The 57,213-nt window shown below is 65.6% G+C and carries 49 protein-coding genes, 1 tRNA gene and 1 pseudogene; 21 read left to right on the forward strand and 30 right to left on the reverse strand.

Annotated elements, in window-relative coordinates:
- Positions 1-538 precede the first annotated feature (538 nt).
- Together ACEN2S_RS16870 and ACEN2S_RS16875 are read left to right on the forward strand one after the other, a co-directional pair.
- Entirely contained in the window at positions 539-1,285 is a 747-nt protein-coding gene (locus tag ACEN2S_RS16870; RefSeq protein ID WP_441868031.1) for a DsbA family protein, read from the forward strand.
- A 100-nt stretch (positions 1,286-1,385) separates the two neighbouring features.
- Complete coding sequence (locus tag ACEN2S_RS16875; RefSeq protein ID WP_441868033.1) at positions 1,386-2,174, forward strand: transglutaminase-like domain-containing protein; 789 nt, start codon at positions 1,386-1,388, stop codon at positions 2,172-2,174.
- Between the two features lie 74 nt (positions 2,175-2,248).
- Here the strand turns inward: ACEN2S_RS16875 and ispG are convergent, their stop codons facing one another.
- The 3 genes from ispG to hemA form a co-directional block, all read right to left on the reverse strand.
- The gene (gene ispG, locus ACEN2S_RS16880) at positions 2,249-3,412 is read right to left on the reverse strand and encodes a flavodoxin-dependent (E)-4-hydroxy-3-methylbut-2-enyl-diphosphate synthase (protein WP_441868035.1); all 1,164 of its coding nucleotides are present in this window, start codon (positions 3,410-3,412) and stop codon (positions 2,249-2,251) included.
- 183 nt (positions 3,413-3,595) lie between these two features.
- Positions 3,596-4,795, reverse strand: coding sequence for a helix-turn-helix domain-containing protein (locus tag ACEN2S_RS16885; protein WP_441868037.1), 1,200 nt, complete (start codon positions 4,793-4,795; stop codon positions 3,596-3,598).
- 105 nt (positions 4,796-4,900) lie between these two features.
- Positions 4,901-6,130, reverse strand: coding sequence for a 5-aminolevulinate synthase (gene hemA / locus ACEN2S_RS16890; RefSeq protein ID WP_441868039.1), 1,230 nt, complete (start codon positions 6,128-6,130; stop codon positions 4,901-4,903).
- A 367-nt stretch (positions 6,131-6,497) separates the two neighbouring features.
- Between hemA and ACEN2S_RS16895 the strand changes: the two genes are divergently transcribed.
- Positions 6,498-7,883, forward strand: coding sequence for a dipeptidase (locus ACEN2S_RS16895; protein WP_441868041.1), 1,386 nt, complete (start codon positions 6,498-6,500; stop codon positions 7,881-7,883).
- Positions 7,884-8,022: 139 nt separating this feature from the next.
- Here ACEN2S_RS16895 and proB read toward each other — a convergent pair whose 3' ends face one another.
- From proB to ACEN2S_RS16950, 11 genes and pseudogenes are all read right to left on the reverse strand, one after another.
- Positions 8,023-9,141 carry a glutamate 5-kinase gene (proB, locus tag ACEN2S_RS16900; protein ID WP_441868144.1) on the reverse strand — a complete coding sequence of 373 codons (1,119 nt, stop codon included), beginning with the start codon at positions 9,139-9,141 and terminating at the stop codon, positions 8,023-8,025.
- 23 nt (positions 9,142-9,164) lie between these two features.
- A complete protein-coding gene (obgE, locus tag ACEN2S_RS16905) occupies positions 9,165-10,190 on the reverse strand; it encodes a GTPase ObgE (protein WP_441868043.1) in 1,026 nt (341 codons plus the stop codon).
- A gap of 153 nt (positions 10,191-10,343) precedes the next feature.
- Entirely contained in the window at positions 10,344-11,369 is a 1,026-nt protein-coding gene (locus tag ACEN2S_RS16910) for a GNAT family N-acetyltransferase (protein ID WP_441868045.1), read from the reverse strand.
- 3 nt (positions 11,370-11,372) lie between these two features.
- Entirely contained in the window at positions 11,373-11,912 is a 540-nt protein-coding gene (locus tag ACEN2S_RS16915; RefSeq protein WP_441868047.1) for a GNAT family N-acetyltransferase, read from the reverse strand.
- Positions 11,913-12,123: 211 nt separating this feature from the next.
- The gene (gene rpmA / locus ACEN2S_RS16920; RefSeq protein ID WP_441868049.1) at positions 12,124-12,393 is read right to left on the reverse strand and encodes a 50S ribosomal protein L27; all 270 of its coding nucleotides are present in this window, start codon (positions 12,391-12,393) and stop codon (positions 12,124-12,126) included.
- 84 nt (positions 12,394-12,477) lie between these two features.
- A pseudogene (gene rplU, locus ACEN2S_RS16925) lies at positions 12,478-12,861 on the reverse strand (50S ribosomal protein L21); the annotation flags it as partial.
- A gap of 374 nt (positions 12,862-13,235) precedes the next feature.
- Complete coding sequence (locus ACEN2S_RS16930; protein WP_441868051.1) at positions 13,236-14,369, reverse strand: HlyD family secretion protein; 1,134 nt, start codon at positions 14,367-14,369, stop codon at positions 13,236-13,238.
- A 5-nt stretch (positions 14,370-14,374) separates the two neighbouring features.
- On the reverse strand, positions 14,375-16,315 hold the full coding sequence (locus tag ACEN2S_RS16935) for an MFS transporter (protein ID WP_441868053.1): 1,941 nt from the start codon (positions 16,313-16,315) through the stop codon (positions 14,375-14,377).
- Between the two features lie 3 nt (positions 16,316-16,318).
- Positions 16,319-16,744 carry a MarR family winged helix-turn-helix transcriptional regulator gene (locus ACEN2S_RS16940; protein WP_441868055.1) on the reverse strand — a complete coding sequence of 142 codons (426 nt, stop codon included), beginning with the start codon at positions 16,742-16,744 and terminating at the stop codon, positions 16,319-16,321.
- A 162-nt stretch (positions 16,745-16,906) separates the two neighbouring features.
- Positions 16,907-18,181 (reverse strand): L-rhamnose catabolism isomerase, encoded by a 1,275-nt coding sequence (rhaI, locus tag ACEN2S_RS16945; protein ID WP_441868057.1) that lies wholly within the window; start codon positions 18,179-18,181, stop codon positions 16,907-16,909.
- 5 nt (positions 18,182-18,186) lie between these two features.
- The gene (locus tag ACEN2S_RS16950) at positions 18,187-20,289 is read right to left on the reverse strand and encodes a bifunctional rhamnulose-1-phosphate aldolase/short-chain dehydrogenase (protein ID WP_441868059.1); all 2,103 of its coding nucleotides are present in this window, start codon (positions 20,287-20,289) and stop codon (positions 18,187-18,189) included.
- A 183-nt stretch (positions 20,290-20,472) separates the two neighbouring features.
- Between ACEN2S_RS16950 and ACEN2S_RS16955 the strand changes: the two genes are divergently transcribed.
- From ACEN2S_RS16955 to ACEN2S_RS16985, 7 genes are all read left to right on the forward strand, one after another.
- Entirely contained in the window at positions 20,473-21,282 is an 810-nt protein-coding gene (locus tag ACEN2S_RS16955; RefSeq protein ID WP_441868061.1) for a DeoR/GlpR family DNA-binding transcription regulator, read from the forward strand.
- Positions 21,283-21,313: 31 nt separating this feature from the next.
- A complete protein-coding gene (gene rhaS, locus ACEN2S_RS16960; RefSeq protein WP_441868063.1) occupies positions 21,314-22,306 on the forward strand; it encodes a rhamnose ABC transporter substrate-binding protein in 993 nt (330 codons plus the stop codon).
- Positions 22,307-22,412: 106 nt separating this feature from the next.
- On the forward strand, positions 22,413-23,984 hold the full coding sequence (locus ACEN2S_RS16965; RefSeq protein WP_441868065.1) for a sugar ABC transporter ATP-binding protein: 1,572 nt from the start codon (positions 22,413-22,415) through the stop codon (positions 23,982-23,984).
- Positions 23,981-24,964, forward strand: coding sequence for an ABC transporter permease (locus ACEN2S_RS16970; RefSeq protein ID WP_441868067.1), 984 nt, complete (start codon positions 23,981-23,983; stop codon positions 24,962-24,964). Before ACEN2S_RS16965 ends, ACEN2S_RS16970 begins: the two co-directional genes overlap by 4 nt.
- A complete protein-coding gene (locus ACEN2S_RS16975) occupies positions 24,961-26,001 on the forward strand; it encodes an ABC transporter permease (RefSeq protein WP_441868069.1) in 1,041 nt (346 codons plus the stop codon). Before ACEN2S_RS16970 ends, ACEN2S_RS16975 begins: the two co-directional genes overlap by 4 nt.
- A 17-nt stretch (positions 26,002-26,018) precedes the next feature.
- Positions 26,019-26,333, forward strand: a complete 315-nt coding sequence (locus ACEN2S_RS16980; protein WP_441868071.1) for an L-rhamnose mutarotase — start codon at positions 26,019-26,021, stop codon at positions 26,331-26,333.
- Between the two features lie 3 nt (positions 26,334-26,336).
- Positions 26,337-27,749: an FGGY-family carbohydrate kinase gene (locus ACEN2S_RS16985; RefSeq protein WP_441868073.1), complete on the forward strand. Its 1,413-nt coding sequence runs from the start codon at positions 26,337-26,339 to the stop codon at positions 27,747-27,749.
- Here ACEN2S_RS16985 and ACEN2S_RS16990 read toward each other — a convergent pair.
- Both ACEN2S_RS16990 and ACEN2S_RS16995 read right to left on the reverse strand, forming a co-directional pair.
- Complete coding sequence (locus ACEN2S_RS16990) at positions 27,746-28,234, reverse strand: dihydrofolate reductase (protein ID WP_441868075.1); 489 nt, start codon at positions 28,232-28,234, stop codon at positions 27,746-27,748. The genes ACEN2S_RS16985 and ACEN2S_RS16990 overlap by 4 nt on opposite strands.
- The gene (locus ACEN2S_RS16995; RefSeq protein ID WP_441868076.1) at positions 28,234-29,067 is read right to left on the reverse strand and encodes a thymidylate synthase; all 834 of its coding nucleotides are present in this window, start codon (positions 29,065-29,067) and stop codon (positions 28,234-28,236) included. The genes ACEN2S_RS16990 and ACEN2S_RS16995 overlap by 1 nt, the downstream gene beginning before the upstream one ends.
- An 853-nt stretch (positions 29,068-29,920) precedes the next feature.
- Between ACEN2S_RS16995 and ACEN2S_RS17000 the strand changes: the two genes are divergently transcribed.
- The 3 genes from ACEN2S_RS17000 to ACEN2S_RS17010 all read left to right on the forward strand — a co-directional run bounded on the left by ACEN2S_RS17000 (position 29,921) and on the right by ACEN2S_RS17010 (position 33,688).
- Entirely contained in the window at positions 29,921-30,370 is a 450-nt protein-coding gene (locus tag ACEN2S_RS17000; protein WP_441868078.1) for a hypothetical protein, read from the forward strand.
- A 124-nt stretch (positions 30,371-30,494) separates the two neighbouring features.
- Positions 30,495-32,018, forward strand: a complete 1,524-nt coding sequence (locus ACEN2S_RS17005) for a cryptochrome/photolyase family protein (RefSeq protein ID WP_441868080.1) — start codon at positions 30,495-30,497, stop codon at positions 32,016-32,018.
- 380 nt (positions 32,019-32,398) lie between these two features.
- Entirely contained in the window at positions 32,399-33,688 is a 1,290-nt protein-coding gene (locus ACEN2S_RS17010; RefSeq protein WP_441868082.1) for an O-acetylhomoserine aminocarboxypropyltransferase/cysteine synthase family protein, read from the forward strand.
- A gap of 94 nt (positions 33,689-33,782) precedes the next feature.
- On the opposite strand, the gene ACEN2S_RS17015 is transcribed toward ACEN2S_RS17010, so the two are convergent.
- Positions 33,783-35,714 (reverse strand): heavy metal translocating P-type ATPase, encoded by a 1,932-nt coding sequence (locus tag ACEN2S_RS17015; RefSeq protein ID WP_441868146.1) that lies wholly within the window; start codon positions 35,712-35,714, stop codon positions 33,783-33,785.
- A gap of 577 nt (positions 35,715-36,291) precedes the next feature.
- Positions 36,292-37,188, reverse strand: coding sequence for a LysR family transcriptional regulator (locus ACEN2S_RS17020; protein WP_441868084.1), 897 nt, complete (start codon positions 37,186-37,188; stop codon positions 36,292-36,294).
- A gap of 126 nt (positions 37,189-37,314) precedes the next feature.
- Here ACEN2S_RS17020 and ACEN2S_RS17025 point away from each other — a divergent pair, with 126 nt between their 5' ends.
- Positions 37,315-38,310, forward strand: a complete 996-nt coding sequence (locus ACEN2S_RS17025; protein ID WP_441868086.1) for an aldo/keto reductase — start codon at positions 37,315-37,317, stop codon at positions 38,308-38,310.
- Between the two features lie 203 nt (positions 38,311-38,513).
- On the opposite strand, the gene ACEN2S_RS17030 is transcribed toward ACEN2S_RS17025, so the two are convergent.
- Complete coding sequence (locus ACEN2S_RS17030; RefSeq protein WP_441868088.1) at positions 38,514-39,002, reverse strand: Lrp/AsnC family transcriptional regulator; 489 nt, start codon at positions 39,000-39,002, stop codon at positions 38,514-38,516.
- A gap of 143 nt (positions 39,003-39,145) precedes the next feature.
- On the opposite strand from ACEN2S_RS17030, the gene ACEN2S_RS17035 reads away from it, so the two are divergent.
- The gene (locus ACEN2S_RS17035) at positions 39,146-40,189 is read left to right on the forward strand and encodes a zinc-dependent alcohol dehydrogenase family protein (protein WP_441868090.1); all 1,044 of its coding nucleotides are present in this window, start codon (positions 39,146-39,148) and stop codon (positions 40,187-40,189) included.
- 336 nt (positions 40,190-40,525) lie between these two features.
- On the opposite strand, the gene ACEN2S_RS17040 is transcribed toward ACEN2S_RS17035, so the two are convergent.
- From ACEN2S_RS17040 to pdxH, 11 genes are all read right to left on the reverse strand, one after another.
- Positions 40,526-41,671 carry a PQQ-dependent sugar dehydrogenase gene (locus tag ACEN2S_RS17040; RefSeq protein WP_441868092.1) on the reverse strand — a complete coding sequence of 382 codons (1,146 nt, stop codon included), beginning with the start codon at positions 41,669-41,671 and terminating at the stop codon, positions 40,526-40,528.
- A 198-nt stretch (positions 41,672-41,869) separates the two neighbouring features.
- On the reverse strand, positions 41,870-42,688 hold the full coding sequence (locus ACEN2S_RS17045) for a sugar phosphate isomerase/epimerase family protein (RefSeq protein ID WP_441868094.1): 819 nt from the start codon (positions 42,686-42,688) through the stop codon (positions 41,870-41,872).
- Positions 42,689-42,701: 13 nt separating this feature from the next.
- Positions 42,702-43,514, reverse strand: a complete 813-nt coding sequence (locus ACEN2S_RS17050) for a carbohydrate ABC transporter permease (protein WP_441868096.1) — start codon at positions 43,512-43,514, stop codon at positions 42,702-42,704.
- Positions 43,511-44,386 carry a carbohydrate ABC transporter permease gene (locus ACEN2S_RS17055; protein ID WP_441868098.1) on the reverse strand — a complete coding sequence of 292 codons (876 nt, stop codon included), beginning with the start codon at positions 44,384-44,386 and terminating at the stop codon, positions 43,511-43,513. The genes ACEN2S_RS17050 and ACEN2S_RS17055 overlap by 4 nt, the downstream gene beginning before the upstream one ends.
- A 58-nt stretch (positions 44,387-44,444) precedes the next feature.
- Positions 44,445-45,731 (reverse strand): ABC transporter substrate-binding protein, encoded by a 1,287-nt coding sequence (locus ACEN2S_RS17060; RefSeq protein WP_441868100.1) that lies wholly within the window; start codon positions 45,729-45,731, stop codon positions 44,445-44,447.
- A gap of 51 nt (positions 45,732-45,782) precedes the next feature.
- Complete coding sequence (locus tag ACEN2S_RS17065) at positions 45,783-46,859, reverse strand: ABC transporter ATP-binding protein (protein ID WP_441868102.1); 1,077 nt, start codon at positions 46,857-46,859, stop codon at positions 45,783-45,785.
- A 408-nt stretch (positions 46,860-47,267) separates the two neighbouring features.
- Positions 47,268-47,684, reverse strand: coding sequence for a VOC family protein (locus ACEN2S_RS17070; protein ID WP_441868104.1), 417 nt, complete (start codon positions 47,682-47,684; stop codon positions 47,268-47,270).
- A gap of 458 nt (positions 47,685-48,142) precedes the next feature.
- Positions 48,143-48,219 (reverse strand) — tRNA-Pro (locus tag ACEN2S_RS17075).
- Positions 48,220-48,264: 45 nt separating this feature from the next.
- Positions 48,265-48,786 carry a DUF192 domain-containing protein gene (locus ACEN2S_RS17080; protein WP_441868106.1) on the reverse strand — a complete coding sequence of 174 codons (522 nt, stop codon included), beginning with the start codon at positions 48,784-48,786 and terminating at the stop codon, positions 48,265-48,267.
- Positions 48,783-49,379 carry a cold-shock protein gene (locus ACEN2S_RS17085; RefSeq protein ID WP_441868108.1) on the reverse strand — a complete coding sequence of 199 codons (597 nt, stop codon included), beginning with the start codon at positions 49,377-49,379 and terminating at the stop codon, positions 48,783-48,785. The genes ACEN2S_RS17080 and ACEN2S_RS17085 overlap by 4 nt, the downstream gene beginning before the upstream one ends.
- 115 nt (positions 49,380-49,494) lie before the next feature.
- On the reverse strand, positions 49,495-50,118 hold the full coding sequence (gene pdxH, locus ACEN2S_RS17090) for a pyridoxamine 5'-phosphate oxidase (RefSeq protein ID WP_441868110.1): 624 nt from the start codon (positions 50,116-50,118) through the stop codon (positions 49,495-49,497).
- Positions 50,119-50,282: 164 nt separating this feature from the next.
- Between pdxH and fabI the strand changes: the two genes are divergently transcribed.
- From fabI to trpE, 6 genes are all read left to right on the forward strand, one after another.
- Positions 50,283-51,107: an enoyl-ACP reductase FabI gene (gene fabI / locus ACEN2S_RS17095; protein ID WP_441868112.1), complete on the forward strand. Its 825-nt coding sequence runs from the start codon at positions 50,283-50,285 to the stop codon at positions 51,105-51,107.
- A gap of 1 nt (position 51,108) precedes the next feature.
- Positions 51,109-51,726, forward strand: coding sequence for a LysE family translocator (locus ACEN2S_RS17100; RefSeq protein ID WP_441868114.1), 618 nt, complete (start codon positions 51,109-51,111; stop codon positions 51,724-51,726).
- 22 nt (positions 51,727-51,748) lie between these two features.
- Positions 51,749-52,252, forward strand: coding sequence for a xanthine phosphoribosyltransferase (gene gpt, locus ACEN2S_RS17105; RefSeq protein ID WP_441868116.1), 504 nt, complete (start codon positions 51,749-51,751; stop codon positions 52,250-52,252).
- 183 nt (positions 52,253-52,435) lie between these two features.
- Entirely contained in the window at positions 52,436-53,617 is a 1,182-nt protein-coding gene (locus ACEN2S_RS17110) for an aminotransferase (protein ID WP_441868118.1), read from the forward strand.
- Positions 53,618-53,714: 97 nt separating this feature from the next.
- Positions 53,715-55,565 carry a SurA N-terminal domain-containing protein gene (locus ACEN2S_RS17115; RefSeq protein ID WP_441868120.1) on the forward strand — a complete coding sequence of 617 codons (1,851 nt, stop codon included), beginning with the start codon at positions 53,715-53,717 and terminating at the stop codon, positions 55,563-55,565.
- Between the two features lie 68 nt (positions 55,566-55,633).
- Complete coding sequence (gene trpE / locus ACEN2S_RS17120; protein WP_441868122.1) at positions 55,634-57,142, forward strand: anthranilate synthase component I; 1,509 nt, start codon at positions 55,634-55,636, stop codon at positions 57,140-57,142.
- Positions 57,143-57,213: the final 71 nt, after the last annotated feature.

The raw sequence follows: 57,213 nt of genomic DNA on the forward strand, positions 1-57,213 counted from the left end.
ATTTGAACACAAACGGCGCCATACAAGCGGCCCCGCCAGAACCGACTGCACGGGCCCGGTTTCCCGGCCCCGTGCAGTAAAAAAGGAAATATTTACTGGACCAAATACATCATCTCACGGCGCGCCGGGATTGCTTGTCGCCGAGCCGACAGTGCGAGGGCATTGCCGCCGCCAACTCTCTAAAATTGTATAGACTTACGCCCTCTCTCCGCAGCGTTGCTCCCGCATTTGGGGTTCTGCCCGTCGAAAAAACAACCTGCGGCATGCCTTGCCCGCGCGCTCCAGGACGCACCAGCGCGGCCCCGGAATCGCGCTGATTCACAAATCAGCGATGCCCGCCCGTGCCGCTTGAGCCGAAGGCGCAGCGGGGCCATGCTCCGCCCATGAGATACGGGCAGCGGCACGCCGCCGATCACCGGCCCTCAACGGCCGCCGCGCTGTTTGAAGGGTTGCGCCCGCCGCCATCTGCCGCAATGCTGCGCGGCAGATTTACCAGCGAAACCGTGCGGGCCTGCCCGCCGCCGAGACAGGACAGACCATGATCCGGACCACCCTAGCCGCCTTTTTGGTCAGCGCCATGCAGGCCCTGCCCGCTTTGGCTTTCGATCCGGCCGCGATGAATGACGGCGAAAAAGATGCCTTTGGCCAGGCCGTGCGCGATTATCTGATGACGCATCCCGAAGTGCTGGTGGAGGCGATCAACGAGCTGGAGACGCGTCAGGCCAGCGCCGCGGCGCAAAACGATCAGTCGCTCGTCCAGGATAACAGCGCCGAGATCTTCTCGGACGGTCACTCCTGGGTCGGCGGCAATCCTGAGGGCGACATCACCGTCGTTGAATTCATGGACTACCGCTGCGGCTATTGCCGCAAGGCCTATCAGGAAGTCGAGGATCTGGTGTCTTCGGACGGCAACATCCGCTTCATCCTGAAGGAATTTCCGATTCTGGGGCCGCAATCGGACCTGTCCGCCCGCTATGCGATCGCGGTGCAGCAGCTGGAGGGCGATGAGGCCTACAAGAAAACCCATGATGCGCTGATCAACTTCCGCGGCGACATCACCAACGACAGCCTGTCGCGGATGGCAACCGATATGGGCTTTGACGCGGCAGCCGTGTTGAAACGCATGGGCGAGGATTCGGTGACCAATGTGCTTGCCGCCAACCATCAGCTGGCCGAAAAGCTGCGGATCTCGGGCACGCCGACCTTTGTGATGGGCGGTCAGATGGTGCGCGGCTATGTGCCGCTGGATGGGATGCGCCAGATCGTGACGCAAGAGCGCGGCTGACCCCGCGCCGGACCAGCCCTCCGCCGCGCGCCCGGTCCGCGGACCCCATGCGGCTGCTCTGCGCCTGTCAGAGCAGCCCGCCGCCCGCCCGCGTCCGCCCGTGCTGATCGAGATCACCACCCATCTCGATTACGGCTTTGACGGGCCGACGGATTGCCTCGTGCAGATGGAGGCGGCGCATCTGCCCGAGCAGCAGGTGCTCACCGCGCAGCTCCTGACCAACGCCCCCGAACAATTCCACCGCATCGCCCCCGAAGAAGGCATCGGCGAGCGGATCTGGACCCGCAATGCCGTGCGGCTCGATTGGTTCTACACCGCCCGCGTCGCGGTGGACCGCCCCGACCCCGAGATTGCCGCACGGGCGCAAGTGCCCGTGCATCTGCTGCCGGTTGAGGTCGTCAAATACCTCTTTGCCTCGCGCTACTGCCCGTCAGACCTGTTTCAGACCTTTGTGGCCGAGCAATTTGGCACCCTGACCGGCGGCGCGCGGGTGGCCGCGATGCGCGACTGGATTCAGCGCGCCTTTCGCTATGTGCCGGGGGCGAGCACCACGCTGACCACGGCGATGGACACTTTTGTCACCCGCGAAGGGATTTGCCGCGATTATGCGCATGTGCTGATCACCCTGTGCCGCGCCGCCGCGATTCCGGCGCGCATGGTCAGCGTCTATGCGCCGGGCGTGGCGCCGCAAGATTTTCACGCGGTGGTGGAGGTTTATCTGGAGGGCGGCTGGCATTTGACCGACCCCACCGGCATGGCACGCGCCGCGGAGATGGTGGTGATCTCGGTCGGGCGCGATGCCGCGGATGTGGCCTTCCTCACCAGCTTTGGCACCGCGCATCTTTGTCAGCAAAGCGTCCATCTGCGGCGGCTCGACAACGGGGCCTGACGCCCTGCCGCACTCCGGCGCTCACAACGCCCGCCCTGCCCTTCTTGCGGGCGAAAGCTGCCGCAGAGACGGCCTCACTCGGCCGCCGTGCCCGCCGCCGTCACCGCCCCGGCTGCCGCCTTTTCGGCGGCCTCTTTCGCCTCGATCTCTGCCGCGCGGGCCTCGACCAGCTCGACGATGTGATCGACCATCTTGTCGTTGGACAATTTGTGATCCTGTTTCCCGGCATTGTAGATCATGCCAGAGCCCGCCCCGCCGCCGGTGAAACCGATATCGGTCATCAGCGCCTCGCCCGGGCCATTCACCACACAGCCGATGATCGACAGCGACAGCGAGGTGGTCACATGCGCCAGCCGCTCTTCCAGCGTGGCCACGGTCTTGATCACGTCAAACCCCTGCCGCGCGCAGGAGGGGCAGGAGATGATCGTCACGCCCCGGTGCCGCAGGCCGAGCGATTTCAGGATCTCATAGCCCACCTTCACCTCTTCCACCGGATCGGCGGAGAGCGAGACGCGGATCGTGTCGCCGATCCCCATCCACAGAAGATTGCCAAGCCCGATGGCGGATTTGACGGTGCCCGACACCAGCCCCCCCGCCTCGGTGATGCCCAGATGGATCGGCGCATCCGTGACCTCGGCCAGCTGCTGATAGGCCGCGGCGGCCAGGAAAACGTCCGAGGCTTTCACCGAGATCTTGAATTCGTGGAAATCGTTGTCCTGCAACAGCTTGATGTGATCAAGGCCGCTTTCCACCATCGCTTCCGGGCAGGGCTCGGCGTATTTCTCGAGGAGATGCCGCTCCAGACTGCCCGCATTCACCCCGATGCGGATCGAGCAGCCATGGTCCTTGGCCGCGCGCACCACCTCGGCCACGCGCTTGGCGTCGCCGATATTGCCGGGATTGATGCGCAGACAGGCGGCGCCCGCCTCGGCGGCCTCGATCGCGCGTTTGTAGTGGAAATGGATGTCGGCCACGATCGGCACCGGGCTTTCGCGCACGATCTGGCGCAGGGCCGCGGTCGAGGCCTCATCCGGGGTCGAGACGCGGACGATGTCGGCGCCCACGGCAGCGGCGGCCTGGATCTGTGCCAGCGTCGCGCGCACATCCGAACTGTCGGTGTTGGTCATCGTCTGCACCGAGATCGGCGCATCGCCCCCCACCGGCACATTGCCCACCATGATCTGGCGCGACTTGCGGCGGTAGATGTTGCGCCAGGGACGGACATGATTGAGCGACATCGGGGAACACCTCATCAGAGCTTGCCCGCCAGAGATAGGACAGCCCGGCACGGGGCGCAACCGCCCGGCACCGCACAATCCCGCCAGCACAGCCACAGAATGGCAAAACGGCGCCCGAAGGGGCGCCGTTTACACTCTGTCATGCCGTCGGTCTTGTTCCGTGGTTCCCGGCGCGGTGCGGTCTTACTCCGTGGCTTCGGGCGCGGTGCCGTCCAGCGGTTCCGCCGCGGCCAGTGCCACGAAATGCGCCAGATCGGAATCCTTGCTCAGATCGGCCACCTGATATTTCTCGCGCAGCGCCACCGGCGACAGCTCGACATTCTTGACCACATTGGCGCCCGAGGCCGCCGGACCATAGGTTTCGCCGTTCACCGCGAAATAGACCGAGCCGGAATTGCCCGCCCGCAGAACCGGCGGCTCTTCGAGTTTCGGCAGCGCGAAACGCTCGCCCGCATCGAGGATCTTTTCAAAGATCACCGTGCCATCCTTGGCCTGAACCCGCACCCAGGCCGCCCGCACGGCCAACAGCTCAACCTCCGGCGCATCCGGGGCCACGGTGCGGACCACAGCGTTTTCCGGCGTGACAGCCGCCCCGGCATCGGCCACCTGCATCGGTGCCGCGGTGGTGTTGCCAAAGGTGCCGCCCGAGCGCGGGTCAATCGCCGAGATCGGCCCGTCACGCGCCACCAGCACCGGCACATCCAGCGCCTGCGGACGGTAGAGACGGTCCAGCCCTTCCGGCGCGGTCAGCTGCGGCAAAGCGTCAGGATCGGCGCCCGCCATCATCGTTTGCGCATTCTCCACCGGGTCCAGCTCGGTCACCACACCGGGGGCCTGATCCACCGGCGCCAGCTGCACGCGCTGCACTTCCTGCAACACCGTCCACCCACCATAGCCCAGGCCGCCCAGCATCAGCGCCAGCACGAAGACCGAGCCGAGCGCGCGCGGCTCGAACTTGGTCCAGAACCCTTCCGGGCGCGGCACGAAGATCGCATTGGGATTGGCCAGAGCCTCGACCGGATCGGCGGGGCGGCGCTGCGGTTTCGGCCCCGACGCGGCCGCCGACATCCCATGCGTCGGCATGAAACCGGATTCGATGCAGAACCGCTCAAAGGTCGTGTCGGGGTCCATGCCAAGATAGCGTGCATAAGAACGCACATAGCCCGCGATAAAGCCCGGGGTTTCAAAGGCAGAGGCATCGGTGTTTTCGATGGCGGCGATATAGCTGGCCTTGATGCGCAACTCTCGTTGCACGTCGAGAAGGGATTTCGACAGAGTCGCGCGCTCTCCGCGCATCATGTCTCCCAACCGCAGTTCGAAATCGTCAAAGCCTTTCGGCTTGTCAAATTCCACCGCCGAAGGATTGCCCTTCCGCCCGATCATGCGCTGCCCCTGTCCCCAAAATGTCGCCGATTCGAGTCGGCGACGTACCGACTTCTTGAGATTTTATTATCACAGCAGCGCGAGCCGTGCATCCGCAGAAAAGGCTCAGGCGCTGAGTTCGGCGCGATTCAGCGCACAGCGCGACCACAGGGTATCCATGGCGCGCACAAGTCCATCAATCTGCCCCAGATCGTGCACCGGTGAGGGGGTAAAGCGCAGACGCTCGGTCCCGCGCGGCACGGTGGGGAAGTTGATCGGCTGCACATAGACCCCGAATTCATCGAGCAACATGTCCGACAGCGCCTTGCAATGCACCGGATGGCCGACATGCACCGGCACGATATGGCTGCCATGGTCGATGATCGGCATCCCCAGGGCCTTCAGCCGCATTTTCAGCACGCGGGCATGGAGCTGTTGCGCATCGCGCAGTTTCTGCCCCTCTGCCGTCTTCAGAAAAGCAATCGCCGCCGCCGCGCCCGCCGCCACGGCCGGCGGCAGCGAGGTGGTAAAGATGAAGCCCGGCGCATAAGAGCGCACCGCATCCACCATCCGCGCCGATGCCGCGATATAGCCGCCAAAGACGCCGAAGGCCTTGCCCAGCGTGCCGTTGAAAATGTCGATCCGGCCCATCAGCCCGTCGCGCTCGGCGACGCCGCCACCGCGCGGGCCATACATGCCCACCGCATGCACTTCGTCGAGATAGGTCAGCGCGCCAAATTCCTCGGCCAGATCGCAGAAGCCTGCGATGGGACCAAAATCGCCGTCCATCGAATAGATGGATTCGAACGCAATGAGTTTCGGCGCCGCCGGGTCATCGGCCGCCAGCAATTCCCGCAGATGCGCGAGGTCGTTATGGCGGAAAATCCGCTTTTCGCCGCCGCCGCGCCGGATCCCTTCGATCATCGAGGCATGGTTCAGCGCGTCGGAATAGATGATCAGCCCGGGGAACAAGAGCCGCAGGGTGCTCAGCGTCGCATCATTGGCGATATAGGCCGACGAAAAGACGAGCGCCGCTTCCTTGCCGTGCAGATCGGCAATCTCGGCCTCCAGCTGTTTGTGATAGGCGGTGGTGCCGGAAATATTCCGCGTCCCGCCCGAACCGGCGCCAACGGCGTCCAGCGCCTCATGCATCGCACCGAGCACGACGGGATGTTGCCCCATGCCCAGATAATCATTGCCACACCAGACCGTGATGTCCTGCTTGCGGCCATCGGGACGGTTCCAGACGGCCTTGGGAAAGGCCCCCTTCTCACGCTCGATATCGATAAAGGTGCGGTAGCGCCCTTCGTCGTGCAACCGTTGGATCGCCTGATCGAGTGCCTGAGTATAGTCCATGTCCGTATCCCTTGCCGTTCGCTGGGGAGAGCCCTAAGGCAGATATGCCCGACAGACCTTGATAAAGATCAAATACAGCTTTTGATCCGGCCCGACGGTTTGCGGGGTCCGACATAAAGGTTTTTCCCACTGGGTCAATTGCAGCCTTTGCCGCACCCCCCTGCAGGAACGGCAACCCTGCCCTGCGCGGAACGCCGGGGCTGCCCCGCCCAGCCACAACAGCCTTCCGGCACCCGGCCCCTCCGGCTCCCCCCTCGCGGCACCCGGCACCGGCCCGCGCGCGGGCCCTTCCCCGGCGGCAGGCGGGCGATGGCTGGACAGTCGCGCCCCCCCTGCTAGTCTGCCCGCAACCGCAAGGAGCTGACCGATGACCCTGACCGCTGACATCACCCCCGTCCTCGACACGATCGACGCCGACCTGCCGCAAGCGCTTGAGCGGCTCATGGCACTGCTGCGCATCCCCTCGATTTCGACCGACCCGGCCTATAAGGCCGATTGCGCCCGCGCCGCCGATTGGCTGGTGGCCGAACTGACCGATCTCGGCTTTACCGCCTCAACGCGCGCAACCCCCGGCCATCCGATGGTGGTGGCGCGGCACGAAGCCCCCGGCAAACACATCCTGTTCTACGGCCATTATGACGTGCAGCCGGTGGATCCGCTGAGCCTGTGGGACCGCGACCCGTTCGACCCTGAGATCCAGGAGACCCCGAAGGGCAAGGTGATCCGCGCCCGCGGTGCCAGCGACGACAAGGGCCAGCTGATGACCTTTCTCGAAGCCTGCCGCGCTTACAAGGCGGTCACCGGCAGCCTGCCCGGCAACCTCACGATCTTTCTGGAAGGCGAAGAAGAGAGCGGCTCTCCCTCGCTGGTGCCCTTCATGCAAGAAAACGCGCCCGAGCTTTCCGCCGATCTGGCACTGATCTGCGACACCGGCCTTTTCGCCGACAAACAACCCGCCATCGTCACCATGCTGCGCGGGCTTCTGGGCGAGGAAATCACCCTCAAAGGGCCGAACAAGGACCTGCATTCGGGCATGTATGGCGGTGCGGCGATCAACCCGATCCGGGTGCTCTCGCGCATCATCGCGGGCCTGCACGACGACAGCGGCCGCATCACCGTGCCGGGCTTTTACGACGGCGTCGAGGAACTCTCCGAGGACATGCGCGCGCAATGGCAGGCGCTCGCCTTCGATCACGCGCATTTCCTCGGCGAGGTGGGCCTTTCGGTCCCCGCGGGCGAACAGGACCGCACGCCGCTGGAAATGATCTGGTCGCGCCCGACCTGCGAAGTGAACGGCATCTGGGGCGGCTATACCGGCGACGGGTTCAAGACCGTGCTGCCCTCAGAAGCCCATGCCAAGATCAGCTTCCGCCTCGTCCCCGGCCAAAACCCCGATGCGATCCGCGAGGCCTTCCGCGCACAGATCACCGCGCAACTGCCCGCCGATTGCAGCGTCAGCTTCCACGGCCACGGCGCCAGCCGCGCGGGACAGATGAGCGTCACGGACCCGGCCTTTGAAGCGGCACGCGGCGCGCTCAGCGAAGAATGGGGCCTGCCCGCCGCCTTCGTCGGCTGCGGCGGCTCAATCCCGATCGCGGGACATTTCAAAACCGTCCTGAACATGGATGCGATGCTGATCGGCTTTGGCAAGGATGACGATCAGATCCATTCGCCGAATGAGAAATACGATGTGGAGAGCTTCCACAAAGGCATCCGCAGCTGGGCGCGTGTCCTCAACCGCATCGCGGGCTGAACCCGCCGGGGGCTTCGCGCCCCCGGACCCCCGCGGGATATTTTTAACGAAGCAAGCCCAAAGTCCGCGTCATCCCATTGCTTCGTGGAAAATATCCCGGGGGGCGCCGAAGGCGGGGGGCAGCGCCCCCCTCTTTTCGTCAGATGACCATATCATCCCGGTGGATCAGCGCCGCCCGGCCCGGATAGCCGAGCAGTGCCTCAATCTCACCGGATTTATGCCCGGCGATCACCCGGGCCTCAGAAACCGTATAGCGCACCAGTCCCTTGCCAAGCTCTGCCCCATCCGGCGCCTTGATCGAGACCGGATCCCCGCGGCCAAAGCTGCCCGCCACGCGCGTAACTCCGGCGGGCAGGAGAGATTTTCCGGCGTTGAGCGCACCCACCGCCCCCGCATCCACCCAGATCTCGCCGCGCGGTTTCATCGCGGCGATCCAGCGTTTGCGGGCCGCCTGCGGGTCGCCTTCGGGCAGGAACCAGGTGCAATTGGCGCCCGATTCCAGCGCGCTCAGCGGTTGCAGCGCCGAGCCCTCCATGATCGCCATCGCGCAACCGCCCGCGACGGCGGTTTTCGCGGCCAAAAGCTTGGTCTTCATCCCGCCCTTCGAGAGGCCGGAGATCGGGTCGCCCGCCATCGCCTCGATCTCGGGGGTGATGTGCTCGACCAGTTCAAAGCGGATCGCGGTGGGGTCGGTTTTCGGATTGGCGGAATAGAACCCGTCCACATCCGACAACAGGATCAACTGATCCGCACCGATGGTCACCGCGATCTGCGCCGCCAGCCGGTCGTTGTCGCCAAAGCGGATCTCATCCGTCGCCACGGTGTCATTCTCGTTGACGATCGGCACCACGCCAAGGCCCAGCAGCGTCTCCATCGTGGCACGGCTGTTCAGATAGCGGCGGCGGTCCTCGGTATCTTCCAGCGTCACCAGCACCTGTCCGGTGGTCACCCCATGCGGCGCCAGCACTTCCTCATAGGCGCGCGCGAGGCGGATCTGCCCCACCGCCGCCGCCGCCTGGCTCTGCTCCAGCGGCAGCGCCGCTTGCGGCAGGCCGAGCACCCGGCGCCCGAGCGCGATGGAACCCGAGGAGACGAGGATCACATCCGCCCCCCCCGCCCGCATCCGCGCCACATCCTGCGCCAGCGCCTTCAGCCAGTCGATCTTCAGCCCCTCGGGGCCGACGAGCAGCGCCGAGCCGATCTTGATCACGATCCGCCGCGCCTGCGCGACCGAGGGTTTTTGCGCGCGCGCGGCCACTGTTGTCGTCAGATCAACGTCGCTCAGGGCTGCCAAGGCGCATCCTCCACGACCGGCCCCTTATCTTGCTGGATCTCGGCCCAGATCGCGCGCAGCACATCCGTCACGCCCTGTTTCGATACGCCCGACATCAGGAACACCGGGCCGCCCACCGCCTTTTCAAGGCTGCGTTTGCGGCTGGCGAGGGTTTTCGCATCCAGCGCGTCGATCTTGTTCAGCGCGGTGATCCGCGGCTTGTCGGCGAGATCGGGCGAATAGGCCTCAAGCTCGGTGATGATCGTGCGATAATCCTTGGTGATCGTCGACGATGTACCATCGACCAGATGCAACAGCACCGAGCAGCGCTCGACATGGCCGAGGAAGAGATCGCCAAGGCCGCGGCCTTCGGACGCGCCTTCGATCAGACCCGGAATATCCGCCATCACGAATTCCTTGCCATCCACCCCCACCACGCCAAGGTTGGGGAAGAGGGTGGTGAACGGGTAATCGGCGATTTTCGGGCGGGCATTCGACACCGCCGAAAGGAAGGTGGATTTCCCGGCGTTCGGCAGACCCAGCAGCCCGGCATCGGCGATCAGCTTCAGCCGCAGCCAGATGGTGCGCTCGACCCCCTCTTGCCCCGGATTGGCCCGGTTCGGCGCGCGGTTGGTCGCCGATTTGAAATGCAGGTTGCCAAAGCCGCCATTGCCGCCCTTGGCCAGCAGCACGCGCTGCCCCACCACGGTCAGATCGGCGATCACGGTCTCTTCGTCTTCGTCGATGATCTCGGTGCCGACCGGCACCCGCAACAGCACATCATCGCCGTTGCGCCCCGTGCATTGGCTGCCCATGCCGTGCTGGCCATTGTTGGCAAAGAAATGCTGCTGATAGCGGAAATCGATCAGCGTGTTCAGCCCCTCAATCGCCTCGACCCAGACCGAGCCGCCATTGCCGCCGTCGCCGCCATCCGGGCCGCCGAATTCAATGAACTTCTCGCGCCGGAACGAGACGCAGCCGCCACCGCCCGCGCCGGAGCGGATATAGACTTTGGCAAGATCGAGAAATTTCATCGGACGGACTTTCACTGGTTTCGGCCCCTGCGATAGAGGCAGATGCGATTTTATTCAAGGGTGGTTGGGGTTCCCCGCGCGCAGAGCCGGTTTGCATTCACGCAGGGCTGCACAACTCTGGCACGTCGGGCGGCATTGCAGACGCCCCGGTGGTCAGCCTTCCGGCGGCGTCAGACGCTCGTAATGCCAGAGCGGGCTGAGGCCCTCGCGCTGCTCAGAGGCGCCCATGCCGGTGCCGGTCTGACGAAAGCCCGCCTTTTCCAGCACCCGCGCCGAGCCGGGATTGTCGGTGAACACCTCGGCGGTCAGTCGCGGCAGCCCGAAATAGCGGGTCACCTGACGGGAAAAGTCCGCGACCACCTCCGAGGCGAAACCCTGCCCCGCCTGTTCGGGCGCAAGGAAATAGAAAATCTCCGGGCTGTCCAGCGCGGCAAGTCCAATGGTGCCGATGAGCGCGCCCACCGCATCGCCCTTCAGCCGGATCCCCAGCCGGAAGGGCGGCGTACCGGTCCAGGCGCAGCCCGCCACGAATTCCTGCGCCGCCGTCAGGCTCCAGTCGGCGGGAAAGCGAAAGAGCATCCGCCCCACCTCGGGCCGGGTCACCAGCGCGTGGAACGGGGCGGCATCGGCGGCGGTCAGCGGATCGAGGCGCAGCCGGGCGGTCTCGATCACCAAAGGCTGCGCGGCGGCAAAGGCCATCCGCGACAGCGCCATCCGCTGCACCGGCACCTCCGCCCCCCGCGCCTCGGCAAAGACGGTATCTTTGCGGGTCGGCACAAAGCCCAAGCCGGTCAGCACCTCGGCAGAGGCAGCATTGCCGAGCATGTAATAACTCTCCACCGTTTCCGCCCCGGGGTCGGCGAAATGCGCGGCGAGCACCGCGCGGGCGGCCTCGGCGCTGTAGCCCTGCCCGCGCGCGGCGGGAGCCAGCCAATAGCCCAGAGCGGGTTCAAGGCTGATCAGGCCCAGACAGACGCCAGCGCGGGTGATCATCCAGTGATTCCCCGGGCGGCAAAGCTGCAAAAGCGCCGCGAAATCAGCTTGGGTATAGGGATGCGGAATCGGGCGCAGCCATTGCGCGGTGTCATAATCGCCAAGCGCGGCGATCACCGCCCCGGCATCCCCGGCCTCGATCGGGCGCAGGGTCAGCCGCGCCGTGGTCAAAACGGCGCGGCGCATCGCTCAGGCCATCTTCTTGAGATAGGTCCAGGTCGGCACCCGCGCGCCACGCGCGACAGACCAGCTCTCGGCATCACCCAGATATTCAAAGCCGCTGTTGCTCAGCACCCGGGCCGAGCCCGGATTGTCCTGAAACACCTCGGCGAACAGCGTGCGCGCCTGATGCGGATTGGCCGCCACCAGCGCCGCCACGGCTTCCGAAGCGAAACCGGTGTTCCAGAACCCCGAGCCCACCCAATAGCCGACCTCGGACTGACCATCCTCCAAATGCGTCAGCGAGACCACGCCCAGCACTTCGGCCAGGCCATGCGCCGAGCCGTCCAGCGCCCAGACGTCTTCCTCATGTTTGGGCGACATCGCGCGCGCCACATAGGCCTCGGTCGCGCCGGGCGGCAAAGGATGCGGGATCGCCCGCGTCCCCTCGGCCAGACGGCGGTCGGCGGTGTACATGGCGATCAGACCGGCATCCGATTTGCGCAAGGGGCGCAGCACGAAACGCTCGGCCTCAATGGTCGGCAGCGTCGTGATCATATCCTGGATCATGCCTTTCCTCCTCTGAAACGCATGTGCAGCACTGGGCTGCATCTTTAACAGTCAAATGGGGCCACAGGGTGACAACACCAAGACAGCCCGGAAAAATTACACCTTTGTTTCCCGCCCCCTGCCCGGTCCCGGCAGGACCATGACGCAGAAATGAGAAAGGGGACCGGCCTTCCGGCCGATCCCCCTATAGTCGATTTGGGTTACGGTCGGCTTACTCAGCCGCTTCCGCGACCGGAAGGACCGAAATGAAGGTGCGCCCCTTGAGGCCCTTCTTGAAGGTCACGCGGCCTTCGGTGACGGCGAAGATCGTGTGGTCACGACCCATGCCGACGCCGGTGCCCGGGTACCAGGTGGTGCCGCGCTGACGCACGATGATACCACCCGGAACCACAGCCTGACCGCCGTAGAGTTTCACGCCCAGACGACGGCCCGCGGAGTCGCGGCCGTTGCGCGAAGAGCCGCCTGCTTTTTTGTGTGCCATGAGGGATTACTCCTGAGCTTCGGCTGCGACTTTTTTCGCAGCGCGCTTCGGTTTTGCCGGGGCTTCAACCGGAGCCGGAGCTTCGGCAGCGCCATGGGCAACGCGACGGGCCACGGCGGTGCCGATGGCTTCTTTCACGCCGGTGGCGTCAGCGCCCGAAGCCAGAACTTCGGTGATGCGCAGCAGCGTCAGTTTCTGACGGTGACCACGGGTCCGCTGCGAGGAGTGCTTCCGGCGGCGTTTGTGGAAGGTGATGACCTTGTCGGCCTTGATCGTGTCGATGACGTCGGCTTGCACCGCAGCACCGGCCACGAGGGGCGCGCCAACGGTCAGCGTTTCACCGCCCACCATCAGGATGTCGTTGAACTGGACTTTGTCGCCAGCAGCAGCATTCAGCAATTCCACGCGCAGCACGTCACCCGCCTGCACTTTGTATTGCTTGCCGCCCGTTTTGAGGACCGCGAACATGGGTCTATCCTTCATATTACCCGCGTCCTGCGGTCCCTGTTGCCAGGTGTTCCGGGGTTGCCCCCACCTTCGGACTGCGCGCCCGGTCAAGGGCGATATTGAAAACAAAAACCCGGCGGAAAGCGGACTTTCCCCCGGATGCGCGGCTTATCGGGGAAAGACCGCCGCCTGTCAAGGCAAAAGCTCCCGGCGCGCAGGCCCGATGAGATCATGTGCCGTGCCGCAGCGGTTGCACGTCGCCTCCGGCATCCTTCAGCGCAAAACCAGCGGCCCGCCACCGCGCAGAACACCATTTCCTGCCAGCAGTATCTGCTCCCAGCCCACTCCCGTGCTCCGGGGTCAGTTCCAGGGTCAGTTCCGGGCGGTCAGGCCCTTCAGGGTTGTGCGGGGGCCTTGGCGACGGGTGCGGCCCCGGCCGCCGCCGGACCGGAAGCCTCTGGCACCGCGCCGGGCACCCCATCCGGCACCGCGCCCGGCAGATAATCGGATTTGGCAATGCTCACCACCACCGACATCCCCGGCGTCAGCCATTCCGCCATCTCCTGTTCCGGATCCACCGAGATCCGCACCGGCAGCCGCTGCGCGATCTTGGTGAAGTTGCCGCTGGCGCTGGCGGAACCGAGCAGGCTGAACTCCGACCCCATCGCGGGCGAGAACCGCGCCAGATGCCCGTTGAAACGCTGACCTTTCAGCGCGTCCACGGTAAAGCTGACCGCCTGCCCCGGCTGCATGCCGTAAAGCTGGGTCTCCTTGAAATTCGCGATCACCCAGACATCCTGCGGCACCAGCGACACGAGGGCCGACCCCGCGTTGACATATTGGCCGACCCGCGCGCCCACCTCGCCCAGCCGGCCTGCGGTTGGCGCGCTGACCAGCGTGTTGTCCAGATCGATCTGCGCCAGTTGCAGCGCCGCCTCGGCCGCGCCCACCGCCGCCTCAAGCGAGTGGCGCGAGACCTCCACCGATTTCACATCCTCGCGCGCCACATCAAGCTGGCTGTTCGCCTGCGACACCGCCGCCCGCGCCTGATCGAGGCTGAGCTGCGCCTGCTCGCTTGATGAGGTCGAAACCACCCCCTGATCCGCCAGCGCGGCATTGCGGTCAAAAGCGGATTGCGCGGTGGTCAGCGCCGCCTCGGCCGCCTGCAGCGCCGAAGACCGCAGCCGCACCGTCGCCTCGGCCACATTCTTCGACTGATCGGCATTGGCCAGCGCCGCCTTCGCCCCCTCCAGCTGGCTGCCCGCCTGCGCCACCTTCTGACGGTAGCTGCGGTCATCGAGGCGGAACAGCGGCTGCCCCTCGGTCACGCTGTCGTAATCCTGCACCAGAACCTCGGCCACATGCCCCGACAGAACCGGCGAGATGCTGGTCACCTTGCCGCGCACATAGGCGTTTTCGGTGATGGCGACGCCGCTGGCAAAGGGCGGCAGCTGCCATGTGTAGAGCAAGACCCCGACCCCGGTCAGGGCAACGAGGATGGCGATGAGAGTGGGGAGCAGTTTTTTCATATCATTCACGCAGCTTGGAGGGAGGAGGTCGTGCGGCGGGACCAGGCCCAGCGCAGGAAGAGATGCAGCAGAAGAACGCCCAGCGCCGCCAGCGCCAGCCCGGAAATCAGCCGGAAGGCATCGTTATAGGCCATCACATAGGCCTGACTTGCGGTGTCGCTGGCGAGGGAACTGACCGCCTGCGCCTTGCGGAGCGCGGCATCGGGGATCTGGCCGGCCAATTGCCCGCTGAGTGCTGTGATCCGCGCCACCAGCAGCGGGTCGGTCGGCTGCAGCCCATCGGTCAACAACCCCAGATGCAGCCTTTCGCGGATCTGGATGAAGCTCGAGAAAGCCGCCGAGCCCAGCGCGCCGCCGATGTTCTGGGTGGTCAGAAAGACGATGATGAAACTCAGGATATAATTCGGCCCCTTGGCCAGCGCGCTCATCAGCCCGGTCATCATGGCGGGCGGCAGAAAGAGGGCGGCGGCGAAGGCAATCACCCCCTGCGTCAGATACATCTGTTCGGGCCGCGTCAGCACGGTGGCATGGCTGTCGGCATAGGCACCGCCCGCGATCAGCACCAGGGCCAGGATGTGCAGCGCCCCTTCGCGCCCCGGCTTCATCACCAGCGCGCAGAACAGGCCCCCTGCCAGCGTCGCGGCAATGATCACCCCGAAGAGCGGCTGCATTTCCTGCGGCGAGAGGCCCAGCTGACGAAACAGCCCCGGCGCGCCCGAGGTCTGCTCGGACAGAATGAGGCGGAACACCAGCAGCGCCCCGGTGAAATGCACGATGGCGGGCGAGGCGATCCAGCGCACATCAATCAGCGGTTCGGCCCGGTGCCATTCGATCGTCGCCGCCGCGACCAGTGCCGCAAAGGACACCGCCAGCAGCACCCCGATCCACGAAGCCTCCAGCCACCAGTAGCTGGCCCCTTCCAGAAAGGCGACGGTCAGCCCGCCCATGCCGATGGCGATCAACCCATAGCTGACCAGATCCAGCAGGCTGATCACCTTGGCGCGCGGCGGCGAGGTCAGCGGCAGCCGCATCACCATCGCCATGCCCGGCAAGGCAAGGCCAAGACTGAGATAGGTCAGCACATGCGGCAGGCCGCTGTCGATCAGCCCCGGCGAGATGAACCGCGCCAGCGGCGATCCCAGCGTGATCAGCGTCAGCGAAATCACCAGCCCAAAGGTCAGTTTGCGCTGCGGCGGGAAGGCCTCAAGGCAATAGAGGAACGCCAGCGACGACATCGGCGCGGCGGCAATCCCCGAGATGAACTCCACGGTGATCGCCGAGGGCAGATCGTGCACCATCAGACTGAGCAGCAGCGCCAGCACATAGGCGACCACGCTGACCTCGGCAAAATTGCGCAGGCCATACTGCGTGCGAATCTTGATCAGCAAGAGCGACAGCGAGGCGCGCGGCGCCATATAGGCCGCCACCAGCCATGAGGCCTCGATCTGCGTGCCGCCGATCTGGCCACTGACATAGGGGATGTTGGCCGCGATCAGGCTGGAGCCCAGCGCCTGCGTCACCGCGATCAGCATTCCCGCCAGCAGATAGGCCGCCGCCCGCGCGGGGGGATGCGGCACGGGCGCGGCAGGGGCCTGAGGCGCTTGTGGCTGTTCTGTCGCGCCGTCGGTCTCGCCACCTGCCTCCGGCGCGGGTGCCGGAAGGCTCTGCCGCGCATCGGCTTGCGCCCGCGGGTGCGGATCTGCGGCTTTCGGCTCCGGCCTCCGGTCCCTCGGCACGGTGGCCTCGCGCACCGGCACTGGCGCGCGGTCGGGATCAGAGGCCGGAGCCGCATCCGTCAGCGGCGCCCCTTGCCCGGTCAGGCCCTGCCCTGCAGAGCTGTCGGCAGACTGCAACGCAACGTGGCCCTCCGACCCCGCGTCGGCCGCGACGGCAGCCGCGGGTGCCGCCTCTGCCTGCGTGGTCCGGATGTCTTGATCCGCCCGCATGGCTCAGTCCCCCAGCTTGCTCAGGATACGGTCGAGAAGCCGCGTCCCGGCCTGAACATCAGCCGGATCGACATCGGCAAAGATCTCTGCCGCCAGTTTTTCCAGAAAGCCGACGATATCGCCTGCTTCGGCCTGCGCGCGCGCGGTCAGGAAGATCCCATTGGCGCGCCGATCCCCTTCCACCGCACAGCGCTGCACAAAGCCGCCCGCCTCCAGACCGTCCAGAAGGCGCTTCACCGAGGGGGTCTCAATCTCCAGATGCCGGGCAAGCTCGGTCTGTGTCACCCCCGGCGTCCGCGCCACCTGCGAGATCACCCGCGCACGGCTCATCGTCAGGCCCAGCGCCTGCGCCTTGTCGTCATAATGACGGCGCAACAGCTGGTTCACCCGGATCAGCGTCCGCAGGAAATGTTGCTCTGTCGTTTCCATCATCCAAACCATTAGCGTGCTAACTATTAGGATGCTAATATATGCCGAACGCACAACACGTCCAGATCCGATGCAGGCTTTTCCTGCACAGAGCGCCCTGCCGAAATGCGAAAAGGCCCCGCATCAATGCAGGGCCTTTCAGATCTTTCAGATCGGGTGGGGTCAGACGATGCCGCCGCCCAGACCGCTGACCGCCGGGCGCACCGCGCCCACCGCCGCGCGGTAGCCCGCCGCCCGGTAGGTGGCGACCGGATCAATCGCCCCGCCCGCCTCATAACGCGCCATCGCCAGCACCGGCTCGACATCCGTGCGGAAACCGGCCTTCAGCGCCGCCGTCGCCATCAGCGCATCATTGCCCTCCTGCGCCGCCATCAGCGCCGGACGGTCCACCAGCGAGGCCTGCGCATAGGCGCGGCAGACCTCAGTGGCCGAGACCATCAGGCTTTCAATCGGGTCGGTGACATTGTGGCTTTGATCCAACATGTGCATCGGGCTGAAACCCGGCTTGTCCTCGGCATCCACCAATTCGTTGAAGACCAAGAACAGCCGGTAGGGATCAACCGAGCCGGTATCGAGATCGTCATCGCCGTATTTGCTGTCGTTGAAGTGGAAACCACCCAGCTTGCCGAACTGGATCAGCCGCGCGACGATCATCTCGATATTGGTGTTCGGCGCGTGATGGCCCAGGTCCACGAGGCATTGCGCCTTATCGCCCAACTCCTTGGCGATCAGATAGTTGGTGCCCCAGTCCTGCACGACGGTCGAGTAGAACGCCGGCTCGAACATCTTGTGTTCGGTGAACAGCCGCCAATCCTCCGGCAGCCCGGCATAGACCTGCTTCACCGCTTCAAGGTAGCGCTCAAACTGCCGGGTGAAGTTGGTCTGGCCGGGGAAGTTCGACCCATCCCCCACCCAGATCGTCAGTGCCTTTGACCCCAAAGCCGCGCCAATCTCGATACATTCGAGATTATGTTCCACCGCCTGCGCCCGCGTCGCGGCATCGGCATGGGAGAGCGAGCCGTATTTATAGCTGTGCGCCTGCCCCGGCTGATCCTGAAAGGTGTTCGAGTTCATCGCGTCAAAGGTCAGACCAACTTCCGCCGCCTTGCCCAACAGATCCGCCGCCGGGGCCTTGTCCCAGGGGATGTGCAGCGAGACCGAGGGTGTGGCCTGTGTCAGCTGATGGATCACGCCGCAATCATCGAGCTTGTCGAAGATATGCCGCGGCTCGCCGATCCCCGGAAACCGCGCGAACCGCGTGCCGCCGGTGCCCACCCCCCAGCTCGGCACCGCCACGCCGTAGGCCGCCACCCGCGCCTTCAGCGCTTCAATGTCAAAACCCCGGCGGGAAAGCTGCGCCCCCAGCGCCTCATAATCTTCCTGCAGGGCCTTGATGCGTTTGGCGTTTTCCGCCTCGATCAGAGATTTGTCGATCATCATGCTCACCGGGTAAAGGCCTGGACATTGCCCGCATCGACATTGAGGATATTCCCCGTCGATTTGGCCGCAAGATCAGAGGCCAGGAAATAGCTGGCTTCCGCGATATCCTCGGGCAGGACCGAGCGTTTCAGCATCGAGCGCTGGCGGTACATCTCTTCCAGCCCGTCCTTGTCGGTCTTGTAGGTGGAGGCGCGCTGATCCAGCCAATCGCCCGACCAGATCTTTGAGCCGCGCAGCACCGCATCCGGGTTCACCACATTGACGCGGATCCCCGCCTCGGCCCCCTCCAGCGCCAGACAGCGCGCCAGATGGATTTCCGCCGCTTTGGCCGTGCAATAGGCGCTGGCATTCGGGCTGGCCGCGAGGCCGTTTTTCGAGGCGATGAACACCACCGAGCCGCCGATCCCCTGCACCCGCATCATCTTGAACGCCTCGCGGCTGACGAGGAAATAGCCGGTCGAGAGGATATCCATGTTCTTGTTCCACAGCGCCAGCGTCGTCTCTTCCACCGGGGCCGAAGAGGCAATGCCCGCATTGGACACGAGGATATCGAGGCCGCCAAAGCGCAGCGCGGTCTCGGCATAGGCCGCCTCTACCGCCGCCTCGCTGGTCACATCCATCTTCACCGTCGCCACCACATCGGCGCTGTAGCGCCCGGCGAGGTTTTGCAGCGTGGCCGCCAGCGCCGTCTCGTCAATATCGGCCAGCATGACGCAGGCCCCTTCGCGCAGGAACCGCTCTGCCGTGGCCGAACCGATCCCCCCCGCGCCGCCGGTGACAAAGGCCACCCGCCCCGCCAGCGATTTCGGCTTCGGCATCCGTTGCAGTTTCGCCTCTTCCAACAGCCAGTATTCGATATCAAAGGCTTCCTGCTCCGGCAGACCGGCATAGGTGGAAACGGTCGAGGCCCCCCGCATCACATTGATCGCATTGGTGTAGAACTCACCCGAGATCCGGGCGGTGGCCCGGTCCTTGGCAAAGGACAGCATCCCCACCCCCGGCACGAGATAGATCACCGCATTCGGATCGCGGAGCGCCGGGCTGTCGGCATGTTTGCAGCGCTCATAATAGGCGGCATAGTCGGCGCGGTAATCGGCCACCTGCCCCGCGAGTGCGGCCAGCGTGCCCTCAATATCCGGATTGGCCGGGGTGAAGCCTACCACGAGGGGGCGGATCTTCGTGCGCAGGAAATGGTCGGGACAGGAGGTGCCCTGCGCCGCGAGTGCGGGCATGTCGCGCGCATTGACGAATTCCAGCACGGCGGGGCTGTCGTCGAAATGCCCCACCATATGCTGCGCGCCCGAGATCATGCCGCGAATCGCGGGCATCAGCCGCGCGGCCACCGCGCGACGCTCGGCCTCCGGCAGGCTTTGATGCGCAGCACCGCCAAAGATCACCTTGCCCGTGGTCTCGCCCTCAAACCACTCAATCGCGCGGTTGATGATGCGCAGGGTGGTTTCATAGCAAAGCTTCGCGTCGTCATCCCAGGTGAAGAGCCCGTGGCTTTCCAGCACAACGCCCTTGGCCTCGGGGTTTTCAAGACAGAAGCTCTCCAGCCAGAGGCCCAGCTCATAGCCCGGCTTTTTCCACGGCAACCAGCCGATTTCGCTGCCGAAAATCTGCTGCGTCAGCTCGCGGGAATTCACCGAAGCCGCGATGGCGATGATCGCATCGGGGTGCATGTGATCCACATGCTTTTTCGGCACATAGGCATGCAGCGGCGTGTCGATGCTGGCCGCGCGCGGATTGAGGTTGAAGGTGCAATGCGGCAGATAGCCGACCATTTCATCCTCAAACTCAACCCCCCGGTAAAGCCCCTTCAGCGCCCGCAGCTTGTCCATATAAAGCGTTGAAAACCCGTCCATCTTGATCGAGCCGACATCCCCGCCCGAGCCTTTGACCCACATCACCTCAACCATCTCACCGGTCAGGGGATCGGCCACCATCACCTTGGCCGAGGTATTGCCGCCGCCGTAATTGGTGATCCGTTTGTCCGAGCCCAGCAGATTCGAGCGATAGAGCAGTTTCTCCGGCTCGCTCATCGTGGCGGCGCGGCCTGCATCCCACAGGCTTTCAAGCCGGGTTCCGGCAGTGGTCTTTGACATGATGTCCTCCCTCAGGCGGCCCAGCGGCACGCATCTTCGGGTGCAATCTGGCGTGGACTGCGGCAGAATGTCAATCATAAACGATCATAAACAATCATGCTGCAACTGCAAACTAGCGAAACTGATTGATTGTGATTGACAGTGATTGGAATCGGTGGAAATCTCACCGGCAAGGAGGACCAGATGCACGAAAGCGAACGCCACAGGATCATTCTCTCGGCCATTCAGGAACGCCCGGTTGCGACCGTGGTGGATCTGTGCAGCCTGACGGGGGCTTCGGAGGCCACGATCCGCCGTGACATCGCCACTTTGCACGTCCAGAAAAAGCTGCGCCGGGTGCGCGGCGGGGCGGAAAGCATCGCGCCGCCGCAATTCGTGGGCCTCGCCGGGCGGCCGTTTTCGGTCAATGAAACGATCAACATCGCGCAGAAACGCGCAATTGCCCGCGCGGCGGTGGAGCTTTGTGAAGATGGCGATCCGATCATCATCAACGGCGGCACCACCACCTTTCAGATGGTGCATCCCCTGTCGGCGCGGCGCTGTCAGGTCTTCACCAACTCCTTTCCGATTGCCGAGCATCTGCTGAAGCATTCGAAAAACACCATCCTGCTCTCGGGTGGCACGATCTACCGCGAGCAGAACATCATCCTCTCCCCTTTCGACAATGACGTGACGCGCAATTTCTATGCGCGCCGCATGTTCATGGGGGCGCAGGGTCTGGGCGCATTGGGTCTGATGGAGGCCGACCCGCTGCTGATCCAGGCCGAGCAGAAACTGATCGGGCAGGCCGACGAATTGATCGTGCTGGCCGATGCTTCGAAATTTCAACGCCGCTCCAGCCTTATTCTCTGCCCGCTGAACCGCATCCACACCGTCATCACCGATGACCGGCTGGAGGATCGCGCGGCGCAGATGCTGGAGGCGGCGGACGTACGGCTGATCGTGGTGCCCGTGGGCGCCGCCGACAGAAAAGGCGCCGCGCAGGAGGCTTAGGCGCGCGGCGGAAACGCTCAGGGAGGGAAAAATGAGCATTCTGAAAAAGGCACTGACGACGGCGGCACTCGCCACCGCATTGATCGCCACCGGCGCCCATGCCGAACCCAAGCGCATCGCGCTGGTGGTCAAGGCTTTGGGCATCGGCTTCTTTGAGGCCGCCAATAAAGGCGCCGAAGAAGCCGCGAAAGAACTGGGCGATGTCGAGGTGATCTACACCGGCCCGACCGACACCACCGCCGAAGGCCAGATTGAGGTGATCAATGCGCTGATCGCGCAAAAGGTGGATGCGATTGCGATTTCCGCCAATGACACCGATGCGCTGGTGCCGACGCTGAAAAAGGCGATGGACCGCGGCATCACCGTCATCTCCTGGGATTCCGGCGTGGCGAAAGACGGCCGTCAGATGCACCTGAACCCCTCGTCCAGCCCGCTGATCGGCAATATGATCATCAAACTGGCGGCGGATAACCTGCCGGACGGCGGCGATGTTGCCGTGCTCTCGGCCACCTCCACCTCGACCAACCAGAACACCTGGATCGCCGAGATGAACAAGGTGATGGGCAATTATCCGGGCATCAATGTGGTCGCCACCGTCTATGGCGACGATCTGGCCGATAAATCCTATCGTGAGGCCACCGGATTGATGCAGACCTATCCGAACCTGAAAGCGATCATCGCGCCAACGAGCGTGGGCATCGTTGCCGCCGCGCAAGCGGTGGAAGATGCGGGCAAGGTCGGTCAGGTGAATGTCACCGGTCTGGGGCTGCCCTCGGAAATGGCCGGGCATGTGCATGCGGGCTCGTCGAAATCCTTCGCGATCTGGAACCCGATTGATCTGGGCTATGCGGCCACGATGATCGCCTACAACCTCGCCTCGGGCAAAGCCACGGCAGAGGCCGGCGGCACGATCCCGATGGGCCGGATGGGCGACGTGACGCTCGACGACAATCTCGAAGGAGCGATGGCCGATCCGTTCGTCTATGACGCGACCAACGTCGACGAATTCTCCTCGATCTTCTGATCCTCTCCCGGGGCGCGGGGAAACCTGCGCCCCTTCTCTGCCGCGCTGATGGCGGACCGTTCGCAGGCCCACAGCGCCCCCCTTCGCTTCAACGTCCGGATATATCATGCAACCGCAACCTGCGGCCCCGCAGCCCAGTGCCGAGCCGGTGCTGTCCCTGCGCGGCATCACCAAGACCTTCCCCGGCGTGCGGGCCCTCTCGGGGGTGCAGCTTGACCTCTATCCCGGACAAGTCACCGCGCTGATCGGTGAGAATGGCGCCGGAAAATCCACCATGGTCAAGATATTGACCGGGATCTATCAGCCCGATGAGGGCAGCATTGCGGTGAATGGAACCCCTGTGCATTTCGCCAATGCCGATGCCGCCGCCCGCGCGGGCGTGACCGCGATCCATCAGGAAACCGTGCTCTTTGATGAGCTGACGGTGGCGGAGAACATCTATCTCGGCCATGCGCCGCGCAGCCGTTTTGGTCTGATCGACTGGGCGGCGATGCAGGCGGGGGCCGCGGCACTTTTGAAACGCATTGACGCCGATCTGGATCCGAAGACCCTGCTGCGCGATCTCGGCATTGCCTCAAAACATCTGGTGGCCATCGCCCGCGCCCTCTCCATCGACGCCCGCGTGGTGATCATGGATGAGCCGACGGCGGCGCTGAGCCACAAGGAAATCCACGAGCTTTACGACCTCGTTGACCGGCTGAAGGCCGAGGGGAAGGCGATCCTCTTCATCAGCCATAAATTCGATGAGATCTTCCGCATCGCCGACCGCTGGACGGTGTTCCGCGATGGCGAATTTGTCGCCGAAGGCGCGATGGCGGAGGCGACCGAGGATGGCCTCGTGCGGCTGATGGTCGGCCGGGCGGTGGACCACATCTTCCCCAAACGCATCCCGCGGCTGGGCAAACGCGTGCTGACGGTTGCCGGTTATTGTCACCCGACCGAATTTGAGGACATCAACTTCACCCTGCATGAAGGCGAAATCCTTGGCTTTTACGGCCTTGTCGGCGCGGGGCGCTCCGAGGTGATGCAGGCGCTTTTCGGCATCACCAAGCCCTCGCGCGGGGCCTGCCGGGTTGGCGAGGAGGTGACGGTGATCCGCACCACTGCCGAAGCCATCGCCGCAGGCATCGTCTATGTGCCCGAAGATCGCGGAAAACAGGGTGCGGTCAAAGGCCTGCCGATCTTTCAAAACGTCACCCTTCCCTCGCTGAACCGCACCTCGCGCCACGGCTTCCTGCGGCTGACCGAGGAGTTCAGCCTGACCCGGCAGTATACCGAGCGGCTGGATCTGCGGGCGGCGTCGCTCGATCAGGACGTGGGGCTGCTGTCGGGCGGCAACCAGCAAAAGGTGGTCATCGCCAAATGGCTGGCCACCAAACCCCGGGTGATCATTCTGGATGAGCCGACCAAGGGCATCGATGTCGGCTCAAAGGCCGCGGTGCATGAATTCATGGCCGAACTCGCCGCCGAGGGGCTGGCGGTGATCATGGTCTCCTCTGAAATCCCCGAGGTTCTGGGCATGTCCGACCGGGTGATCGTGATGCGCGAAGGCCGCATGGTCGCCGAATTCCCGCGCGAGACGATGAACCCCGAGGCGCTGGTGCGCGCCGCCGCCGGGATCAATGCCGCGGAGCCCAAAGCCGAAACCGGCTCTGCCCATCAGGAGGCACGCGCATGACATCGCTGTTGAAATCCCGCGAAGCGCTCCTGGGCGCGGGCATCCTCGCGCTGATCGCGGTCATCGCGCTGCGGTTCCCCGGCTTTGTGGCGCCCGCCAATCTCAAGAACGTGTTCAACGACACCTCGCCGCTGATCATTCTGGCGCTGGGGCAGATGGTGGTCATTCTGACCCGCTGCATCGACCTCTCGGTCGCGGCCAATCTGGCGCTCTGCGGCATGGTCGCGGCGATGGCCGATGGCGCGGGCGTGCCGATGCCGCTGATCTTGGCGCTGGTGGTGGTGCTTGGGGCGCTGCTGGGCGCGGTGAACGGCATTCTGGTCTGGAAGATGGAGATCCCGCCGATTGTGGTGACGCTGGGCACGATGACCATTTTCCGCGGCATCATCTTTCTGATTTCCGACGGCAAATGGATCAATGCGCATCAGATGAGCCCGGCGTTCAAAGCCTTTCCGCGCGCTGAAATCCTCGGCCTGCCGGTGCTGAGCTGGATCGCGCTTCTGATCATCGCGCTCTTTGCCCTGCTGATCCGGCGCACGCCGCTGGGCCGCAGCTTTTTCGCCGTGGGCGGCAATCCGCATGCGGCGGTCTATACCGGCATCAGCACGGGGCGCACGCAGTTCATGGCCTTTGTGCTCTCGGGCACATTGGCCGGGCTGACCGGCTATCTCTGGGTCGCCCGTTACGCCGTGGCCTATGTCGATATCGCGGGCGGGTTTGAACTGGATGTGGTCGCCGCCTGTGTGATCGGCGGCATCTCCATCGGCGGCGGGCTCGGCTCGGTCGGCGGGGCGGTGCTGGGGGCGATCTTCCTCGGCGTTATCAAGAACGCCCTGCCCGTCGTCGGCATCTCGCCCTTCTGGCAGCTGGCGATCTCCGGCTCGGCCATCCTGCTCGCGGTGGCGCTGAATGCCCGCCAGGGCCGCGCCAAGGGCCGCCTGATCCTGAAACACGCCTATGCTCCGGAGACCGCGCAATGAGCAATATTTCCCCCGAGGCCCCGCGCGGCGCGGCATCCACCGGAGGCCAGATCACCGGCCGCCAGATCCCCGACCGGCTGCGCAGCCGCACCAGCCGCGCGCTGAAAAGCTGGGAAAGCCTGCTTATCGTGGTGGCACTGGCGATTTTTATCGCCAATTCAATGCTCTCTCCCTATTTCCTCGACCCGTGGAACCTCTCGGATGCCAGCTTCAACTTCACCGAAAAGGTGCTGATCGCCTTTGCGATGGCGCTTTTGATCATCGCGGGTGAGATTGACCTCTCCGTCGCCTCGATCATCGCCTTGTCCTCCACCGCGATGGGCGTGGCGATGTCGATGGGCGCGGGCACCCCCACCCTGGTGGCCGTGGGCCTTCTGGTGGGTCTGGGCTGCGGCGTGGTCAATGGCCTGTTGGTCACCCGCCTCGGCCTGCCCTCCATCGTCGTCACCATCGGCACCATGAGCCTCTACCGCGGGCTGAGCTATATCGTGCTCGGCGATCAGGCCTTCACCGGCTATCCGGCCAGCTTTGCCTGGTTCGGGCAGGGCTATGTCTGGTGGGTCTTCTCGTTTGAATTCGTGCTCTTCATCGGCTGCGCGGTGCTGTATGCGGTGCTGCTGCACGGCACGAACTTTGGCCGTCTGGTCTATGCCATCGGCAACAATGCCACCGCCGCTGCCTTTTCCGGCATCCGGGTGGACCGGGTGAAATTCCGGCTGTTCCTGCTGACCGGTCTCATGTCGGGCATTGCCGCCATCTGCCTGACCGCGCGCCTCGGCTCAACCCGCCCCTCCATCGCAATGGGCTATGAGCTGGAGGTGGTGACCATGGTCGTGCTCGGCGGCGTCAACATTCTGGGCGGTGCGGGCAGCATTCCCGGCGTTGTCCTCGCGGCTTTCATCATGGGGCTTGTCACCTTTGGCTTTGGCTTGCTGAATGTTCCGGGTATCCTGATGTCGATCTTCATCGGCCTCCTGCTGATCGGGGTGATCGCCCTGCCCAAGCTTTGGGCGCGGTTCAGATCGGCGCGCGCGTAAGAAAGGCCAGACCACGCATGGAACGTTACGCTTTCAAAATGCACCTCAATCCGGGGATGGAGGCCGAATATCGCGCCCGCCACGATGCGATCTGGCCGGAACTGGTCGATCTGCTGCACAGCGCCGGGGTGCGCGATTACACGATCCATCTGGACCCGGAGACGCATATCCTCTTCGGCATTCTGAGCCGCCCCGAAAACCACGGGATGCAGGCCCTGCCCGCGCATCCGGTGATGCAGCGCTGGTGGGCGCATATGGCCGATCTGATGCGCACCCATCCGGGCAACGAACCGGTGGCGGTGCCACTTGTCCCGCTTTTCGAGATGGCCTGACCCATGCCGCGCCGCGCCGTGCCCCCCCGCCAGATCGCCGTCATCGACATCGGCAAAACCAACATCAAGGTCGCGCTGGTCGATCTGCAAAACCGCGCCGAACTGGCGGTGAAGACCATGCCCAACGGCGTGCGCCCCGGCCCGCCCTATCCGCATTTCGACACCGAATCCCAGTGGGAGTTCATCCTGGCCGCTTTGGCCGATATCCACGAGCGGCACCGCGTCGATGCCATCTCGGTCACCACGCATGGCGCCTGTGCCGCCTTGCTGAACGCGCAGGGCACGCTGGCGACACCGGTCCTTGATTACGAACATGACGGCCCCGATGAAACCGCCGCCGCCTATGACACGCTGCGCCCGGATTTCGCCGAAACCGGCTCTCCGCGGCTGCCGCTGGGCCTCAACCTCGGGGCGCAGCTGCACTGGCTGTTCGCCCGCGACCCCGAGCTGCGCGACCGCGTGGCCACGGTGGTGACCTGGCCGCAATATTGGGTGCATCGCCTGACCGGCTCCGCGGCGACCGACGTGACCTCGCTCGGCTGCCACACCGATCTGTGGGACCCGCATGAGCGGAAATTCTCGCGGCTGGTCGCCCGGCTGGGGTTGTCACAAAAACTCGCGCCGGCGCTGCCTTCGTACGAGGTGGTCGGCGTCTTGCGCAAAGATGTGGCCGAGCGGACCAAAATGGCCCCCGGCACCCCGGTCTGCTGCGGCATCCATGACAGCAATGCCTCGCTTCTGCCCTATCTGCTGGGCCGCGAGGCCTCGTTCTCGGTGGTCTCGACCGGCACCTGGGTGGTGGTGATGACGGTGGGCGGCGATCCGGTGACGCTGGATCCGCGGCGCGACACGCTGATCAATGTGAATGCCTATGGCGAGCCGATCCCCTCGGCCCGTTTCATGGGCGGGCGCGAATATGCCCGCGTGCAACCGCCCATCGGCACGCAGGCGACCCATGCCGATGTCACCTCGGCGCTGGCACGCAAGTTGATGCTCTTCCCCGCGGTCGAACCCAAAAGCGGCCCCTATCAGGGCCGCCAGATGCGGTGGAGCGCGCCGGAAGACACGATCAGCGCGGGCGAGCGGCAGGTGGTGGTCAGCTGGTATCTGGCGCTGATGACCGCCGAATGTCTGCGGATAACCGGGGCCAGGGGCGCCGTGCGGGTCGAAGGGCCCTTTGCGCGCAACGCCTTCTATCTCTCCATGCTGGAGGCCGCCTGCGGTCAGGGCGTCACCGCCTCGGCGTCGCAAACGGGGACGGCGCAGGGGGCGGCGCTGCTCTGGGCCGAGACCGGCACCCCGACCGATCCGCTGCACAGCGATACCGGCGCACCACGTTTCGTCACCGCGACAGATCAGGACCCGGAGCTGGTGGCCTATGCCGCGATGTGGCAGGCACGGGTGGCGCGCCCTTAACGGGGGCGCCGCAGATATTCGTGCAGGATGCAGGCTGGGCCCTCGGCCCGGATCTGCAGGCGGTTGATCAGCTGCCAGTCGTCGGGATCAAAGGCCGGGAAGAACGCATCGGCCTCCGCGACCTCAAGATCCACCTCGGTGATCAGCAGCCGGTCTGCCTGCGGCAAGAGCGCCGCATAGATCTGCTGGCCGCCGATGCCGTAGACCCGCGCGTGGCCCGCGGCCTTGGCGGTGGGCAGCGCCGCGTCAAAGGGCACGAAGAGCGCCTCACTGTCCGCCGCAACCGGCTGCGACGTGACCACGATGTTCAGCCGCCGGGGCAGCGGCTTTTTCGGCAGGCTCTCCCAGGTGCGGCGGCCCATGATCACCGCGCCGCCCATGGTTTCACGTTGGAAAAACGCCAGATCCTCGGGCGCGAACCAGGGGATCGTGTTGCCCTTGCCAATCGCCCCGTTGCGCGCGCGCGCCACCACCAGACTGAGCATCAGACCGCCACCGGCGCCTTGATCGCCGGATGCGGGTCATAGCCTTCAATCTCGAAATCCTCGAACTTGAAGTCAAATATATCCGTCACTTGCCGCTTGATCTTCATCTTCGGCAAGGGGCGCGGATCGCGGCTCATCTGCAAGGCGACCTGATCCATGTGGTTGGAATAGATATGCGCATCGCCCAGAGTGTGCACGAAATCCCCCGCCTCATAGCCGGTGACATGCGCCAGCATCTGCAGCAAGAGCGCATAGGAGGCGACGTTGAAGGGCACGCCCAGAAACATATCGGCTGAGCGTTGATAGAGTTGCAGATGCAGCTTGCCGCCCAGCACCCGCACCTGCCACATCGTGTGGCAGGGCGGCAGCGCCATCCGCGGCAGATCGGCGGGGTTCCAGGCGGAAACGATCATCCGGCGGCTGTCGGGGCTGGTCTTGATCAGCTTGACCAGTTCACTGACCTGATCCCGCACGCCCGCGGTAAAGACCGGGCAGCCATCCGGCCCGGTTCCCGCCGGTTCCAGCACCGGAAACCTGCGCCACTGATGGCCGTAGACCGGCCCGAGATCGCCGTTGGCATCGGCCCATTCATCCCAGATGCTGACGCCGTTTTCCTGCAGGTAGCGAATGTTGGTATCGCCCGAGAGGAACCACAACAGCTCATGGATGATCGAGCGCAGATGCACCTTCTTGGTCGTGAGCAGGGGAAAGCCGTCCGACAAAGGGTAGCGCATCTGCATGCCAAACACCGCCAGCGTGCCGGTGCCGGTGCGGTCTTCGCACGGCACCCCTGTGTCCAGAATATGCTGCAAAGCGTCGAGATATTGTTTCATCGGCCCTGTCCTCTGACGGCATCTGGTGGCGCGGTGCTCCGGCGCCCCCAAGGGATATGGCATTGGCAGCCGGTGTTCGGCAACACCCCGCGCCGCCTATTCATGAAAAAGCGCCCGCCCTGCCCGCCGGTCTGTAGCCCCCCGCACCGGGCAATCCGCCGGGGCCATGTTTTGATGCAGATCGGCAAAGCGCGTCGCGTTGTTACGCGATTGCAGCATGATGGTTGCGCGAATCGGTCAGAGGCGTAGTCTCTGCTGAATTCAGAATGACACTTCATAGAGCCAATCCCCCGGGATCAGCCAAGCATGCCGCATTCCGGCACGCTTTGATCCCATTTGACGACAAGGAGTTATTTGTGGTTATCCGAACCAGCCCCCGTAAAGCGCGGCGCGTGTTTCATTGTGCCAGATGTGGGCATCACCTCCGGCTGGGCGCCGCGCGCTGCGGGGAATGCCACGGCCCGACACCGCTCGTGAATCAAGGGCGGATCTGGCTGCTCTTGGTGCTGCTGCTCGCCGGGGTTGGCGCGGTCCTCGTGCTGGGCTGAGCGCCGGCATCGGGCGGGCGCCCCCCGGCGCGGTCCCCTCTCGGCACCAATGGGCGCCGGATCTGCGCCACGCCCGCCGCGGCGACCGGGGGCCAGACGGCGCGGGCGGGCGGCCCTCCGGGCCTTCCCGCGCCCGGCCCGGTTGCCCGACCCGACCGCCGACACTGCGCATTTTCTGCCCGGCCGCTGCCTGTCGCGGCGCAAATCCGCGCTTGCCTGTCGCCCCCGCGACGCCAGGCTGCGGTTCCCGGTCTTTCACATTGCCAGTGCAGCGCGTTTGGTTAACGCTGCGGTCAGGAGACCGCATGAGACGCCGCATCACGATGCTGTTCTGGTGGCTGATTTTGATCGCATTGGCGGTCGGCCTTGCCTTGCCGCCACAACCGATCCGCATCCACGACCATCCGGGCGGTTCGGTCACCGGGGTCGCGGAAGCCGTCGCCTCGGCGGGGATCAGCGGCCGTCGGGTCGAGATCACCGGCGGCTGCTGGTCCTCCTGCACGATGTATCTGGGCCTGCAGGATGTATGCGTTGATCCCACAGCGAAATTCGGCTTTCACGGCCCCTCGTCCCCGCTCTACGGCATCGGCCTGCCCCCCCGGGAGTTTGAGGCCGCAAGCCAGTTCATGGCGACGCATTACCCCGGCCCCCTGCGCCGCTGGTTTCTGAGCGAAGGGCGCATGCTGACCGTGGGCTTTACCGTGAAAACCGGCGCAGACCTCATTGCGATGGGCAGCGCCCGGCAATGCCGCTGAGCGGCCCTGCGGGAGCCCGTCGCAAGACCCTCTCCCGTGCCGCCGCACGGCTTTTTGCCGCAGCGCCCCCTGTACAACCCCGCAGCCCGCGCTAGATCCCCGGCACAAGCGAAAGGGTCCACCGATGCGCCTCATTCTCGTGCTGGGGGACCAGCTTTCCGACGACCTTGCCGCGCTGCGGCAGGCGGACCCCGCGCGGGACCTGATCGTCATGGCCGAAGTGATGGAAGAGGGCAGCTATGTGCCGCATCACCCGCAAAAAATCGCCCTCGTGCTGACCGCGATGCGCAAATTTGCCGCCCGGTTGCGCGGGCAAGGCTTTCGCGTGGCCTATGCCGCGCTGGATGATCCGGAGACCGGACCAAGCCTGCCCGCCGAGGTGATCCGCCGGATGGCCGAAACCGGGGCGGAGGAGGTCCTTGTCACCACGCCCGGCGACTGGCGTCTGCTGGCGTCACTCCGCGACCTGCCACTGCCGCTGCGCTTTCTGCCCGATGATCGCTTTCTCTGCCCGCCCGAGGTTTTCACCGCCTGGGCGTCGGAACGCAAATCCCTGCGGATGGAATGGTTTTACCGCGACATGCGCCGCCGCACCGGGCTGCTGATGGCAGGGTCAGAGCCGGTGGGCGGCCAGTGGAATTTTGACCATGACAACCGCAAGCCCGCCGCGCCTGACCTCTTGCGCCCGGCCCCATTGCGCTTTGCCCCGGATGCGGCGACCGAGGCCGTGCTTGATCTGGTCGCGGCGCGCTTTCCCGGGCATTTTGGCCGCCTGCGCCCGTTCCACTGGCCCACCGACCGCGCCGAGGCGCTGCATGCGCTGGACCATTTCATCACCCAAAGCCTGCCGCGTTTTGGCGATGAGCAGGATGCAATGCTGGAGAGTGATCCGTTCCTCAGCCATTCCCTGCTCTCCTCCAGCCTGAACATCGGCCTGCTCTCCCCCTTTGAGGTGTGTCAGCGCGCCGAAGCGGCTTATCACGCGGGCACCGCCCCCTTGGCGGCGGTGGAGGGGTTCATCCGGCAGATCATCGGCTGGCGCGAATATGTGCGCGGCATCTGGGCGCTGAAAGGTCCGGATTATCTGACACAAAACGCCCTGAACCACAGCGCGCCGCTGCCCGCCGCCTATTGGGGGGCACCGACCCGGATGAACTGCCTGTCGACCGCGGTGGCCCAGACCCGCGATCACGCCTATGCCCATCACATCCACCGGCTGATGATCACCGGCAATTTCGCGCTGCTGGCCGGGGTGGACCCGGCCGAGGTGCATGCATGGTACCTTGCCGTCTATATCGATGCCATCGAATGGGTCGAGGCACCCAACACTTTGGGGATGAGCCAGTTTGCCGATGGTGGGCTTTTGGCCTCCAAACCCTATGTGTCCTCGGGGGCCTATATCAACCGGATGTCGGATTATTGCGGCACCTGCCACTACCGGGTGAAAGAGCGCACCGGTCCCCGGGCCTGCCCGTTCAACCCGCTGTATTGGCATTTCCTCATGCGGCACCGCGACCGCTTTGCCCGGAACCCGCGCATGGCGCAGATGTACCGCAGCTTTGACCGGATGGAGGCCCCGCTGCAAAGCGCCCTTCTGGCGGAGGCAGAGGGCATTCTGGCGCGCCTCGCCGCGGGGACCGAGGTTTAGCGGCGCGGCGACCGGCCTCCCGACGGTTACGGTCCCGCAACAGGCCCATTCTGATCTGTGGCACAGGCGGGCAGCCCGGCGCATCACGGCAAAACCTGCCGCAATCCGCGCAGATGCGGAGGGTCTGGGCAACGCCCGCTTCCCAAAAGATCCCGCCCGGCGCCCGGCAAATCGGCCCAAATGCCGCTTCCCCCGATAAATCCCCCGCCCCGGGCCTGCGGATGCCAGCGCATCGGCCGGCAACCCGCGCGCGCCGCGGGGGTGCCGGGCCGCCGCAATGGACGCGGCTCCCGGCGGCGGGGCGGTGATCCGCTCGGTTTCGCCATTGCCGCGACCGCGCCGGTTGCCTAGCGTGGCGCGGCGCAAGGAGGAGCACTCACATGACAGACACTACCCTCGGTTTCGACACGCTGGCCGTGCATGCGGGCACCGCGCCCGATCCCGCCACCGGCGCCCGGCAGGTGCCGATTTATCAGACCACATCCTATGTCTTCCGCGATGCGGATCACGCGGCGCGTCTCTTCAACCTCGAAGAGGTCGGCTATATCTATTCGCGCCTGACCAACCCGACGGTTTCCGCGCTGGCCAACCGGGTCACGGCGCTGGAGGGCGGTGCGGGCGGCATTGGCTGCTCCTCGGGGCATGCGGCGCAGATCATGGCGCTTTTCCCCCTCATGGCGCCGGGCTGCAACATCGTCGCATCCTCGCGCCTCTATGGCGGCACGATCACCCAGTTCAGCCAGACGATCCGCCGCTTTGGCTGGTCGGCGACCTTCGTCGACACCGATGATCTGGACGCGGTGAAAGCGGCGATTGACGCGAACACCCGCGCGCTCTTTTGCGAGACGATCGCCAATCCGGGCGGCTATGTCAGCGACCTCGACGCGCTGGCGCGGATTGCGGATGAGGCGGGGATTCCGCTGATCGTCGACAACACCACCGCCACGCCCTGGCTCTGCCGCCCCATCGATCATGGCGCGACGCTCGTCGTGCATTCGGCCACGAAATACATGACCGGCAACGGCACCGTCACCGGCGGCATCGTGGTGGATTCGGGCAAGTTCGACTGGTCCGCCTCGGATAAATTCCCCTCGCTCTCGCAGCCGGAACCGGCCTATCACGGGCTGACCTTCCACAAGGCGCTGGGGCCGATGGCCTTCACCTTCCACTCCATCGCGGTGGGTCTGCGCGATCTGGGGATGACGATGAACCCGCAGGGCGCGCATTACACGCTGATGGGCATCGAGACCTTGGGCCTGCGGATGGAGCGGCATGTGGCGAACGCCAAAGCCGTGGCCGAATGGCTGGAGAAAGACCCGCGGATCGAGGCGGTGACCTATGCCGGTCTGCCCTCCTCGCCCTGGTATGACCGGGCGCAACGGATCGTGCCGAAAGGCGCGGGCGCGCTGTTCACCGTGGCGGTCAAAGGCGGCTATGACGCCTGCGTCAAGCTGGTGGACAGCCTGAAACTCCTCAGCCATGTGGCGAACCTTGGTGACACCCGCAGCCTGATCATCCACCCCGCCTCGACCACCCACCGCCAGCTGGAGGAAGCGCAGCAGATCAAGGCGGGCGCGGCACCGAACGTCGTGCGCATCTCGATCGGGATCGAGGATGTGGCCGACATCATCGCCGATCTCGATCAGGGCCTCGCGGCGGCAACCGCCTGAGACTGCCCACCAGAAACGGAGCCTGAGGGGCTGGCCGGAGCGGTCGGCCCCTCACACGGCCCCACACTGTGCTGCCCACATTATCCCGCGCCCCTCATAGGGGCCCGCGCAGGGCCACCTGATCCGGCGCATCAGCCACAGCCGCATCCGCGGCCCGCATCTGCCGCGGATGGATCCGCAGGGCACGCAGCGCGTTCAGGATCACCGCCGCGTCGATCAGCTCTTGCAGCAGCGCCCCCTGTACCGGCGCAAGATAGCCCAGCGCCGCCGCGATCATCCCCAGAACCGAGAGGCCGATCCCCACGGCCACGCTTTGAAAGGCGATGCGCCGCGCGCCCTGCGCCACCTCGATCCCCGCCAGCAACCGGTCGAGATGATCGACCAGCAGCACGACATCCGCCGCCTCCGCCGAGGCCGCCGCCCCGCGCGCCCCCATCGCCACCCCGATATCCGCCGCCGCCAGCGCGGGGGCATCATTGACGCCATCCCCCACCATCATCACCGGGCCGTTCTTGCGCTCGCTCAGCACCAAAAGCACCTTTTGATCTGGGGTCAGCTCGGCGCGCACGGCATCGAGACCCAGCCCCGCCGTCACCGCCTCGGCCACCGCGCGGCGGTCTCCGGTGGCCAGCAGGATGCGCCCGATGCCCAAGCGCCGCAGCCCGGCAAGGAGCTCCGCCGTGCCCGGGCGCAGCGCATCGGCCAGCACCAGATGCCCCATCAGCTGCCCGTCCACGCCCAGCGCCACGATGACCGAACCGGCCTCTGCGGCGGCAATGTCAACCTGCGCCAGCCCCAGCCGCGCCGCCACGAAAGCCGCGCCGCCGACCAGAACCGCGCGACCCTCAATCACACCCGCGACACCTTCGCCGGGGATCTCGACCACGTCATGCGGCACCGGCAGCACACAGCCCCCCGCACTGCCCCCCGCGCGACCCTCTGCACTGCCCCGCGCGCGCGCAGCGGCCACGATGGCCTGCGCAATCGGGTGCTTGGACGCCTGATCCAGCGCGGCGGCAAAGCGCAACACCTCGTCCCCGGACAGCGCGCCTGTGGCATGGACCGAAACGATCTGCGGCCGCCCGTCGGTCAGCGTGCCGGTCTTGTCGAGGATCAGCGTGCGGATCCGCGCCAGCGCCTCCAGCGGTTTGGCGCCCTTGATCAGCACCCCGAAATGCGCCGCCCGCGACAGGCCCGCCACCAGCGCCACCGGCACCGCAAGGATCAGGGGACAGGGCGTCGCCACCACCAGTACCGCCACCGCCCGGATCGGATCGCCGGTGAACCACCAGGCGGCACCGGCCAGCATCAGGGTGACGATCAGGAACATCAGCGACCAGCGGTCGGCCATCCGCGCCATCGGCGCCTTGGCGGCCTGCGCCTCCTCGACCAGCCGCACGATACCGGCATAGGTGCTGTCGGCCGCCGCCCGCGACACCCGCAGGTCAAACGCATCGCCCGCATTGGTCGATCCGCTCATCACATCCTGCCCGCGCGCCAGACGCACCGGCATCGCCTCGCCGGTCAGCGCCGATTGGTCGAGCATCGCCCGCTCGCTTTCCACCCGACCATCCACCGGCGCCACATCGCCCTGACGGATCAGCAACAGATCGCCCGGCGCGATGGCCTCCAGCGCCACCTCCTCCAGCGCGCCCTGCAGCTGCCGGGTCGCGGTGCGCGGCACACGGGACAACAGGTCGCTCATTTCCCGCCGCGCCCGGCCCTCGGCAAAACTCTCCAGAAAAGTGCCGCCGGAATACATCAGCGCCACCACCGCCGCCGCCAGCGTTTCGTCAAACAGCAGCGCCGCCGACATCGAGAGCGCGGCCACAATGTCGAGCCCGACCTCGCCCTTTGCGAGGCTGCGCACAATCTCAACCACCAGACCAATCAGCACGGGGATCACCCCGAGCGTCCAGACCACCGCCGCAGCCCCGGGCAGCGCCATTGTCCAAAGTCCAAGCCCCACCGCCAGCCCGAGTGTTGCAACAGCCAGCAGCAGGACCTTCAGCCGATCCTGCATCATCATCCCCATGCGCGCATCCTTCCCGGGCGAACCGGGAGAGCGATCCGATGGGAGCACGGCGCCGGTGGAGGGCGAAGGCCGGGCACCATGGCGGCGGGGACGGTCAAAATTCCGCATGTCATCTCTTCCTCCGGTGAGGCCCGCACGGCCCGGGTGCCGACGCGACGGGCGCGCGTGAGCGGAGTCTAGCGCCTCCGAAAGTGCCTGACCCTGTTCTAGATCATGCCGCGCCGGTAAAATGGCGCCCGGATATAAAATGCGTGCCGGTAAACGTGCCTCCCGGCACAACAGCTCCGGCAAGGCACCCCGCCAGCAAAGTGCCCCCGCCAGCAACCTGCTTCCAACAGCAATGTGCTCCGTGGCTTGGATCACAGTGCCATCGGTGCGGGCCCTCCTCAGCCGCGCATGCCGTTCCCCGCGCCCCCGGTGCGGCCCGTCCCGCGGTGCCGCCCTCGCCCCCCCCGGCAGCAGCGGACCCCGGCGGGGACGTAACGCGCAGTGCATACCACCCCGGCGGGGAAACACGGGCGCGGCTCCTGCCGCCCAGCTCCGCCAACAGCCCCCGCCCGGGCAACGATCACGCGCCGCGCGACATCCGAAAGAAGTCGATGAAGGCGCGCAGGGCCGGACGCATCTGCCGCCGCGAGGGGTAATAGATGTAAAAGCCGTCAAAGGGCGGGCACCAATCTTGCATCACCCCGATCAGACGCCCGTCGGCGATCTCTGCCTGCACCGTATCTTCAAACAGGAACGCCAGGCCAACACCGCCGACAGCCGCGCGCAGGATCAGCTCCTGCTGCGGCAAGATCAGGTTGCCCTTGACCTCGACGCTGAGGGCATGGCCGTCTTTTTCCAGCTCCCAGCGGTAGATGCGGCCACTGTCAAACCGGCGCCGGATGCAGTTATGGCCCGCCAGATCGCGTGGATGTTCAGGCGGTGGATGCCGGGCGAAATAGGCGGGTGCCGCCACAATCACCGCCCGGCGGGGCGGACTGGCCGGGACCGCGATCATATCCGCCTCCAGACTCTCGCCCAGCCGGATCCCGGCGTCATAGCCCCCGAGCACGATGTCCTCAAACCTGTCCGAGGTGCGGATATCCAGCTCAATCCGCGGAAAGGCCGCGCAGAACTGCGGCAAACGGCGCATGATGATCTCATCGGCCGCAAGGCGGGGCATGGTGATCCGCAGGGGGCCTGCGGGCTGATCGCCGGGCTCGGCCACCGCGCGCAACGCCTGCCCGATCTCGCCAAGCGGGGCCGAGACGCGGCGCAACAGCTGCGCGCCCTCCTCTGTCGGGCGGGTCGCGCGGGTGGTGCGCGCCAAGAGCCGCACCCCAAGGCTGTCCTCAAGGGCCGAGACCGCGTGGCTGACCGCTGACGGGGCGATGCCCAGCCGGTCTGCCGCGGCGCGAAAGCTGCCGCTCTCGGCGACGGTCACGAAAACCACCAGCCGGGAAAGGCCTGTTCTGTCCATGGGCTGCGGCCTCCGTGGCGGCGATCATTGATCTGAATATTAGATGACCACAGTCAGAATTGCACGGGTTATGCCGCACTATCGCACCGCCTATCCTCCCTGCATCACCCAAGCACGGAGACGGGAATGGATATGCGCAAAATGGGGCCGCTGGCTGTGTCGGCCATCGGGCTGGGCTGCATGGGGCTCAGTCAGGCCTATGGGGTGCAGGATGAGGCGGCCTCGGTCCGCACTTTGCACCGGGCGGTGGACCTTGGGGTCACCTTCTTTGACACCGCCGAAATCTACGGCCCGCTGCGCAATGAACAGCTGCTGGGTCGGGCCTTGAAGGCCAGCCGCGACCGTCTGGTGATCGCGACCAAATTCGGCTTTACCTATCGCGGGGACCGCCATGATTTCGGCGAGGCCACCGGCACCGACGGCAGCCCCGCCAATGCCCGCCGCGTCGCCGAAGCCTCGCTCCGGCGGCTGCAGACGGATGTGATTGACCTGTATTACCTGCACCGGCCCGATCCCGCCGTGCCGATCGAGGAAAGCGTCGGGGCGATGGCCGATCTCGTGCGCGAGGGCAAGGTGCGCGCCATCGGCCTGTCGGAAGTGTCACCCGAGGCGCTGCGCCGGGCACAGGCCACACATCCGATTGCGGCACTGCAAAGCGAATATTCGCTCTGGACCCGCGATGTCGAAACCAATGGCATCCTGCAGACCTGCCGCGAACTGGGCATTGCCTTTGTGCCGTTCAGCCCGCTGGGACGCGGCTTTCTGACCGGCACCCTCCCCCCGGTCGCAGCGCTGGAGCCGGGCGATTTTCGCCGCACGCTGCCACGGTTTCAGCCCGAAAACGCCGAAGCCAATGCCAAACCGCTGCGCGTGATTGCCGAGATCGCGCAGGCGCAGGGGGCAAGTGCGGCGCAGGTCGCGCTGGCCTGGGTGCTGGCGCAGGGCGCCGACATCATCCCCATTCCCGGCGCCAAGCGCATTCCGCATCTGGAGGAGAACGTGGCGGCCACGGACCTGCGGCTGTCGGCGGCGGCGCTGACCCGTCTCGACGCGGCCTTTGCCCCCGAAAACATCGCGGGCCACCGCTATCCCGAAGTCTGGGCGCGGATGGTCGGGACATGAACCGCTTTCGCGGCAAGCGCCTGCGGATCACCGGCGGCACCCGGGGAAGCGTACGGTGCTTCACCGGGCTGTGGCAGAACGCGGCACCCGCCGCGCGGCACGGCCCGGGGCGGCACGGCCCGCAGTGGGGCGGACGACGGTGGGGCGGCACGGCGCGCTGACGGCTGCCGCAGCAGCTGGCGCCGCGCCAGACGGCACAGCGGTCACGGCGCGCTGCGGATCACCGGGAGCTTGCTGGAAGATTTCATCTCGCGCAGCGACAGATTGGAGCGGATCCCGGTGACGCCGGGCAGTCTGCGCAACGTGCCTTCGACAAAGGCGCTGTAATCATCAAGATCCTGCGCCACCGCGATCAGCAGGAAGTCATCGGCGCCCGTGGTATTGTGGCAGGCGAGGATGTTGGGCGAAGCCTCGATGATGCGCTGAAATTCGGCCGTCGCGGCCGGGTCGTGTTCGCTGCAGCGCAATTGCACGAAGGCCATCACGCCCAGCCCCAACTTCCGGCGGTTCAGCCGGGCCTGATACCCTTCGATGATGCCGCCCTCTTCCAGCCGCTTCAGCCGCCGCCAGCAGGGCGTCTCGCTCATCGACAGATGCTCTGCCAGCTTTGCATTGGTCATCCGGCCATCCTCCTGCAACAGTTGCAGAATCCGGGCATTGATGGCGTCGATGGCGGGCATGATGGCGGACATGGGGCAGAATCTCCTGCTTGCGGGTATATTCGGGGCAGACATTTGCCGATATTCTGCGCAAACGGGAAAGATTGGCAAAGGTCTTTCGCGTGAAATACGTAGACTGGTCGCAACCCCAACCCGACCGCGACAGGAGATGCCCGATGAAGGCCGTGCTGTTTGAGACCTTTGGCCAAGCCCCGTCGCTGGCCACGCTGGCAGACCCCACCCCCGCCCCGCATGGTGTGGTGATCAAGGTGGAGGCCACCGGCCTGTGCCGCAGCGACTGGCATGGCTGGATGGGACATGACCCCGACATCACGCTGCCGCATGTGCCGGGGCATGAGCTGGCGGGAAAGGTGCAGGCGATTGGCAAAGATGTAACGCGTTGGGCCATCGGCGACCGGGTGACGGTGCCCTTTGTCGGCGGTTGCGGGGCCTGCCCGGAATGCCGCGCCGGGCATCAGCAGGTCTGTCACAGCCAGTTCCAGCCCGGCTTTACCCATTGGGGTTCGTTTGCGGAATATGTCGGCATCCATCAGGCCGATCTCAACCTCGTGGCCCTGCCCGAGAGCATGGACTTCGCCACCGCGGCCAGCCTCGGCTGCCGCTTTGCCACCGCCTTCCGCGCCATCGTGGATCAGGGGAAAACCTCAGCCGGACAATGGGTTGCGGTGCATGGCTGCGGCGGCGTCGGCCTTTCGGCAGTGATGATCGCCACGGCGGTCGGCGCGAATGTGGTGGCCATCGACATTGATGAGGCCAAGCTGGCGCTGGCCAGAGAGCTGGGGGCGGTGGCTACGATCAACGGCGCCACCGCCGCCAATGTGCCCGAGGCGGTGGCGGAGATCACCCGCGGTGGCGCGCATGTCTCGCTCGACGCGCTGGGGCATCCGGTGACCTGCTTCAACTCGGTCCTCAGCCTGCGGCGGCGCGGGAAACATGTGCAGGTGGGCTTGATGCTCGCCGATCACGCCGTTCCGGCGGTGCCGATGGCAAAGGTGATCGCGCATGAGCTTGAGATCCTCGGCAGCCACGGCATGCAGGCGCATCGCTATGATGCCATGTTGGACATGGTGCAGTCGGGCAAGCTGGATCCCGCGCGGCTGGTCGGCGCGCGGATCAGCCTGGCCGATGCCCCCGCCGCCCTGATGCGAATGGACCGGTTCGAAGCGGTCGGCGCAACCGTCATCACCCAATTCGGCTGAGCGCGGGCGGAGAGGGCCAAGCCGCCCGCATCGGGCGCCGCGCGGCAGGGCCCGGGCGCGCGCCGGAGCCCGGCCGGACCGCCAGATGCCGGGCCGCCGGTTGCGGATGGCCGGGCCGGTCTGCTGGCGGCGCCCCCTTGCGTGCCGCAGCACCGGCTGACCGGGCAGTTTTTCGCGCCCCGCCGCCGGATCTGCGCGCGAAAGAACTCCCGAGGTCCCGCGTTCAGGGCGCGCGGCGGCAGGGCTGATCGGCGCAAAACTCACATCAGGCGGCGGGATATGCCGGGCGAACCGCAAAGTGCCGCTGGCCGCTAGGGGCCGCTGCCGGGCGCGGCATCACGGCGTCGGGGTCAGGCGCAGCAATGCCCCCGGATCGGCGTCCTCAATCACCCAGACCGCGCCATCCGGCGCCACGGCAACATCGCGGATCCGCGCGCCCATCTCCCAGCGTTCCGCCTCATCCGCCGCGTTGCCCGCCCCCACGCTCACCCGCACCAGCGATGTTGCGGCCAGGCCACCGATCAGGGCCGATCCTTGCCAGGCCGGAAACATATCCCCTTGATAGAACGCCAGCCCCGCGGGCGCGATCACCGGGGTCCAGTAAACGGCAGGGGCCGCAAATTCCGGGTCTGTCGCATGATCGGGGATGGCGGTGCCGCTGTAATTGTCGCCGTTGGAGACGCGGGGCCAGCCATAATTCTCGCCCGCCTTGAGCAGATTGAACTCGTCACCGCCACGCGGCCCCATTTCATGCGCCCAGAGCCTCCCATCCGCCGCAAAGGCCAGCCCGTAGGGGTTGCGGTGTCCGGTCGTCCAGGTCTGCGCCCGCACGCCGCCCTCGCCCGCCATCGGATTGTCCGCGGGGATGCCGCCGTCAAGGGTGAGCCGCAGCACCTTGCCCCGCGCCATGTCGGGATCCTGCGCCGTTTCCGGCTCCATCCGGTCGCCGACGGTCAGAAACAGATGCTGTCCCGCCGGGTCAAAGGCGATGATACCGCCCGGTTGCCCCCGGCCCCCGGCAGGGGTCTGGCGCCAGATCACCGACAGATCGGCAAGCCGCGCCGCGCCCTCCTCCGCCACCAGCGTCGCGCGGGCAAGCGCCAGACGCGTACCCTCGGCCGCTGGCTCGACATAGGTCAGGTAGACGTGCCCGCTCTGCGCAAAGTCGGGCGCGACCGCCACATCCAGCAGGCCGTTCTGACCCGAGGCGGCGACATCCGGCACCCCCGCTAGTTTGGTCTTTGCGCCGTCCTGCCCCACCAGATAGGCACCGCCCGGCTTTTCGGTCACCAACAAGCGCCCGTCGGGCAAGAACGCCAAGGCCCAGGGGGTGTCAAACGCGGCCACCTTCTGGCTTTGAAAGGGGGCCGTATCGCGGGCGGCGCGCCCGCCCGCATTGATGCTTTCGGCCTGTGCCGCTGGCAAACTGACGACACAAGCGGCCATAAGCCCTGCGGTAACGGTGAAACTGCGCCCTGACATCGGATCCTCCGGTTCTGCCCCGTTGTGCGACCGCCCCGGTCAGGGCCATCCCATCATAACGAGGGCGCACAGCCTTTGGTTTCCACCGTCCCGCGCTTTTCGATCCCGAAAGGTCGGCGCCCGCGCGCAATCCCCCCAAGGCCATCCTCAAACGCAGTCCACCAAACGCGGTTCACCGCGCGCAGAAACGGGGGCGGATCAGCAGCCGAGGCCGAGCGCCTGCATCCGGGCGACGGTCTGCGGGATCAGCGCATAGCGGTCGCGCGGCTCGATGATCAGGCGCGGCGGCACGGGCAGACGGGCAAGCGCCGCCATGACCGGTGCCCAATGGATGCGCCCCTCCAGCGGATGCCAGTGGCGGTCGGCATGGCCATCGGCATCCTGCAGATGCACATGCCCCAACAGCGCCCCGGCATCGGAGATGAAATCCACCGGCGGCGGCGCGTTGTAGCGGCCATGCGCCAGCTCGGCATGCCCGGTATCGATCGAAAGCCGCAGATTGGGGTGGTTGATGGTTTCCACCAGCGCCCGCCGGTCCGCCGGATCCGCATCCTCGATGTTTTCCAGCATCAAGGTGCAGCCGATCCCGTCCGCGCGCGCCAGCACCGGCGCCAGACACTCGGCCGCCGCCGCCAGCATCTGCCCGTGAATATCGGGATAATTGCGCCGGTTCAGCACATGCCAATAGGTGAAGGGGCTGTGCACAACCATATGCGTGCCGCCCAGAGCCTCGGCAATCTCCAGCCCTTGCAGCAGACGTGTGGTGATGACGGCCCGCAACTCCGGGTCGGGGTTGGCGATGTCGAGGCCGAAGAACGGCCCGTGGATGCCAATCTCACCGGTATGCCCCGCGAGCGCCCGGGCCCAGGCGGCGGCTTTGGGCCGCCAGTCGCCCGTCACGGCGGCGGGCGTCACGAAATCCTGTATCTCGACCGCGCGGCCGGGGCCCATGATCCAGTCGCGCAAAGGGGCGAAATCCGCGTAGTCCAGCGCCAGTCCCAGCAGGGGCAAATCCATGACAATCTCCGGCTTATTTGATGCCCGCGCGCAGGAAGCTCTGCACGAACTGGCGTTGAAAAATGAAAAATCCCAGCAGCAAAGGTGCCGAGGTCATCAGCGTCGCGGCATTGATCACTGACCATTGCACGCCGCTGTCGGCGGCCGAGAAAATCGACAGCCCCACCGTCAGCGGCCGCGCCGAGACCGAGTTGGTCACGATCAGCGGCCAGATGAAATCGTTCCAATGCGCCGAGACCGAAACCAGCCCGAAGGCGATATAGGTGGGCTTGGCGAGCGGCACATAGACCCGCAGGATCAGATGGCGCAGGCTGGCCCCCTCCATCCGCGCGGCCTCGTCCAGCTCAGTCGGGATGGTCAGGAAGGTCTGACGCAAGAGAAATATGCACATGCCCGAGGCCATATAGGGCAGACCGATGGCCGCGATGGTGTCGATAAGGCCCAGCGCGCGCATGGTCTGATAATTCTCGACGATCAGGATGTCGGGCATGACCATCAGCTGCAAAAGCACGAGCGCGAAAAGGAGGCGGCGGCCCGGAAATTCCAGCCGGGCAAAGGCAAAGGCCGCCAGCGTGCCCACCACCAGCTGCACCGCGAGGATCGAGGTCACCTGCAGGAAGGTGTTGAGGAAATAGCGCGCGAAGGGGGCCTGCACCCAGGCCTTGGGGAAATTTTCGAGCGTCAGCGGCGCGAAGAGATCGAAACGGGTCTCATAGGCGGCGGGGTGAAAGGCGGTCCAGACCGCATAGGCCAGCGGCGCCAGCCACAGAAGCGCCAGCACCCAGGCCCCGAGGCGGATCAGCAGCGCGTCCAGATGCAGGGTCATTGGTAATGCACCTTGCGGTCCAGAAGCAGGAATTGCCCGATCGAGATCAGCGCGAGAAAGAGCACCAGCACTGTGGTGATCGTGGCGGCATAGCCGGTGTCCCAGAACTGAAACCCCACCTGATAGAGGTAGTAAAACAGCAATGTCGTTGCATTGTTCGGCCCGCCGCTGGTCATCTGATAGATGTGATCCACCAGCCGGAAGGCGTTGACCACCGCATTGACCGCGACGAAAAGCGTGGTCGGCGCCAAAAGCGGCAATGTCACCCGGCGGAAAATCTGCAGCCGGCTGGCCCCCTCAAGCCGCGCCGCCTCGATCAGGCTTTGCGGGATGTTTTGCAGCGCCGCGAGGTAGAAGATCATGAAAAAGCCCGCCTCTTTCCAGACCGCCACGGCGGAAATCGCATAAAGCGCGCTGTCCCCCTGACCCAGAAGGTTGCTGGCCCGCAGGCCCAGAAGACCGCGGATCTGGTCGATCAGGCCAAAACCTGGCTGGTAGAAAAAGATCCAGATATTGGCCACCGCGATCAGCGGCAGCACGGTGGGGGTGAAATAGGCCATCCGCAAAAAGCCCCGGCCGCGGAGCCTGTCATTGACGATCAGCGCCATGACGAGCGCCAGCGCCATCGACAGCGGAATCGTGATCCCCGCATAGACGAGATTGTTGCGCAGGGCCTGCCAGAACACCGGATCGGCGATCAGATGCGCGTAATTGTCGAGCCCGGCGAATTTCGACGGGATCCGCCCATGCGGCGTGGTGAAAAACGACGCCACCACCGTGCGCAGCGCAGGCCCATGCGTAAACACCGTCAGCAACAGGACGGCGGGCAGCAGCAAGAGCCAGGCGGTCAGGGTTTGGCGGCGCATTGTCATGTTCCAAGAGGCTGGAATGGTGAAAACGGGGGCCACCCGGGGGGTGGCCCCGCGGGGCTCAGCGATAGGCTTTCAGGATCGCATCCGCCTTGGCCTGGGCATCATCCAGCGCGGCTTTCGGCGCGGTCTGGCCGGTCATGATCGCCTCCAGCGCCGAGTTCAGGATCTGGGTGATCTGCGCGTTCTGATAGACGGTCAGCTCGGCCTTGGCATATTGCAGCTGATCGCGGGCGACGAGGGCACCGGGCACCTGCTCTGCATATTCCTTCAGCGCCGGGGTCTCCCAGTCTTCGGCGCGCGGGGCGACATAGCCGGTGGCGATGGTCCATTTTGCCGCCTGTTCCGGCGCGGTCATCCATTTCACGAAATCCACCGAAGCTTTCTTCTCCGCGTCGGTGGAATCCTTGAAGAGGTAGAAATTGCCGCCGCCTGTCGGCGCGCCGTAATGCTTGGCGGCGGGCAGGAAGCCGACGCCGAAGGGGAACGGCGCGTTCTGGGTGATGTTGGTCAGGTTGCCGGTGGTGGTCCAGATCATCGCCGCATTGCCTTCAAAGAAGGCTTTCGGCGTGGCGCCCCAATCCAGCGTGCCCTGTTCCATCACGCCCTGATCGCCGGTCAGCGCAACCAGTTTTTCGGCGGCTTCGACGGATTCCGGGCTGTTGAAGGCGGTTTGCGTGCCATCCGCGCTGGCAAGAATGCCGTCATTCGGGATCGCCACGCCCTGGAACAGCCAATAGGGGAAACCGGCGGTCGGGATGCGCACCCCCCATTGGGTGACATTGCCCGCAGTATCCCTGATGGTCAGCTTTTGCGCCATCTCGACCATTTCGTCCCAAGTGGCAGGGGCGTGCTCGGGGTCAAGCCCCGCCGCCTTGAACGCGTCCTTGTTCCAGTACATCACCGGGGTCGAGCGCTGGAAGGGGATGCCCCAGGTCTTGTCAAAAGCCTGGCTGTTTTCCATGAAGGCCGGGTAGAAACCGCCCAGCCAGGCGGCCTTGTCGGCCTCTGAGACGTAATCGTCGAAGGGCGCGATGACATCCTCGCCGATCAGGTTGAACATCTCGGCCGCACCGATCACGGCCAGTTGCGGCGGGTTGCCGCCCTTGGCCGCGGTCATCGCCTTGACGATGGTATCGGTGTAGCTGCCGGTATAGACGGGTTCGATCTTCACCTCGGGATGCGCGGCCATATAGGCATCGGTCAGCTCCTGAATGGTGGTGGCCGCCCCGCCGCCCACCGCGACGGGGAAGTAAAACTGCAGATCCAGCGCCAGCACCGGGGCGGTGGAGAAAGCCAGCGCTGCGGTCGCGCCCAGCGTCAGGCCGCGCAGAGAAATCGTCGTCATGGGCAGGTTCCTTGTCAAAGGGGATTGCGAATGCTCGGGTAAAAAGGCGGGTCAGGGCAGCCGCTGCCCGCTGGCGGGGTCGAAGCGGTGCAGGGCCGCCGCGTCCCAGCCCAGATGCAGGATCCCGTCCCCGGGCAGGCCGGTGTTGGCGGGCGAACCAGCGCGGGCAGGCAGGCGCAGCACCAGCGGGCTCTCGCCCAGAAGGACGGTGACAAAAAGGTCGGCACCGTGGAATTCGTGGCACATGATGCGCGCGGGCAGACCCTGCGGGTCCAGCCGGACATCCTCGGCCCGCAGGCCGATGGTCTCGGCGGCTGCAGCACCACTCAGCCCCAGCGCCGCCCCCGGCAAAAGGTTCATCGGCGGCATGCCGATAAAGCGCGCCGCAAAGGTCGAGGCGGGCGCAGCATAGACCGCCGCCGGGCTGCCCTCTTGCGCGATGCGGCCCGCGTTCATCAGCACGATCTTGTCGGCCATGGTCATCGCCTCGACCTGATCATGCGTCACATAGATCATCGTCAGCCCCAGCCGCTGCTGCAGCGCCCGGATTTCTGCCCGCATTTCGGCGCGCAGCTTGGCATCGAGGTTCGAGAGCGGCTCGTCCATCAGGCAGATCGGCCGCTCGGAGATCAGCGCGCGGGCCAGCGCCACCCGCTGCTGCTGGCCGCCCGACAATTGCGCCGGTTTGCGCCGCTCGAGCCCGCCGAGGCCCAGCATCTCGACAACCCGGGCCAGTCTGCGGCTCTGGTCGGGTTTCGCCACCCGGCGCAAGGACAGGCCAAAGAGGATATTCTCGGCGACGGTCAGATGCGGAAACAGCGCATAATTCTGAAACACCATGGCAATGTCGCGCGCGGCAGGCGGAACCGCGGTCAGATCCCGCCCACCGGCAGACAGGCTGCCGCCATCGGGGCTGTCCAGCCCGGCAATCAGCCGCAGCAGCGTTGACTTGCCGCAGCCCGACGGCCCGAGGATCACCGTCAGCGCCCCGCTCTCAAAGTGCAGATCCAGCGCCTCCAGGATCACCCGGCCAGCGATTTCCCGCCGCAGACCGCTCAGGTGCAATCCGGTATCGCCCGGCGCGTGGTCCAGCATGTCAGTCTGGCGAATATGTGCAATCTCATTCATGCCGCTTGCGATAGAGGCGCTGGATCACGGCCGAGTGACGCGCGGATGAACCTTTTACAACAGCCACTTGACGGCAGAGGCAGGTGACCACCGCCCCGCCCGACACACGAGACGGCAGCGCCTTCGCGTCCGGCGCCACATGCCCGGATCTCGGCCCCCGCCGCGCCGGGCGCAGGGGCCCGCGAGCGACAATCCCCTCACCAACGCCCCGCTGCCGTCACCCGGACCATCCGCGCGCGCGACCGGGGCGGCCTCATGCCGCGTTTCGTGCATTTCGCACCCGCAGGGTGCCGCAGGAAGGATCATCGCGGCGCGGCTTGAAGCGACGCGCCTTCTAACCGTGATCCCTCAGGGCCCGTGCCAGCAGGCTCAGCGCCGTCAGGAACCAAGGCGACAGGAACCGGGGCGTCAGGAATCGCGCCCGGGTTCGTCCAAATTGCTGGAGAACAGTGCAATTTTATTGCCTTGCGGGTCGCGGAGATAACCCACGTAGAAATGCGGCCCATAGGCGTCGCGGAACCCCGGCTGTCCTTCGTCCTGCCCGCCAGCGGCCAGGGCGGCGGCGTGAAGATCACGGACCTGTTGCTGGCTGCGCGCCCGAAAGGCGGTCATGGCGCCGTTGCCCGCCGAGGCGGGCTGCCCGTCGAAGGTGGGCTTGATGTAGAACTCGGGGGAAACGGCAGATTGTCCCGGTTGCACCGGCAGCGCATAACTCAGGCCCTCCGGGCCTTCCCGCAGACCGTATCCGAGCGCCGGCATGAAGGCCGCATAAAAGCGCTTTGCACGCGGGATGTCGTCGGCACCGACGGTGACATAGCTGATCATATGTTGGGTTCCCTGCCGAGCTGGCACTGCCTTCAACGGGTCGGCTTCCCGTTTCTAAGAACAAAAGCCTCGCGGCTCAAGCGCGCGCTCCGCGGTGCGGATCTTGGGCGCAGTGCAGCCGGGCAATGTCGACGGGCACCCCGCCGGGGCCAGTCCCCCCCACATCGGTCCCATGCCAAAGCCCCCCCTGCCTTACACCGGCTCCCGCTCGGCCAGGTCTTTCGGGGAGACTTCAGACGGAACGAAAAGCTCTGCAAGCTGCGCGTTGGCCGGGCGCAATGGCTGGGTGCCTTGGCGTGCAGCGGCGGCCCCGCGCGGAACTGATCCGCCGCGGGCGGCTGCGCGGGACATTCAAAAACGGCAAAGGTGCTGCGATGGCAAGCGGTCTGTCCGACGCCAACCACAGCGCGGCATCGCGCCATGTCGCTGCGTGCAAGGAACGGCCACCTGCGGAAAGCTGGTCGGGGCGATAGGATTCGAACCTACGGCCCTCTGGTCCCAAACCAGATGCGCTACCAGACTGCGCTACGCCCCGACGCGCCTTTCCTAACCGCCAAGCCGGCGAAGGGAAAGCCCAAAATTACGGGCGGGAACAGGGCAGCGCAGCATGGGCGGGCGCGATGCGCGGATGCGCCATCGACACCCCCGGCACGATGCCCAGAGCCTGCGCCAGCCCGCCGTTGATCTCCAGCACATATTGAATGGCCTCGCCGCCCGGAATCGGCGTCTCGTCATGCGGGCGGGCGCGCGCCGCGACGCTGACCACGGTGCCCCCCGCATCCATGAAGATCATATCGAGCGGAATCAGCGTGTTCTTCATCCAGAAGGCCACCGGCTGCGGCTTGGGATAGATGAACAGCATCCCCGCCGACCTGGGCATCGCGGGCCGGTTCATCAGCCCCTGCGCCCGCTCCGCCTCAGTATCCGCGATTTCGATGGTAAAGCGCGCGCCGCCTGCGGCAGTGGCAAACACCGCCTGATCGCTTTGGCACTGCACGTCTGCCCGAGCCTGCCCCGGCACCATGGTCGCCGCCCCGAGCAAGGACAGCGCCACGGTGGCCCGCATCAGGATCCGGCGCATCATGCCCGCGCGCTGCTTCATGCAGTGGCGCTTTCCCTGGCCGCGGTGCTGTCCGTCGCAGCAGCGCTGCCGCTCTCCGCCAAAGCGCTTTCACGCAACGCCGTCTCCCAGGACAGGACCAGCGCGGCCATCCGGCCCCGCTTGCCCTCGATCACCCGCAGGCAAACCGCCTCGCCCGGGCCCAGATCGGCAAAACCCGACCGGCGCAGCACCTCGATGTGGATGAACACATCTTCGGGGCGGCCAAAGACATTGGCAAACCCAAAGCCCTTGATCTTGTCGAACCACTTCACCCGCGCAGGCTCCAGCGGCAGCGCCGCGATTTCGGCGGGGTCATTGTTCCCCAGATCCTCGATCGGGGCCATCTGGTCACCCTCAGGCGGCGTGATCTCGAGAATCTCGATCGCCTGAACGCCGCGCGGCGTGACCTGCGCGGACACCGAAATTTGGGCGTTATCCGCCACCGATCCTTGCCCGAAATTCCGCAACACATTGGCGTGCAGCAAAATATCCGGCCCCCCCTCAGAGTCCAAAATGAACCCGAAGCCCTTGGTTGGATCGAACCACTTCACCCGTCCTTGGACGTGTCGGGTGTCTGTTTGCTCTTGCGTCATTCTTTCCGCTTTCAGTCGCCCATCCCCAGGCCCGTCAACTGTCACAATGAGCGCTCAGGTTTCAAGCCGAAAAAGTAAGGTTTTCCATACCAACGCAATTCACGAAGCGCGAATTTTACGGATTCAACCGGTCAACCTGCCATTCTGCACAGGCGGCAGAGCGCCGCCAGCGGAAGCGATCATGCAACCGGAAGGCCCCATCTGCCCAAAATTCAATCTCTTTGGGAATAATTCTGATTCCCCCCCAATAGGGCGGACGCGGCGGGTTCGGCCCCAGTTGCGCCGTCACCTTCGCCACCTCCGCCATCAGGCTCATCCGCGAGGCGAGAGGTTCACTTTGGTGTGAGGCCCAGGCCCCCAACCGGCTTTTGAGCGAACGGGAGGCATAATAAGCATCCGCCTGCGGTCCCTCCACCCGTTCGGTGGTGCCGCGCACCCGAATCTGGCGGCGCAGGGATTTCCAGTGCATCACAAAGGCCGCCGTCCCCGCCGCCTCAATCTCGCGCGCTTTGGCACTGCCGTAATTGGTGTAGAATACGAAAGCGCCATCGCCCGCTGCCTGCGTGCCTTCGATTTCCTTCAGCAGCACCATCCGGGCATTGGGCAGCCCGTCAGCATCCACCGTGGCGAGGGCAATCGCATTGGGGTCATTGACCTCGGATGCTTCGGCCTCGGCCAGCCAGGCCCGCGCGATCGCAAAAGGATCGTCGCCCGCAAAAATTCCGCTTCTGTCGCTCATCTTCCGCCGTCCATGGGCCTGCCGCCGGGATCGTGCGGCGCGCAGGGAATTTGCCGTCATCACTGCCGGGCGGCCCGGCGGCGCCCCCACCCTCACGCGGCCTTGATGCGCAGAACGGTTTCGCCTATTGCTTGCCCGGCATTAAGGAAGCGCGGGGAACATAGATGTCAAGCAATCTGATGGCGGGGAAACGCGGTCTGATCATGGGGCTTGCGAATGACAAGTCCATCGCCTGGGGGATTGCCAAGGCTCTGGCCGATGCGGGCGCGGAGCTGGCCTTCTCTTATCAAGGCGAAGCGCTGAAGAAGCGCGTTGAGCCGCTGGCCGCCTCGATTGGCGCGACCGAAATGATCGAATGTGACGTGTCGGACGAAGGCTCGCTCGATGCGCTGTTCGATCACCTGAAGAACGCCTGGGGCACGCTCGACTTTGTCGTCCATGCCATCGGCTTCTCGGACAAGAGCGAATTGCGCGGCCGCTATGTGGATACTTCGGCGGCGAACTTCCGCATGACGATGGACATTTCGGTCTATTCCTTCACCGCCGTGTGCAAACGCGCCGCCGATCTGATGCCGAATGGCGGCAGCCTGCTGACGCTCACCTATTACGGTGCCGAGCAGGTGATGCCGCATTACAACGTGATGGGCATCGCCAAGGCCGCGCTGGAAGCGAGCGTGAAATACATCGCCGAGGATCTGGGCAAGAACGGCATCCGCTGCAACGCCATCTCGGCGGGTCCGATCAAGACCCTCGCCGCCTCCGGCATCGGCGATTTCCGCTACATCATGAAGTGGAACGAGCTGAACTCGCCCCTGCGCCGCAATGTGACGCAGGAAGAGGTGGGCAAGGCCGCGCTCTATCTGCTCTCGGATCTGGGGTCGGGGACCACGGGTGAGAACCTGCATGTGGATGCGGGCTATCATGTCGTCGGCATGAAGGCGGTGGATGCGCCCGATATCGACGTGGTCACCGGCCGCAAGGATCACTGAGATGACGCTGGCCGCCTTTGTCGCGATTTATTTTGTGCATCTGGCGGCCGCGATTTCCCCCGGGCCGGCGGTGCTGCTGGCGGCCCGGACCGGGCTGACGCAGGGCTTTGCGCGCGGCAGCTGGCTGGCGGTGGGCATCGGCCTTGGCGCCTGTGTCTGGGCCGTTGCCGCGCTCTTTGGGCTGGCGATCCTGTTCAAGGTCGCCCCCGCCCTGCTGACGGGGCTGAAATTCGCCGGTGCTGCCTATTTTCTCTATCTCGCCTACAAGATGTGGCGCCACGCGCCCGAGCCTCTGGCAACCGACCTGCCCGCCGGGACGGTGGCGCGCAGCCCGCTGGGCCTCGTCTGGCAGGGGATCGCCACGCAGCTGGCCAATCCCAAGCCCGCGATCTTCTTTGGCACCATCTTTCTGACCTTCGTTCCCGCCTCGGCGCCGCTCTGGGCCTATGGCGTCATTCTGGCGATCATCTTCGTCAATGATGCGGGCTGGAACGTGCTGGTTGCGCGGATTTTCTCGCTTGAGCGGACCCAGCGCGGCTATCTGAACCTGAAAACCACCATCGACCGCACTTTTGGCGGGCTTTTGGCACTTCTCGGTGCCAAACTCGCGCTCACGTAAACTCATCTGAGGGGCTCCGGCCATGACCGACCGTCTTCCGCATGAAAAAGGCTTCCATGTTTCCTGGGACCAGCTGCACCGGGATGCCCGGGCGCTGGCCTGGCGGCTGGACGGCAAGGGCCCGAACGAGGGGCAATGGAAAGCCGTGGTCGGCATCACCCGCGGCGGTCTGGTCCCCGCGATGATCGTCAGCCGCGAGCTGGACATCCGGGTCGTGGATACGATCTCGGTGAAAAGCTACAGCCATCAGGATCAGCGCGAGGCGGTGGTGACGAAATCGCCGCAGGCCGAGCTGATGGGCGATGGCACCGGCATCCTGATCGTCGATGATCTGGTGGATTCGGGCAAAACGCTGGAGCTGGTGCGCAAGCTTTACCCCAAGGCGCAATTCGCCACCGTCTATGCCAAGCCCAAGGGCAAGCCGATGGTCGACACCTATGTGACCGAGGTCAGCCAGGACACCTGGATCTTCTTCCCTTGGGACATGGCGCTGCAATATGTGCAGCCGTTCCGCGGCACCGATTGAGGGTTCAGGGCACCTGGTGTCGGTATGGCCCTTCGCGGCCCTCTGCGGCGGTGGTGAGGGCGGAAGCCTCCGGCGGGGATATTTTGAACGAAGCAATGGGCGCGGCTGCGACCAGATCCAGCGGTCTGATCGCGTTGGATGATGGGTCTGACGGGCCGGGTTTTCTTGGATGATGAGGCTGCCATGACGCTTACTCCGCTCAATCCCGCGCTCGGCGGTACCTTTGCGCCGCCGGTGATGGAGGCGCGCCGTTGGCTGGATGGCGTTGTGTTTCCGCCCGAGCGGCCACTGATCAATGTCAGCCAGGCCGCCCCCGTCGACAGCCCGCCCGAGGGGCTGCGCCGCGCGATTGCCGAGGCCGCGCTGAACGATCCCGCCGCGCATCTTTACGGGCCCGTGTTGGGGAACAGTGAATTGCGCGCGGAAGTGGCGGCGCAATGGTCGCTTGCCTATGGCGGGGAAATTGCCGCCGATCAGGTGGCGATCACCCAGGGCTGCAATCAGGCCTTTTGCGCCGTGACCGCCACACTGGCCGGTGCGGGGGATGAGATCATTCTGCCAACCCCTTGGTACTTCAACCATAAAATGTGGCTGGATATGGCGGGGATCAAGGCGGTGCCCTTGGCCACCGGTGCCGGTCTTCTGCCCGATCCGGCGGCGGCGGCGGCGCTGATCGGGCCGCGGACGCGGGCGATTGTGCTCGTCTCGCCGAACAATCCCGGCGGCGTGGAATATCCCGCGGCACTGGTCCGCGCCTTTCTGGAGCTGGCCCGGGCGCGCGGCATCGCGCTGATCCTCGATGAGACCTACCGCGATTTTGACGCCCGCGAGGGCGCGCCGCATGATCTTTTTGCCGATCCCGACTGGGATGACAGCTTCATCCATCTCTATTCTTTCTCCAAGGCCTACCGCCTGACCGGCCACCGCGTCGGCGCGCTGATCACCAGCCGCAGCCGGATGGCGGAGGTGGAGAAATTCCTCGACACCGTTGCCATTTGTCCCGGGCAATTGGGGCAGATCGGCGCGCTTTGGGGCATGCGCAATCTGCGCGACTGGGTCGCGGGTGAGCGGGCCGAAATTCTGGCGCGGCGGGCGGCGATGGAAACCGGTTTCACCGCGCTGGAAGGCTGGAAGATGCTCGGCTGCGGCGCCTATTTCGCCTATGTCGAGCATCCCTCTGCCCTGCCCTCGCCGGAATTTGCCCGGCGGCTGGTGCGCGAGGCGGGCGTGCTGACGCTGCCCGGCACGATGTTCATGCCCGAGACCGATCCGGCCGGGCAGCGGCAATTGCGCATCGCTTTTGCCAATATCGACCGTGACGGCATCGCCACTTTGATGCAACGCCTTGCTTCTGTGACCTTCTGACGGCCGATCACCTCGGCGTGGCGGCGGGCCATCGGCCTTGCCGCCGCCTGCCGAACCGCCTAAACACCGCAAAACACCGCCCCTACGGAGGAATACCATGTCGAACGTTCTGCGCAGCACCGGCAAGCATACGGTCTTCTGGATTCTCTTGGGGATGCTTGTCCTGGGGCTTGGCGGCTTTGGCGTGACCAATTTCTCCGGCGGCGTCCGCTCGATCGGCTCGGTCGGCGAAACCAGCATCAGCACCAATGAATATGCCCGTGCCTTGCAACAGGAGTTGCGGGCGCTGCAGGCGCAGATGGGTCAGCCGGTTGGCATGAACGATGCCAAGATGCTGGGCATGGACCAGGCGGTGCAGGATCGCCTGTTCGCGCAGGCGGCGGTGGATGAGCAGGCCCGCAAGCTGGGGATCTCGGTCGGGGATGAAGCGGTCGGCCGCCAGATCCTGACGGCGCAGGCCTTCCAGGGCATTGATGGCAAATTCGACCGCGAGACCTACAAGCTGGCGCTGCAACAGCAGGGCGAGACCGAAGCGAGCTTTGAGCAGAGCCTGCGCGCGGAAGCCGCGCGCTCGGTGCTGCAGGGCGCGCTGGTGGGCGGCGTCAAGGCGCCCGAAGTGCAGGTCGCGGCCTATACCTCCTACATCACCGAGAGCCGCGCCGTCTCCTGGGCCGAGCTGACCGCCGCCGACCTGGCCGAGGCCCTGCCCGCGCCGAGCGAGGACGAGCTGCGCGCCTATCACGACGCGCATCAGGCCGAGTTCACCAAGCCGGAGACCCGCAAGATCACCTATGCCGAGCTGACGCCGGACATGCTGGTCGACACGGTCAAGCTGGATGAAGCGGCGCTGAAGGCGCAATATGACGCGCGGATCGCCGAATTCGTGACCCCCGAGAAACGTCTGGTCGAGGCGCTGACCTATCCCGATCAGGCGAGCGCCGAGGCCGCCAAGGCAGCCTTCGATGCAGGCACCAAGACCTTTGCCGATCTGGCGGCCGAGCGTGGCCTCTCGCTCGAAGACGTGGATCAGGGCGAGAAATCCAAGGAAGAGCTGGGCGCGGCAGGCGATGCCGTTTTTGCGCTGACCGAGCCGGGCGTGGTCGGGCCGATCAACGGGCCGCTGGGGCCGACGCTTTATTCGATGAACGGCATTCTGGCCGCGCAAGAGGTGACCTTTGACGAGGCCCGCGCCGATCTCGCCTCGGAGGCCGCCACCGATGCCGCCCGCCGCCAGATCGCCGATCAGGCCGCCGGGATCGAGGATCAGCTGGCCGGGGGCGCCACGCTTGAGGACATCTCGGCCAATGGCGCGATGAAACTGGCCACGATTGACTGGACCGCCGCCAGCAATGACGACATTGCGGCCTATCCGGAGTTCCGCACCGCCGCCGCCGCCGTCACCGCCGAGGATTTCCCCGAGCTGAAAGAGCTGTCGGATGGCGGGGTTTTCGCGCTGCGTCTGGATGAAATCGTGCCCCCTGCCGTGATCCCCTATGAGGAGAGCGCCGAGGCCGTGCGTGCCGCCTGGGACAAGGACCAGCTGCATCAGGCGCTGCTGAAGCGTGCCGATGAGGTGGTGGCTGCCGTCGCGGCGGGCAAGGATCTGGGCGCGCAGGGCCTTTTGGCCAGCACCATCGGCCGTCTGGCCCGGGGCGGCTTTGTCGAAGGCGCGCCGGAGGGTCTGGCCGATGAAGCCTTCAAACTCGCCCCCGGCACCGCCGGTGTGGTGGATGCGGGCGGCCGCGTGGCCGTGGTGCAGCTGAACGCGGTGATCACCGCCAATCCCGAGGATGCGATCGTGCAGCAGACCCGCGCCTCGGTCGAGCAACAGCTCTCGCAAGGCATCGCGCAGGACATCATCGACCTTTACGCCCGCAGCGCACAGGCCGAGGCCGGTCTGAAAATCGACGCCACCGCCATCAACGCGGTTCAGGCACAGATGCAATAACCGCTCCCGCCGGGGCATAGGCAAATTCCCTGCCCCGGCACATCGAAGCCCGTCCAGAGGAGGATATCATGGCGACCCTTTCCCCCACGTTCGAGGCTTTCGAAGCGGCATGGCAACGCGGCGAGAACCAGCTGGTCTTTGCGCGTCTGGCCGCCGATCTCGACACCCCGGTCTCGCTGATGATGAAGCTGACCGATGCCGCCACCAACACTTTCATGCTGGAAAGTGTGACGGGGGGTGAGGTGCGCGGGCGCTATTCGATCATCGGCATGAAACCGGACCTGATCTGGGAATGCCGCGGAACGCAGGCCCGGATCAACCGTCAGGCGCGGTTTGACAACAGTTTCGTCGACCTGCCCGGCGATCCGCTGAGCGAGATGCGCGCGCTGATTGCCGAAAGCCGGATCGAGATGCCCGAGGATCTGCCCGCGGCCTCTGCCGGGCTGTTCGGCTATCTCGGCTATGACATGATCCGGCTGGTGGAGCATCTGCCGAACGTCAATCCTGACACGTTGGGCGTGCCGGATGCGATGCTGATGCGCCCCTCTGTGGTCGCCGTGCTCGACGGGGTGAAGGGCGAAGTGACGCTCTGCGCCCCCGCCTGGGCCGCCTCCGGCATGTCCGCGCGCGCCGCCTATGCGCAGGCCGCCGAGCGGGTGATGGATGCGCTCCGCGATCTCGACCGCCAGCCGCCGCAGACCCGCGATCTGGGGGACGCGACCCCGGTGGGCGCGCCGGTCTCGAACTTTTCGAAAGAGGCCTATCTGGCCGCCGTCGAGAAGGCCAAGGAGTACATCCGCGCGGGCGACATCTTCCAATGCGTGCCGAGCCAGCGCTGGGTGCAGGATTTCCCGCTGCCGCCTTTTGCGCTCTACCGCTCGCTGCGGCGCACCAACCCCTCGCCCTTCATGTTCTTCGTGAACTTCGGCGGTTTCCAGATCGTCGGCGCCAGCCCGGAGATTCTCGTGCGGCTGCGCGAGGGTGAGGTGACGATCCGTCCGATCGCGGGCACCCGCAAGCGCGGGGCGACGCCGGAAGAGGACCGCGCGCTGGAGGCCGATCTTCTGTCGGATCAAAAGGAGCTGGCCGAGCATCTGATGCTGCTGGATCTCGGGCGCAACGATGTGGGCCGTGTCTCCAAGGTGGGCACGGTGCATCCGACCGAGAAGTTCATCATCGAGCGCTACAGCCATGTGATGCACATCGTTTCGAACGTGGTGGGCGAGATTTCCGAGGGCGAGGATGCCCTGTCCGCCCTCTTGGCCGGTCTGCCCGCAGGCACCGTCTCGGGCGCGCCGAAGGTGCGGGCGATGGAGATCATCGACGAGCTGGAGCCGGAAAAGCGCGGCGTCTACGGCGGCGGGGTCGGCTATTTCGCCGCCAATGGCGAGATGGACATGTGCATTGCTTTGCGCACGGCGGTGGTCAAGGACGCCAAGATCTATGTGCAATCGGGCGGCGGCGTGGTGTTTGACAGCGACCCCGAGGCCGAGTTCGAAGAAACGGTGAACAAGGCGATGGCGATGATGAAAGCTGCCGAAAGCGCGGGCATGTTCGCGCGCCGCGGCAATCTCTGAGCGCTTTGGCACCTCGCCCGGAGGGGCGCGGGAACGGGTACCATGCGCGGGCCTTGTCCGGGCATGGGGGC

It is taken from the genome of Phaeovulum sp. W22_SRMD_FR3 (genome assembly GCF_052113705.1).
Classification (GTDB): domain Bacteria; phylum Pseudomonadota; class Alphaproteobacteria; order Rhodobacterales; family Rhodobacteraceae; genus JBGQOG01.

Excerpts from the sequence above, each read along its gene's own strand:
- ACEN2S_RS16870 (WP_441868031.1), top strand. The coding sequence starts at position 539 with ATGATCCGGACCACCCTAGCCGCCTTTTTGGTCAGCGCCATGCAGGCC.
- ispG (WP_441868035.1), bottom strand. The coding sequence starts at position 3,412 with ATGTCGCTCAATCATGTCCGTCCCTGGCGCAACATCTACCGCCGCAAG.
- ACEN2S_RS16885 (WP_441868037.1), bottom strand. The coding sequence starts at position 4,795 with ATGATCGGGCGGAAGGGCAATCCTTCGGCGGTGGAATTTGACAAGCCG.
- hemA (WP_441868039.1), bottom strand. The coding sequence starts at position 6,130 with ATGGACTATACTCAGGCACTCGATCAGGCGATCCAACGGTTGCACGAC.
- ACEN2S_RS16895 (WP_441868041.1), top strand. The coding sequence starts at position 6,498 with ATGACCCTGACCGCTGACATCACCCCCGTCCTCGACACGATCGACGCC.
- obgE (WP_441868043.1), bottom strand. The coding sequence starts at position 10,190 with ATGAAATTTCTCGATCTTGCCAAAGTCTATATCCGCTCCGGCGCGGGC.
- ACEN2S_RS16910 (WP_441868045.1), bottom strand. The coding sequence starts at position 11,369 with ATGCGCCGCGCCGTTTTGACCACGGCGCGGCTGACCCTGCGCCCGATC.
- ACEN2S_RS16915 (WP_441868047.1), bottom strand. The coding sequence starts at position 11,912 with ATGATCCAGGATATGATCACGACGCTGCCGACCATTGAGGCCGAGCGT.
- rpmA (WP_441868049.1), bottom strand. The coding sequence starts at position 12,393 with ATGGCACACAAAAAAGCAGGCGGCTCTTCGCGCAACGGCCGCGACTCC.
- ACEN2S_RS16930 (WP_441868051.1), bottom strand. The coding sequence starts at position 14,369 with ATGAAAAAACTGCTCCCCACTCTCATCGCCATCCTCGTTGCCCTGACC.
- ACEN2S_RS16935 (WP_441868053.1), bottom strand. The coding sequence starts at position 16,315 with ATGCGGGCGGATCAAGACATCCGGACCACGCAGGCAGAGGCGGCACCC.
- ACEN2S_RS16940 (WP_441868055.1), bottom strand. The coding sequence starts at position 16,744 with ATGGAAACGACAGAGCAACATTTCCTGCGGACGCTGATCCGGGTGAAC.
- rhaI (WP_441868057.1), bottom strand. The coding sequence starts at position 18,181 with ATGATCGACAAATCTCTGATCGAGGCGGAAAACGCCAAACGCATCAAG.
- ACEN2S_RS16950 (WP_441868059.1), bottom strand. The coding sequence starts at position 20,289 with ATGTCAAAGACCACTGCCGGAACCCGGCTTGAAAGCCTGTGGGATGCA.
- ACEN2S_RS16955 (WP_441868061.1), top strand. The coding sequence starts at position 20,473 with ATGCACGAAAGCGAACGCCACAGGATCATTCTCTCGGCCATTCAGGAA.
- rhaS (WP_441868063.1), top strand. The coding sequence starts at position 21,314 with ATGAGCATTCTGAAAAAGGCACTGACGACGGCGGCACTCGCCACCGCA.
- ACEN2S_RS16965 (WP_441868065.1), top strand. The coding sequence starts at position 22,413 with ATGCAACCGCAACCTGCGGCCCCGCAGCCCAGTGCCGAGCCGGTGCTG.
- ACEN2S_RS16970 (WP_441868067.1), top strand. The coding sequence starts at position 23,981 with ATGACATCGCTGTTGAAATCCCGCGAAGCGCTCCTGGGCGCGGGCATC.
- ACEN2S_RS16975 (WP_441868069.1), top strand. The coding sequence starts at position 24,961 with ATGAGCAATATTTCCCCCGAGGCCCCGCGCGGCGCGGCATCCACCGGA.
- ACEN2S_RS16980 (WP_441868071.1), top strand. The coding sequence starts at position 26,019 with ATGGAACGTTACGCTTTCAAAATGCACCTCAATCCGGGGATGGAGGCC.
- ACEN2S_RS16985 (WP_441868073.1), top strand. The coding sequence starts at position 26,337 with ATGCCGCGCCGCGCCGTGCCCCCCCGCCAGATCGCCGTCATCGACATC.
- ACEN2S_RS16990 (WP_441868075.1), bottom strand. The coding sequence starts at position 28,234 with ATGCTCAGTCTGGTGGTGGCGCGCGCGCGCAACGGGGCGATTGGCAAG.
- ACEN2S_RS16995 (WP_441868076.1), bottom strand. The coding sequence starts at position 29,067 with ATGAAACAATATCTCGACGCTTTGCAGCATATTCTGGACACAGGGGTG.
- ACEN2S_RS17000 (WP_441868078.1), top strand. The coding sequence starts at position 29,921 with ATGAGACGCCGCATCACGATGCTGTTCTGGTGGCTGATTTTGATCGCA.
- ACEN2S_RS17005 (WP_441868080.1), top strand. The coding sequence starts at position 30,495 with ATGCGCCTCATTCTCGTGCTGGGGGACCAGCTTTCCGACGACCTTGCC.
- ACEN2S_RS17010 (WP_441868082.1), top strand. The coding sequence starts at position 32,399 with ATGACAGACACTACCCTCGGTTTCGACACGCTGGCCGTGCATGCGGGC.
- ACEN2S_RS17015 (WP_441868146.1), bottom strand. The coding sequence starts at position 35,714 with ATGATGCAGGATCGGCTGAAGGTCCTGCTGCTGGCTGTTGCAACACTC.
- ACEN2S_RS17020 (WP_441868084.1), bottom strand. The coding sequence starts at position 37,188 with ATGGACAGAACAGGCCTTTCCCGGCTGGTGGTTTTCGTGACCGTCGCC.
- ACEN2S_RS17025 (WP_441868086.1), top strand. The coding sequence starts at position 37,315 with ATGGATATGCGCAAAATGGGGCCGCTGGCTGTGTCGGCCATCGGGCTG.
- ACEN2S_RS17030 (WP_441868088.1), bottom strand. The coding sequence starts at position 39,002 with ATGTCCGCCATCATGCCCGCCATCGACGCCATCAATGCCCGGATTCTG.
- ACEN2S_RS17035 (WP_441868090.1), top strand. The coding sequence starts at position 39,146 with ATGAAGGCCGTGCTGTTTGAGACCTTTGGCCAAGCCCCGTCGCTGGCC.
- ACEN2S_RS17040 (WP_441868092.1), bottom strand. The coding sequence starts at position 41,671 with ATGTCAGGGCGCAGTTTCACCGTTACCGCAGGGCTTATGGCCGCTTGT.
- ACEN2S_RS17045 (WP_441868094.1), bottom strand. The coding sequence starts at position 42,688 with ATGGATTTGCCCCTGCTGGGACTGGCGCTGGACTACGCGGATTTCGCC.
- ACEN2S_RS17050 (WP_441868096.1), bottom strand. The coding sequence starts at position 43,514 with ATGACCCTGCATCTGGACGCGCTGCTGATCCGCCTCGGGGCCTGGGTG.
- ACEN2S_RS17055 (WP_441868098.1), bottom strand. The coding sequence starts at position 44,386 with ATGACAATGCGCCGCCAAACCCTGACCGCCTGGCTCTTGCTGCTGCCC.
- ACEN2S_RS17060 (WP_441868100.1), bottom strand. The coding sequence starts at position 45,731 with ATGACGACGATTTCTCTGCGCGGCCTGACGCTGGGCGCGACCGCAGCG.
- ACEN2S_RS17065 (WP_441868102.1), bottom strand. The coding sequence starts at position 46,859 with ATGAATGAGATTGCACATATTCGCCAGACTGACATGCTGGACCACGCG.
- ACEN2S_RS17070 (WP_441868104.1), bottom strand. The coding sequence starts at position 47,684 with ATGATCAGCTATGTCACCGTCGGTGCCGACGACATCCCGCGTGCAAAG.
- ACEN2S_RS17080 (WP_441868106.1), bottom strand. The coding sequence starts at position 48,786 with ATGAAGCAGCGCGCGGGCATGATGCGCCGGATCCTGATGCGGGCCACC.
- ACEN2S_RS17085 (WP_441868108.1), bottom strand. The coding sequence starts at position 49,379 with ATGACGCAAGAGCAAACAGACACCCGACACGTCCAAGGACGGGTGAAG.
- pdxH (WP_441868110.1), bottom strand. The coding sequence starts at position 50,118 with ATGAGCGACAGAAGCGGAATTTTTGCGGGCGACGATCCTTTTGCGATC.
- fabI (WP_441868112.1), top strand. The coding sequence starts at position 50,283 with ATGTCAAGCAATCTGATGGCGGGGAAACGCGGTCTGATCATGGGGCTT.
- ACEN2S_RS17100 (WP_441868114.1), top strand. The coding sequence starts at position 51,109 with ATGACGCTGGCCGCCTTTGTCGCGATTTATTTTGTGCATCTGGCGGCC.
- gpt (WP_441868116.1), top strand. The coding sequence starts at position 51,749 with ATGACCGACCGTCTTCCGCATGAAAAAGGCTTCCATGTTTCCTGGGAC.
- ACEN2S_RS17110 (WP_441868118.1), top strand. The coding sequence starts at position 52,436 with ATGACGCTTACTCCGCTCAATCCCGCGCTCGGCGGTACCTTTGCGCCG.
- ACEN2S_RS17115 (WP_441868120.1), top strand. The coding sequence starts at position 53,715 with ATGTCGAACGTTCTGCGCAGCACCGGCAAGCATACGGTCTTCTGGATT.
- trpE (WP_441868122.1), top strand. The coding sequence starts at position 55,634 with ATGGCGACCCTTTCCCCCACGTTCGAGGCTTTCGAAGCGGCATGGCAA.